Here is a 53,957-nt window from a genome sequence, read left to right as displayed (position 1 = left end):
ACATAAGCGAACTACGGTGGAGGAGCAAGAAAAGCATCCGAAGCATTGGAAATTGACATGGTTGTCGCAAATGCACTTGTAACGGGTTGGTCAAATACCTTCCCTGAAGTGTCTCATTATCAAAAAGAAGTAGTTAAAAAAGTAGAAAGTACTTTTCATGTGACAAATATGTGTGGAAGAGTTTATTATCTTTCGAACACTGAAAAGGCTTATAAGTTAGGAAATTACAATGTTCAAGGCTCGTGCGCAGATGAGTTGAAGAGCTATTTAATCAAGATTAATAATGATTTAAGAGAACTTAAAGTTTCAACTAAAGCACTGGCCAATATTCACGATGAATTACAATTCTCTGTCTATCAAGGAGAAGAGTGGATATATCCTCGTATAAAAGAAATCATGGAGACTGTGGAATGGATGAAAGTGCCTGTTGTAGTCGATCTAGAGATTACTGATACGAACTGGGCAGAAAAATATGAAGCGGAGATTGCTTAATACATAAAATATAAAATGGATTGGGATGATTTGTTGGGTTTAACTCAAAAAATAAAAGAAAAATGGAATTTCACCTCACCGGATAAAAAGACAATTTTAACGAGAATTATAGGCGCTGTAACCCTTGATACATTAGGCTTTTCAATTTTGCTTAATGTGGGTCAGCATCGAGAAGTGGTCGAATTGACCGAAAATCAGACTGAATTGGAAAAAGAGGTAATTCATTACCAATTAGAGAATGAAGAGCTTGTTAATGACCTAGTCGCAGCCAATGACTCCTATATTTCTTTATCTAAGGAGTCTGAGCAACTTGTAAGCAATACTGATGAGTTGGAAATGAAGATTGAAGAATTAGAATCTAAGCTTGAAGAGAAGAAAGATAAAAATGAGCAGCTAAAAAATGATAAGTCGAATTTGGAAACAGAGTTAAAGAAAGAAAAAGATAAAAATTCAAATTTTAATGATGAGATGGATGGGAGTGATGAGCCAAAAGTAAGCGGTGAGATAGTTGAGAGTAGTGGGAGTGGCGCATCAGGAGATAAGCGAACAATGGTTGTAACTTGGTTTACAGCTAATGCCGAATCGACTGGTAAATCAAAAGGACATCCAGCTTATGGAATCACAGCATCAGGTGCAATAGTGTCGCAAGGAACAACGTTAGCTTGCCCACCAAGTATGGAGTTTGGAACACAAGTTTACATACCTAAGTTTGACAACACCTATACTTGCCAAGACAGAGGAGCAGACATCGTAGAGGGTAGGTTGGATGTTTATATAGATAGCGTGAGTGAAGCAAGGAAATTGGGAATGCAGAGTTTAGAAGTTGTAATTAAATAATAAAAATATAATAAGAGGATGATGTCTTTGAATAAGTTTAAATTTAATACTCGTCAGCATGTATTAGTTTTACGCACACCAGAAACAGTTCGTTCTGAGATTGCAGATTTAAATGGACGTGTTATGGAGCAAAGAGTAAACAAGACATATGAGTATCTGGTTACATTAGTTAATGGCGAAACAGTAAAACTAAGAGAAGATGAACTTAAAGCTCTACCAGATGGTACTAATGGTTTGCGTTTAATCAATGAAGAACTTTGTTACTATAATGGTCATAAAGTAGCTATTATCATGATTGATTGGGTAAATGAGCAAGCCGAGATCCAATTTCAAGATGACGGAAGTATGGCAGTGGTTAATTATAATCATCTATATGCTGAAAAGTTTAGAGCTAAGTTTGAACCAAAGGTTAAGTTGGGTGACTGGGCTGGAAATGCGGCAATGACAATACTTAGTGAGAAAGAACTAGTTTTAAATTCAAAAAATAAAAATATTGATGCTAGAAAGATAGCAGACAAGTTGGTTGAAGGTTTAAGTAAACAAGACAAGTCTGACGCTCAGATACATAAAGAAATTTTAGATGATATGCACGAAATTTATAAGGCTAAAAATGCCGACTATGGAAATTCATTCGGAGTGCAGTTTGATAAGTTTGGTTTGCTATCACTAGTCATTCGATTAAATGATAAGCTATCTAGACTTGAGCAACTTGTTAGCAACGATGCACAGGTCAAAGATGAGAAGATCGAAGACACAATTCTTGATGCATGCAATTATTGTGCGATGGCCTTGGTCGAATTGCACAAAAAGAAACAGCTTAATAAATGATATACATAACTCTAATAACATTAATGACAACTTGGCTCTTATACTCTGTGTATAGGAGCTATTTTTCTAATAACGACAACTCAGGCTTCGTACTTTTGCTCATTATGGCCGTATTAATAATTACTTGCTGCCAATTACTTTGGCTAAGTATCCTATTGACGATAATGAATACTTTTAAAAATATAAAATAAATATAGACATCTTCATACGGTTAGCTTATACTAAGAGTAAGCAAAAGACAATTTCATTGAAAGAACGGTTTTATTGAGATTTAAGGGTTCAGAAACGTTAATTTATCAAGGTTTAATGCTTTACTACAATGAAGGGGGATGAGATTATGAGCTATATTTATCAAAAGTACACTGATAACAGAGGAAAAGAAAGAGCAGAAGGTGATTATGGAAGCAAAGTTTATATTCATGGGTGGTTAACATCAAAGAAAACATTCGAAACTATTGAAGAGGCGAAAGCTGAAGTTGAAAAGTTCTTGGCAGGCGGTGTTGATCCCAAGAATTTAAGAATCTGTAAGATAGAGCAATAATATATTTAAAGAAGGAAGGTGAAAAATATAAAAACTTACTACACGTCAGATCGTCACTTCTGGCACAAGTCAATTTGTGGCGAAGAAGGGTTTGAGCCAACACGCAGACATTTTAACACAGTAGAAGAGATGAATGAGTATTTGATTAACAGGCATAATGAGACTGCTACACAGGCTGATGAATGCTACGACCTCGGAGACTTTGCATTCTACGGTAAGCCAAGAGAAATTGCAGAGTTAGTAATGAGTCTTAATGGCAACATCATTCTAATCCAAGGTAATCATGATTCTCAGAGTAAGTGGACTAAGATTCTAAAGCTGCTTGATGGTGAAACACTCAACAGTAAACCTAAACTAGAAATTCATCCTATGGGAATACATAAGAAAATCAACGGAATTCATTTATATCTAACTCACTTTCCACTTGATGCTGGGTTAAGGCCAAAGATATTTTCTGTGTCAGGTCATATTCACAGTGAGCCAAGTAAGAATATTAATCAGATTAACGTTGGTGCCGATTCTCCTTTAATTGAGAGTGAGGTAGGATTTGGAGTACCGATTGAGCAAGAACATTTAATGAGGATTATTGAGCAGCGTAAAGAAGAGATTATAAAATTAAAATATAAAATTTAAAGGAGAATTATTTTATGGGCAAACAATTAGACATATCCGAAGTAGTAGACGATCTTTATATGTATGACGAAGACAAGGATGGTGGGGCATCGTACATTATCGATACGGCTTTAGAAATTATTGAGGATGCTTTTGAGTTTATGGACGAAGGTCGAACATATCAGACGTTTTATATTAAAGTTGAAAATGGAGCTAACGTACCTAAGCTACACAGTGACTATCAAACAAGCTCTAATTTAACTGGTGATGTTGTCAAATTAAAAGTCATGGCTATAGTATCAGTGGAATTTGCTAAAGATGGAGGACTACTAGTAGGAATTTTAGGTAAGAAGTTACGATAAATTATAGTTTTTAATTAAAAATATAAAATTATTAAGAGGTGTTATCGTGAAATTAACAATTAATTCCGGGAAAGAGAAGTATGAGTTTTCTGAAACGACCTCAAGTTATATTGTAGAACAATTTAATGACTACAACTCAGATTTATCTTTTGAAGAGATAGAATCTATTATGAAGAATTTTTACATGGTTGATTACAAAGTGCCACGAGGATTTGTTGACTATCTAGATTATCATTCAGATTACACATTAGATAATAGTAGAGTTCTTAGGTTGAGAAATGACCGAAGGCACTGTCCTCCAGAATTGCCATCAGAAATTGATTTAGTGAGTGAGCGTGACGGAATATTAATTACTATATATAGGAAAGAAGAGTTTGTTTCAGTCGTTAAGTGAGTGACTAGATAAATTAAGAGTTTTAACGAGATTTAGCGTTTTGTAAGTACTGGTACATCAACCTTTTTCGCTTTACTATATTAAAGGAGTGGTAATGAATATACAAATTCAAGCATCTTATGTGGCACTTAGCAGTAATTACACTTTTAGCAGCAATATTCTTGTTTGCATTAACATCAGTTATACATAATTACGGATTCTTCTTGTTGATGTTAGTGATGGTGGGTTTATATCCAGTTACAGTCTTGTTGGCATTGTTTGGCGAAGCGTGGATAGTGGTTAGGAATTGGAATGATTAATATATTCGAGAAAGCAAAGGTGGTACTTATGAAAAGCATAGATTTTATATGTGAAGAGATAGATAAGAAAACAAGTCGATTAGTTGTAGATCGAAAAATTGAAAGCCTCTCTTTAACCGTATTGAGACTAAGAATTGATAAGGACTTATCTCAGAATCAAGTAGCTACTCTAAGCAATGTTGATGTCAAAACTATAAACAGAATTGAAATGGGAGATGTTGAAGTTCCTGTCGATAAATATGAGAAAGTAATTAAGGCAATGATCGAATTAAGCCCAGGAGAATAGCTAATTCTTTACTTGGATAAAGCGAAAAACGTTGATATATAGGGGTTGTAGAGCCTAAATACCCTATTAAAATGACTATTTTATTGTGAGAATCAAAAATAAAAATATAAAACAATATTAATTAGAGGAGGTGATTTATTTAAATAGAGTCGAAAGACATTTGATTAAGAAGAGTCATCCTATGTATAAAGTTATTGATGAGTACTGCTTCAAGTCTAAAAACCTATACAACCTTGGGAATTATCACGTTAGACAAGAATTCATTTGTAGTGGAAAGTACATAAATTACAACACCTTGACGAAAAATCTTAAGCATAGTGAAGCATTTAAAAGTATCGGATCTAACTCAGGTCAACACACACTAAAACTGTTAGAGATGAATTGGAAATCATTTTTTGCAGGGATTAAAGACTGGGCTAAAAATAAAGAAAAGTATACTTCTAGACCAAAGCTACCAAGGTATCTATCAAGAGACGGCCGGTTTGTTTGGGTGTTGACGAATCATCAGAGCAAAATAATCGATGGAGAACTGAAATTCTCATTCAAACCTCTGAAAAAATATAATGGCTTAATAAAAACAAAAGTTACAGAAAAACATATGCAAACTCGATTCACAAAGCAAGGTACTAACTATTTAATGGAAATTGTTTATAGACAAGAAAATGCCAACAATCTATTGACTCAAGATAATATGATTATAGGTATCGATCTAGGGATAGGTAGGTTTGCAACTGTTCAAAATACTTTCCGAGCCAAGTCATTCGCAATCAACGGAAACAAGATTAAAGCAGTAAACAACTACTATAATAAAAAATTATCGAAACTGAGATCAACGGCTAAAAAGGTAAACAACAAAGACTGGACTAATCAAATGTCTAGACTCACAACTAAGAGAAATAACATTTTAGAGAACTTCATGCACCAAGCAAGTAGAAGAATTGTGAATTACTGTATTGAACATCAGGTTGACACTGTAGTCGTTGGGTATAACGAGAGGTGGAAACAGGGTGCGAAGTTAGGTAGGAGCAATCAAACGTTTGTACAGATCCCGTATTTGAAGTTTCTAAACAAGCTTGAATATAAACTAGGAGATGTTGGAGTTAGGTTGATTAAAACTGAGGAATCTTATACGAGTAAGGCAAGCTTCTTGGATAATGATGAGATGAGAAAGAACGTTGGTTTTAGCGGAAAGCGCATAGAAAGAGGTTTGTATAAGAGCAGTTGTGGGTCTTACATAAATGCTGATATCAATGGAGCAGGTAACATTATCAGAAAGGTATACCCAAATGCGTTTTTTGATGGGTTACAGGGTGTAGATTTACATCCAAAGATTATTAATATAATTTAATCTTGAACGAAATTCGATTTGAGTTTCGATAAATTCTATCATTTAAGGAGTGATAATTATTAAAGAAATTAATGTAGGGCTATATGGCGGTAAAAGCATCTTCGGTGGAAAGGAAACACCTTTAGAGGCCAGTGTTATAAGCTGCGACAGTAGTGATAAATGTTCTTATTATAACGAAGGAACATGCTTACTAGTGAGATCTATTGGAAATAAAGGTTGTAGTCAAGGCACTACTCGAACTGTAAAAGGTTATACCAGTCGTGCTCAGAAGTATCATTTGTTTAAGAAGAGTTGGCAAGAACACGAACAGTACAATAAATTAAAATTAGCTAAAAATAAGCTAGGTATTATTGGCGATAAAGTCTTACTGCCATACCCTCATCTTCGAGTAGTCAAAGAAGGACATCGCTCATATAGTTTTAAAGACCCCTATTTGTTTAGCGATAGTTCAAACGAAATTGATATTGATGATTTTACGGTTGATTTTATACATCGAGTTTGCAAACATAGACCACAAGCCATGATGGGTGGTACAATACCTAGCTATCAAAAAGAAGCTGTACCATTGTTTTTGGCTCATTTAAAAGAGACACTTCCTGAAAAATATAAAGAATTCATTAGTGAATATGCAGAATACGATAAAGAAATTGATCATATAGGTAGAACTGCTGTATTAAAAACCGTTAAACCTAGTGTCGTTATACATAAGAGAGATTCTGGAGATGAAAAATGGGAATGGAATGGGGAGCTTCTTACACTTATTTCAGGAGTGTCAAAGGTCTTCGTATCAATCGTAAGAAATTTTGATTATAAAAATGTTGTAATAAAGCCATCTGATGATGCTGTAATAACCATATCTTCTAACGATCAAGTGGGAGAAGACACGGTATTTATTGATTAATGTATTACTGTCAGTTGGATTGAAACTACGATTTTAATTAATAATAAAAATATAAAACTGAGGATGATTAAATGGAGAAAGAACTACTAGGAAGTTTACAGTTGAACAGAGTTTACCAGCAGGAGTGTTTACAAGGGATGGCTTTAATACCTGATAAGTCAGTAGATATGGTGTTATGCGACCTTCCATATGGTACAACGAAAAACAAATGGGATTCAATCATTGATTTAGAAAAATTGTGGGATCAATATAATCGCATTATAAAAGACAATGGAGCGATTGTTCTTACCGCAAGTCAGCCTTTTACTAGCTTATTAGTTACAAGTAATATCAAAAACTTCAAATACGAATGGATTTGGAAGAAGAATAATGCAACCGGACATCTTAATGCTAAGAGGATGCCAATGAAAGAGCATGAAAGTGTTCTTGTCTTTTATAAGAAACCTTCTACATATAATGCCCAAGGTTTAATTCCATATAATAAAGTAACTACAAGAGGGCATAATGGAGATAATTTTGGCAAATCTGGAACATCTAATTTTCAGGAATATACTAACTATCCAAAGACAATTCAACAATTTAACTATGATAAGGATAAATTACATCCTACTCAGAAGCCTCTCGAATTATTTGAGTATCTTATCAAAACCTATACAAATGAAGGTGATTTAGTATTAGACAATTGTATGGGTTCAGGGACTACTGCAGTGGCAGCGTTAAACACAGGTAGGAAATACATAGGATTTGAAACAGAAAGCAAATACATAGAAGTTATTAACCAAAGGATTGAGAGCGTGTCCAATGAGTATACTGACAATCTACTTTTAGAAAATATGAACCCCTCATCGCAGGAATAGCTTAATTTTTGTCGAATTCTAGTGTTATAAATTAAAAAAAGGGGATTTTTTATGAACACTAGAATATTACACTGTGGGGATTCAATAGAAAATTATCATATTTGTATAAATGAAAAAGTTGTGGGATTTAAGAAGAGAACCGCCTCGATTGGTGACATTGTATATCTTGCAGTGAAAATAGATGGAGTGGCACTCTGTGGAGCTAGAGGTACTATCGCAGAGGTAACAGACTATAGACCATGGTTTGAAGGAGGTATATACTTGCAAAGCTTTCTTCTATCAAATGTAGAGTACTGCGACCCCTTTGAGCTAAAAGAGTTGGCGTCCGCTGGAGGTAAGCATTGGAGCTTAAAATATGTTCAGGCTTCAAAACCAATTAAAGATGTGGAGGCAGTGAAAATATTAGAGGAGTTGTTTAAAGCAAATAGAACCAAAGATTTAAACGCATTTAATAAGACTACCACTGAGGACAAGGATATAGAGTTAGAGAGTGAAAAGGTGAATAAAGAATTAAATGATTTCAATGAGAGCGATGAAGAAATTAGCATTATGGGAACTTTTATGACTATTAACTTTCAGAATGAACAAGATAAAATCAAAGGGCTTGAGCCTTTGGTAAATAATAATTTTTATAATCTATTTGAGGAGTTTGATAAAGAGAGAAGCTTATTACTTAGTGATAATAGGATATTCTCTACTTCAAGAATGAGTGATGAGAATACTAACAAAAATATTAGTGGTGTTAGCGGCATTCCAGACGCATTACTTATTAGCTATTCAAAATTACATAAAGGAAATCCTATTCAAATTAATCTTATAGAATATGAATGTTACGGAGAAGGAAAATCGAAGACCGTAGATAAATTTAATTATTTAAACGGGCATATTATCCCACAACTTATGAGGTTCGCCTCGGCTTTTAGCGTGGTAACTGATAGTAGATTGAGAGATAAGACTATTAGGTCGTGGGTTGATAAAATAATTTCTCAGGTTTATGACAACGAAGCTTACGCAGATAAGGTGTATGGGTGGATAAAAGATCTAAAGCCCGATATCAGTGAACATCAGATATCTCTAGAGTTACATAATTTATTGATGAGTGCATTTAACTCTCACCTAAGAATAATGCTAATAATTGATGAATTGACTAGTGAACAAAAAGAAACGATTAAAAATGTGATTAATTCTTTCAAACTAGGAAGCGATAAAAGCATAGATTTTTTAGGATATGTGGTTAGACTTGAACAAAGAATAAACGTTTTTGATGAGGATGCTGAATACGCTCTATCGATACAAAAATAATAAAAAAGTTTGTGATTTCGTATTGTATAATAAGGGCTTAAAATAAGGGGTTGTCAAACCAATTCACAAACTCAATCTGAATAAAATTCTTGTTTTAATTTATTTTAGACATAAGAAAAAGCCCTAGTTAGGGCTTACATTAATTCATCAAGCGTTACTTTAAAATGTTTATGTGGTTTACCGCCAAATCTTGGAGAAGGGTGACGTGGGTTGTTACCCATTAATCCTTCTAATATCTTTCCATCAGGATAAATGATATCAAATGCATAGATTAAATCATCTTTCTTTGCATTCTTGATTGAGTCAAATAGCATGGTTTTTGCCAGTTCATAGATTTCATCGTACCCTTTTACAGATGGCTCTCCGTATCCTAGCAACAAGTGATGGCAATCCTTCAGCATCTCAGACATGTCTTTTTCATTTAAAAGCATAGAACTTTCAAGTACATTGTGCCTAAGCGCTTTTTCAAATATATCGTCCAGATTTTTGGAGTTTGGGTCTGCAAATGGGATGATATTGTGAATAACGATTTTTCCTACTTGTGGGAAATTGTTATATACATAGTCAATTACTGCATTTACAGTAATGTCACTACACTCACCTGAGGCATGTGAAGGATTCATCATAGTTGCTCCAAAAACTTCAGGTGCTTTTTCATCTCTTAATAGAGTTATTATAAGGTAAGTTCTTCTAACGAGCGTATCTATTAATTCACATCTGTTGTGATCGATGGCGCCAACATCTACTTTGGTAATATCATATTCTATAATAAAAATCCCTCCTTTTAATCTGATTAATTAAATTATACTCGAAAGGATGAACGTATGACAAATAAAAATATAAAACAGCCTGAACTAGGTTCTGCAGCAGACGTTATTATGAGAGGTCTCGGCAAAGACATGACGAATAGTATCTGGTTAGAGGTTCAAAACAACTATACCCATGATGAGTTAAAAGAAATCTACAACAAAAACTATAAGACTTATCAGAAGGCGTTTAGAAATGAGGACTATTCATGACTATCTACAATGTATTTAGCCGTGAGATTTATGACTTTGATGCTTCAATCCAAGAACATCAAGACGTATTTAAAGGGAAGCATAACGTAAGCAATGACTTAGCAGTAGAGGTGTTGATTGAAGCTGTAGAAAGAATTTTACTCTTTGTTGATGTTAGAGAGGATAACCTAAAGCAGCATGAATCATTGAAGGTAAACTTATTATCTATGATCTATGCATTAGAGAATCATCAGAAGAGAGTAGCTCAGGATTATGCGCTACTGGATAAAGAGTTCTTTGAGGCATATGAACGATTCGCAAATACCGTAGAGAAAGAAAAGAATGGAAAGTAGACATCCTAATCAGGGTGTCTTTTTCTGTTTCTGAAAAGTTTTATTAAAAATATAAAATAAATGTTGACTATAACTTATGCGGAGTGTAATATAAAGGTAAGCAAAAAATACTCAATAAGGAGATAGTACATATGAAGGAATTCAAGGTTTATAAAGTTTCTGAAAGAGCGCAATTTCAATTCATGAAGATTTGCGTATCAAGTTGGGCAAAGTGTAAATATAATGTAGCCTCAATGGATCGTAAGATCAGTCGCATGGCCAATATCGGTAAGGTAGAAGAAATAGGGGAAAGTAAGTTAGTGCATTATGAAAACTTAAGATTGCTCGTACATAATGATACAGTTATTAATCTAAATTGGGATTCAGCATACAAACCACATAAGGTTAGTGAAAAATATAAAATTAAATATGATAAGTTTGTTGGTGGCGTAGAAGCTGAAGAGTTGAGCCTGCCCGAACAGATTAAACAAATCGATATTAAGATTGCTAAAGATGAAAAATATAAAGAAAGAGCAGAGATGAAGTTGAATAATCTTAAAGCACAAAAAGTTGCACTTGAATCAATCTACGCAGCAGAAAACCTTCAACTACTCAATGCCTAAAATGGTATAATTATCATGGCTAAGAATAAACAGAGAAATGTAGATGATAAGATGGATAAGACAATTGAAGATTTCAAACTAAACAAAGGCTGGATTAAGAAGAGTTCATATCATAAAACAACTGTCACTTGTGAAAGCGAAAAGGAAATGAAACAAGTTAAAAAGTATTATGAGGCCAACTTAGATGAAGAATTATTAAGACAAGTAGAGTTTAGAGTAGTTTAAAGGGGAGGATTTCTATGAGAAGAATCCATATTGCTTCAGGATTGCTGGCATTAACTATTGTTGCAGGTTGCTCAACTAATGAGGAAACTCAAGAAAGTAATATAGTTTCAGATAAAAATAATTCAGAAGTAAAAGAAGCCAATTCTGATGAAGGAGAAAGCGACCAAAGTGAAGACTTGAGTTTCAATGATCGCTTTGTAGAAACTCTCACTGATAATCAGAAAACAATGTTAAAGATATATGATTTAGTTGAGAGTAACTATATCGGAGATGTTACGGAAATAAGCGACTGGAATAGAGCAATGAATGAACTTGCTGATAACATCACAGCTATGGATAAATTGACTGATATACCTACAGATGCTAAACAAGACTTTCAGCAAGTTAGGACAACGATTGATGTCATGTTAGGTTCGTTCAAAGATTCAATTTATCATATTAGAAATAATGACGGAACGAGTTTATTTGAATCATTAAATGTTTATCATGATGCCGAAGAATCTTACGATATTGCTGTTAGTGACTATGTAGACAAACATAAACTGCAGATTGAAAAAGAAGCTGTGACTATAGGCATAACCTACAGTAGACATTTCACGAATGATGTCAGTGATGGTGAGGAAGAGACTTATACTTCAGGTGACACTGCTACTGAAACAAATTCAGAAAGCAAAAACATGAATGAGTACTATACAACTAGTATTGATGATGGAAGTAATAATGGTGAAGAGGCTTCGCCCGATGAGCTTTTTGGAGCAATAAAATCCGTAGAGGGATCATTGAGCAGCTTCTTCTATATAAACGAGAACATAAAAAAAGACGTCTATGTTTCTGAAACAGATATAATTAATTCTGAAGAGAGCGTAAGAAGATCAATACAACTTTATAATAATATCAGTAATTTGCCACAAGAGTATTACGATGACTTTAAAAAGTTTGAAGGTTTTTATCAAGACTTCGCAAATAGCGTTTACGGAGTTGCTTATGAGGAAGACACCGAGTATTACACTAACTATTTTGATCGTACATTAAATAACTACCTAGTTGCGAGCGATGAGTTTTTAAAGAAGCACCTTACGATTGCTGAATATGAAGAATGGATTGCTCTAAACAGCTTCGACATTGATTAAAACTGTTATTTTAAAACATTGGGGGCTGAGTATTATGGGTAAATTAGACATAACTATCTTGAAAATAGAAGCATTAACTTTAGTGAAAAAATACTGGGGTATATCAGAAATCCCGAATATTGTAATTGATCAATTGACTGATGATGAGTGGAAGGCGAAAGCCAAAAAGTCTGGTTACGAAAGCATTGTAGGAACTTATTGGAGTAATAGAAATACCGTAGAACTAAATTCATCTGCTAACAATGAGAGAAGTAATAAGCAAATCTCCGACACACTCTTACATGAATTGGTTCACTGGAGAAATCATCAATTAGGAATTCCGTACTGCGACAGCGACATAGAGTTTGCTAGAGAGTTGATTAGAGTGGGACTTAAAGATAAAAACAACTCCGATGAGGCTTCAAAGCAAGCGATGAAAAATGCCAAAAATAGAATGCAATACGAAGTGTTTGAGCTTTTCTGTCATCTCACAGAGGAAAAATATTTATTAAAGCACAATAAAAAAAGTGAAAATGATTTTAAAAAAGATTTAGCACAATCCTACATTCTACATTTTAATCGAATTGAAAAAGAAGAGGGGGATTTAGGGATTTCACAAAGCCCAAGGGGTGTAGAAGGAATTTGTGATATCCTTGTAGAAAATTTTGGATATAGGTACTACCCACTTCATTATGTCAGCTCTTTTCAATTTGTATCCCACGATGATTCTATAGATCACAGAGAGGCAGTCGAAGAGAACCTACTTGAATTGGGGCTATCAGATGAAGAAATTGATAATAGTTTAGTTAAAGATACTGAATTGCAATATTAAAAAGACAAGTCCTTATACAGTGTAAAAACAAAACTGTGTATTGGACTTGACCTCTTAAAATCAGAATTTTATACAGATTTGATGTTTAGTCAATACTAATATTTGAAAGTTTGGAGGTTGAGGAAACTACAATGAAAACTATAAAATGCATTGATAATAATGGTCTAGAAAGTCGATTGCTCTTTGGTAAGGAGTACAAAGTGCTTCAAGAATTTCATATAGGGTTTGCTATTATTGATGAAGAGGGTAAACATTCCACTTTTTCTAAGACACGATTTGAAACAAAGTAAGTCTGTTAATGACACTAGATAAAAATCAGATTAGATTTAGAAAGGAGGATTGTCAAATGGACTATCATAATAATATTGCTCTGGTCACAGAGTTAAATTCAGTAAAAGAACTTTGCAAAGAATTTGAAAATGTATCCTGCTTTATTGGCGAAGCATTAGGTAAAGATGAGCATGATAGATGGCTATATGGAAAAGTAACAGCTTCTTATAATACAAAAGGAAATGCCAAAGTCACAAAAATTTTAGAGCAAAATGGTTTTGATATAAGCAAAGTAAAAGTGAATGATGACGAATTTCGTTACGGTGGGTATGTCATGCAAACTCAGGCAACTAAAACTATTAAACTGGAATACTGAATTATTAAAATAAATCTTTTAATGAAAGGCGTTTGATGACTATGAAAGTTGAAATTAAAATAACTTGCGATTGTGGAAATGAATTAGCAACTGAGCTCAAAAGAACTTTTCAAGAGTATGAGGGCAAGGTCTACGAGGATTACAGTGAAATATCTGAAAGTATTAATGATGCATTGGACAGTTTTAAGGCAAGTACAAATCCTGACACTGTCTACGTTACATGTATGAAATGCGAAAAACGGCATGAAATTATAACTTAGATAGAATTCATTAAGTACAAATATTAAAATCAAATAAAAATATAAAAATGGAGGTTGCTATCATATGGTAACACTTGAAGAGACTTTGAAGGTTGCAAATAATTTAGGGGTAAAACTCATGGGTGACAATTATTTAGGATTTAAATATGTTGGAGACCATCATGAGTTTTGGAATAAGCTACTGTTCGGTCTATATGCACAAGGAGAGCAGACTGGCGACATATTAAATGAAGACTGGCTAACAAGCAACAAGATCGATATTCTAGATTTTGATAACGAGATTTGGGGTAAAGTAACGACCTGATTTCAGCAATTCTTTGAATTGCTATGAAAATCGTGTTTTAATGGGAGAGGGAGACGATAGATGAAGGTGTTTCACTTGATGCAAAAAGGTTTAAAAAACAAGCCTGACAATGTAATTGAGACAGTTGAAACCTTAGAGGAAGTAAGTAAACTTTATTACAGTAAAATCAAAAAACTTAGTAATCTTTACATCATGCAAGATGAATTGTGATTTAAAACAAAAATATAAAAAGGAGTTGATATTTTGAAGTTGCAAACATACTGTAATCATCATGAAGATAAGAAATACATATTAACCTTCAAGGATGAAGTTAGCGATCAAGAGCCTGTTGAAATGGAGCTTACGCATAAACCAAGCGACGAATTTGTGGAAACCTTTATGAAGACACAGTTTTATAATAAGGTAATAATTAAAGAGGTGTCCATTAAAGCAAAAACAGTTGTATTAGCTTATTAATAAAAGGTTGATTTTATCGAGATGACAGGGATTGAAAGTGCTGGTATATCAAGGGTAAATGTGTAATTATAATTGAGGGAGAGATATGATGGAGAAGAAACGATATATTCTTTTTGGATACATGGGTTATTATCCAAGCGGAGGTATGAAAGACGCTATGATTTCGTTTGAAGATAAAGAAGAATTAATTCGAGAATCATCAGGTTTTGGAGCCGATGGTTATAACATATTGGATACAGAGACTTTTAATGTGGGAAAAGGATATTCTCCTACAGTCGCTTTTGACGATATTGGAAATGTGATTTTATAAAAACGAATATATAAAAGGAGGTATTTATATGAGTGATGTATTAATTGAATTAGAAGACGGCGCAATAATTGAACTTGAGTCAGATTCTGAATCAGAATCTGGGTGTGAAACATGTGACTATGGAAGTTCATACATAAATGATTTTTCTGTAATTACAACTAAAGGTAGGCTTGATTTATCATTAGACGCAATGTATGAGTACAGTGTTTCTGAAGGCTTTCTCATGCAGCTCTTCTTGAATAATATTGAGTTTATCAAAACTTTAACAATTGAGCAGTTCAAAGAATGGATAATTGGAGAACTAGATAAAGAAGACGGGGAGCTAGAAGTAGCTTGGACAAAGAAATAGTAAATATGGGTTATTGATTTGAATGAAAAATTACTTTTAATTAAAAATATAAAGAAAGGGATGTACTGATATGGAACTTGAATTTTATCCTGCACCAGCAAACGATAAAAAACTTAGTTTACACGAACTTCAAGAAGGTGATGTTTACATCATTGGAATAAAAGGTGATACGAAAAAGTTTATGTATAAAAACAAGTTAAATTGCGAAGTCGTTCAAACTAGTGGGCATATGTTTCATAAAGGTTTTGAGTTTAGCTTTAACCCAACTTATGAAGAAACAGGATTGATTTTAACGTCGGAAGAACTAAATATTAGAGTGAAAAAAGGAAGTTGGTAGTATGGAAGGTGTTCAAATAGCGAGTCATCAAAATGCAGATAGTCTTTTAGAGTACGGTTTTACGAATCATCACTCACCTACACTATATTTGTATAAAGCATTAGGATCGAATATTAGCTTTAACATGTCTGTGAATAAGAACACTAAGGAAATAAATATTGATGTTTTGGACGAAAATTTTTTGCAACCATATGACTATCAGTATTTGATACTAATTGATAAACATAATCAAGCTGCAAAACGTGTAAAGAAAAAAGTTGAAGATATCCTTAACTCACTTCAAGAGGACGGAGTGATAACTGGATATAAGTCAGGAATGTATATCTAGGTTTCGACCAAAACTAAATTTTAACGAGAGGTGATCTGATGTCTGAAATTGATAAAATCCATAACCGTGTTATGCCAGCGTTTCATAGTAAAGGCGATGTGATGCTAAACAAATATGATATGTATTATGTACTACGCCAAGCAAGGTTTATGGACAAGGCAAAAGAATCATATGAACAATATATAAATAAAGATATTAAACAGAATGAATTCTTGCAGCAAATGTTAATTATCATAGCAGGCTGTAAGGCAGGTGATTCAGATAGGCAGTAGGTTGAAACAAATTCTAACTTACGTTGAACTCATCGCAGAACAGCAGCCTAGCTTAAGATTCAATCAACTCATCGATATATTGCAGCATGAATTCAATTTTGCCAATGGATACAAATATAACGGTGGGTACATACACAACTTTGGCACAAAGAAGAATCCAAGCTACACAGAGTTGACTAAACTAGATTTGTTTAACTTGGAAGATGATTTGTTCTTAGAATTTCTTAAAAAGGTATATATTAAAGGATTCTCGGACAAAGGGAGTGGTGGTAATATTAATAATTAGTTTGGTTATTTCATGTTTATCATTTAAGGCTGCTCTAGAGGCAAAGAGTAAATTTAGTGAATATTGCTACATAATGGCCTTTCTTATTAGCTTTTCTTATATCAGTCATGTTATTTCCAAAGCATTATTCTGTAATTAATATAAATTTTGTCTTTTAAAGACAGTGGTATTTGCTTATAAAAATATTGAAAGAAAGGGTGGGACATAATAAAACATATTAAATTAGATAGTAGCAGTTATGTAGAATACCTAGTAGACGAACTCCATGTAGATGTTATAAGCGTTCTGAATAAAATTAGTTCAGAAAAAGGTATCGAGTACCCCTCAAGACTAGTAAACGAGTTAATTGCTGATCTGAATACATCAAGAGCTTTCTTTTCTGACAAGTTTGAAACTGATACTCTAAATGATAGAGCAGATAGAGAAAAAGAAGATTACTATTCAAATGATTACTAAATGCCAATTATAAAAAATGTTGTTTTGTGAGTTAGTCTTATTTGCAGCAACCATGAAAAAAAATTGTAAAACAAGTTTATAGAGAGGTGATTAATGAAGTTACAGATATATGGCTACGAGGCAACTGAAACGGAAAAAGATTTCTCTTTGTACCCATCAGTTTCAATAGGAATTGTGGTTAAAAACAATTATCATGAGGAACAAATTATCGTACTTAACGAAGAACATCCAGAACGTATGAGTTTAATTCAACTCGATGAATTAATTGCTGATTGTGAGGAGTCTAAGAAACACTCTTTTACATATCTTAAAAAGGGTTCAAGCACACTGTACAGAGAATATAAACTAAACTCATTTTTTATTGACAAAACTATCAAGATTGATAATTTAGAGTATTCTGTGATTAACCACATTAACGACGTTGACAATGGAATCCATACAGTCCACATTGATAAGCAGGTAAGTGTCAAGCAAATGAATGGAGAACAACTTAAAGAAGCTAAGAAAAACGTACATAGTAAGATCGATGACGTTATTAAATATTTAGACGAATGTAAGTCTAATCTTACTGAAGAAGGTCGCATAGCGTATGGGCATAAAGAAGGTGGCTCGGATCAGGACACTAGTTCTGGAGAGTTGTTAGGAATTGAAAAAGAGTGGATTCACCTACTGCTAATTATAATGGCCGTACCTTCTCTATGCTTGATAGTCTTTTTAGTACTTTACTTAATATTTATAAATTAAAAATATAAAATAAAAGGAGATTGATTTAATATGACAAACGAACAAATTGCAAAAGCAGCAGGGGATTTCTTATTCGGAGTAGATAATAAAAATGGAGAGGTAGCTATCTACGATATTATTAATCGTATTTTAATTCCTGAAGGAACAAAAGTGAGTGCTAAAGGCTTTGCCAAGGCTCTTCAAGAACATTTAGATTTGCAAGATGAGATCGAAGCACAGTAAAATAAATACATAATATATTTACTAGGAGTGGATTTCATGGGGAACATTACAATCAAAGAATATGAGGATATTATCAGCTTAGAAAAATCTGCAATTATCATGGGTAATGGATTTAGTATTAACTTTGATTGGTCTTTTGCTAACATTTATGATGGATTATTTGATGCTCATAAATTGTTACTTAAAAAAGGAAGATTCCGCATGAAGGCTGCAAATCCAACATATGAGAAAAAAGGATTACAAGGATATCAGAATGTGCTGGCTGCTTTAAAAAATTTGAAAGAAGACGAGCTTAATGAAGTCTTCAAAGACGGTGTAGTATTTCTTGAAAGTCTTTGTAAAGATTCGCTTTTACTAACTAAGATAAACAACACCAACTACTTCAGCACCCTGACCCATCGTAAGGCTCATACCGATGTTCTCTTGGACATGATGTCGGCATATAGAACCAATAATAATTATAAAAGTATTAGCATTGAGGATTGGACTCTTCTAGTCGGGGCATATTTTTCAATCAATGAGTTAAAAGCTGAAGGGGAGTTAAATGGCTATGACCTTCCATTAGATAACCGATTTCTTAATTTAGTAGAGGTAGGCAACATTTCAACTATAAGAGTATCAAATTCTCATTATGACAACATTGTGCTTAATGGTTTTGTATCTTACCTACGAATGATTTTCTCTATTAGAATATTTAATAATGGAAAAGCAGTAGACATTCAAAAGCTGGAACGCCTAAATGAAATTGACACAGAAAAACTGACTGAGCATTTAAATCAATTTACAGCACATATGACGTTGAATTACGATTTAATACTTGAGCAACTACTGAATAAAAAGATACCGCATATACACGGTGAGTTCAAATTGAATCATACAGAATACTTAATGTGCCAGAGTCTCACTATGAACTATAATAAAAGCAATGTTAGCTTTTCTGATTTGTTGATAGGCGACGATGTCACCTTTAAAATGGCATTGCCTATGTTGCAGCAAATGGCTTTAGGCAGTCCAAATAACAGACCCAAAATCACTACAACTACTATCCTACAAAATGAAATAATTGATTTAGACATAACCACTGTTGTCATTTTTGGAATGGGAATTGCAAATGATCACCATATACTTAGATTCTTAATGTTGGCTTTTCACCAAAATAAAAACGACGCTAGAATTATATATAGCTATTTCAACGAAGCAGAGAAGGAAAACTTTATAAGTGAATATGAAAAAGTAATTAAGTACAGCGAAGATATAAATCAATTCATTAGAAGTCGCATTAAAGTAGATTTTGTAAAAACGCAAGACATCCTTGCTGAATATTTCCATTTATATACGAACGCATATTCGCATATAATAGTGATACTGATTAAACTATCCTATCGAGGTGTGCGTCTATGGCTAAAAAAGGTGTTATTTTTCTTGTTGATATGCAAAGTTTCTATGCTTCGGTTGAGAAAGCTAAGAACTCGGCCTATGAAGGTAAACCACTTGTAGTATCTGGTGATCCTAAGCGTAGGTCAGGAGTTATACTAGCAGCTTGCCCATTAGCTAAAAAGTTTGGCGTTAAGAATGCTGAACGGTTGTGGGAAGCTCAACAGAAATGTCCTGAAGCTATAGTTGTTAAGCCTCACATGCAAGATTATATTGATGTATCTATGCAGATCACAGCTATATTGAAAAGGTTTAGCGATTTGGTTGAACCCTATTCAATTGATGAACAATTCTTGGACATGACACATTCGTATCACTTGTTTGGTAAGACACCTGAAGACTCGGCTAGACGTATACAAGAAGCAATTATGCGTGAAACAGGAGTTAGAGCGAGAGTAGGTTGGGGAGAAAACAAAATTTTAGCCAAGCTCTCTTGTGACAACTTTGCCAAGAAGAATGAGTCTGGAATACACGAGTTACGTAAAGACAATCTAGCTAATTCGTTATGGAAGCTACCTGTTGAAGATATGTTTGGTGTGGGGAGTAAGATGAAGCATCATTTGTATGACAGAGCTATAAGAACGATAGGACAGATAGCCAATACCGATGTATCTTATTTTAAGAAACGTTGGGGAGTTCATGGTCAAATCTTATGGATGACTGCTAACGGAGAAGATTTTTCACCGGTTAAAACCTCAACTCATGATAGTCAGAAAGCTATTGGTCATGGTATGACGTTACCTAGAGACTACACAACTGAGAATGATGCTAAGATTATTCTTTTAGAGTTATGCGAGGAAGTATGTACTCGTTCTAGAAGAACAGGAGTTATGGGTAACACGATTAATGTAAGTGTATCAGGTGGTGCGTGGGAGTCTCCTCAAGGTTTCTCTAGGCAGCTTAAGATGGGCAAAGAGACGAATATTACTATGGAACTGTATAAGTTTGCTTGCGAACTCTTTGATAAATTTTGGACTGGTTATCCTATAAGACGAATAGGAGTGTCTTTGAATAAGCTTGAAACTGATAGAGAAGTACAGTTGAGCTTATTTGATGATAAAGCTACAACTCAGAAAAATGAGAAGGCTCATATACTTGGATATGTCATGGATGAGATCAATCAGAAGTATGGCAAAGCCACTCTAACAAGAGCTACAACTTTGCTTGAAGCTAGTCAGGTAAGGGAAAGAACAGAGAAAATAGGCGGTCATTATAAGTAATAATGGCTGCTATAAAATGTTTTATTAAAAATATAAAATAATTATTGACTGGTAAGTTTATCCGTAGTAAGATAAGTACAAGCCAATAAACGAAGTAACAAGAAAGGGTGAGAACAGTGTAGTTCACTAAAAGATAAGCCTTATTATTAAAAATATAAAATAATAAATTAATAGAAAGGATTGATGGCTTGAAGCAAATCTCAATTGTTGATAGTCCGCTTATCTCTTATGGGAGCTTTTAAAGTACACCCGAAATACCTAATCAACCACGCTACTAAAGTCACTGGCAAAATACAATCAATCGAAACCCCCAGCGGTACGCAATATGCTGGTGACGAGGACATTGTGTTAACTAATACGAGGGGTGATCAAGTGATTGAGAATGCTGAGATATTTGAACAGGAATACGTTACTGTAAAGATTGATGTAGATGTAGAAGCAATGAAGCAAGGATACTTAGAAATGGCTGGTATTAACCAAGAAATCTCAAACGAAATGTTACATATTGAAAATGAAGCAGATGTCATCACAGAAAAATTAGTTACTGAAGGTAAGGGTGCGAAGATAGATTATAGTAAGCTGGATTGGTAAGTGGTTCATGCGGTTCAATATAAATGTGATTAACAGCGCTACGGTTGTTGTGTTTCCTTGGTGGGGATTATAGCATCTTGTAAATCGGAACTGAAATTAAAAATATAAAATAAATATAAAGGCGGTTATTAAATGGATTATTACAACCCTAATGAAGTGATGGGATTTAATTTAGAACACGATGTTAAATACACATTCATGTACGAGTCGGGAGTTGCAGAAGTAATTAGTTCTGTAAGTGGAAATATTGCTGGAGCCAACGTACTTAACACAGATCTTGAGATGGATTTGACTGCTCCATTTAACAATGAAATCAATCAGAAGTATGTGGTGTTTGACGAAGAGGATAGTAATGAGTATCGATATGTAGATGCATTAAACTTTCATTATCCAAATGGCAATGTAGTAGAAGTGCCAATTGATAATTGTCAGGATCACTTGGTAAAAGTAGAGATTCTGAAATACAAGGGATAATCTTTATCAATTAAGGGAGGTGATGCAACTTACTACTGATTTATGACAGCATGACAGGTAATGTAGAAAGGTTCGTTAGCAACTTAAGCGGCAGGTATAACCATAACATGATGGACATTAAAGATGTAGGCACAGACATTAGTGAAGACTTTATTTTAGTCACTCACACAATAGGATTTGGAGAAGTACCTACAAGAACAAGAGAATTGTTAGAGAAGTATAGTTCACACGCTCTAGGAGTGGCTGTGAGCGGCAATAAGTTATGGGGTAACAACTATGGCAGAGCAGGAAAATTGATTCAGGAACAGTTTAAAATCCCACTTTTAATGACATTTGAGATGAGTGGTATGGAAAGTGATATTAAGAAATTTGAGCAGGAGGTCGATAGGATTTGTCAATGAGCGAGACATCAGGATTACCAAATTGGGTTCAAAAGAATAATCAAATCATGATTCAAAAAGACGGTGTTTATCAGTTTGAGAAAGATAAGGAAGCAGTTCATGACTATTTTGTAGAAAATATAAATATGAACACAGTCTACTTCCATGACTTAGAAGAGAAAATCAAGTACCTATTAAATAATGACTATTACGAGAGAGAATTTCTCGAAGAATATACAATGGAAGAAATCAAATCAGTTTATAAGTTTTGCTACGATAAGAAGTTTCGTTTCCCTTCTTATATGAGCGCATTTAAGTTTTACAACGACTACGCACTCAAAACCAACGACAAAAAGAAGATCCTTGAGCGATATGAAGATAGGGTTGCAATCGTTGCTTTGTATTTAGCAAAAGGTAGTGTAGATAAAGCTATTGAATATGCGGAAGTAATGATCAATCAAGAGTATCAACCAAGTACTCCAACATTCCTTAATGCTGGTCGTAGCCGAAGAGGAGAGATGGTTTCATGTTTCTTGCTTGAGGTTGGGGATTCTTTAAATGATATTTCCAAAGCATTAGAAACGTCTATGCAGCTTTCAAAAATGGGTGGAGGAGTTGCGCTCAATTTATCGAAGCTTCGAGCAAAAGGAGAGGCAATTAAAGATATTGCTAACGCTACTAAGGGCGTAGTTGGTGTCATGAAATTATTTGACAATGCCTTTAGATATGCTGACCAAATGTCTCAGCGTCAAGGGAGTGGTGCAGTTTACCTTAATATCTTTCATGCGGACATAAATGATTTCCTTGATACGAAAAAAATAAGTGCAGATGAAGATGTACGAGTAAAGACGCTTTCAATTGGTGTTGTTATTCCTGATAAGTTTGTTGAGCTTGCCAAAGAAGACAAAGATGCTTATGTTTTCTACCCTCATACTATCTACAAAGAGTATGGCGAATATCTTGATGAGCTAGATATGAACGAAGTTTACGATGATCTTGTTAATAATCCAAATGTCCGGAAAGATAAAATTAATGCACGCAAACTCCTTCAAAAATTAGCTATGCTAAGAAGTGAATCTGGTTATCCTTACATAATGTTTGAAGACAATGTTAATAAAGATCATGCAAACAACCACATTAGCAAAGTAAAATTCTCTAACTTGTGCGTAACAGGCGATACACTTTTATCGACTTCAAAAGGTCAGGTTAGTGCTAAGGAGCTTTACGAGTCAAAAGAAGATTTGAAGGTCACTATTGATAATAGAACAAAGAAACACAATTTAGATGAGAAAGGGACTTCATTAGTCGATGCAATTCCTATGCATTTGACTAAAAAAGAGGCTGAAGTACATCGTATCAAAACTAAACAAGGATTTGAGATTAAAGCCACTCCATGGCACAAGTTCTATGTCAAAGCAGGGGATGTTGTTGAAAAACGAGCGTTGCATGAACTCAAGGTAGGAGACAGACTTCTTGTCCAGTCTGATGAGGGCAATTTTGGAGATATTCATGAGCCTGAATTGGCTTATATTATGGGGATAATTGCTGCAGACGGGACTTTTGGTGATAAAACTGTAAAAGTATATCTTTACGATAATAAAAAGCACTTAGCCGATAAAGTAGAAAAACTTATCGCAGGTGTAATTAAGAAGTATAGAAATCTTTGTAGCAATCATCACAGTACTAACTACGCACCGCACTTTAATGCTTCAAATTCGGAATTACAAGATCTTCTTCATTTATCGTCATCGGCTTTAACTAGTATTTTAAAAGTCTTTGGGATGACTAAAGAAAATAAAACTAGAGTGCCACAATTTTTATACAAGGCCGACAAGGAAACACAAACAGCATATCTATCAGGTTTGTTTCAGATGGATGCGTGTGTGAATGCAAACTTTAAGTGCAAAGCTTTGACGATTGAACTAACATCAATTCACTACGAGTCACTTCAAGATGTCCAACAGCTTATCACTAATTTAGGAGTTTACTCTACTATTTACTCAAACTTTAAAAGAGACAAAGAGCTTCTACCTGATGGCAAAGGAGGCACAGCACTCTACAATGTTAAGCCAGTACATAAATTAAATATACAAGATAGAATTTCAAGAGAGAGATTTGTAAAGGGTGTGGAATTAAAAGAGTATGATATGTACAAATTCAACATGCTAACTGACACGTTGCAGCCTAAATCGAGAAACCCTAAACATAACTTTTCAGCAGAAATTTCTGAAATTGAATTTCATGGTTATGAAGATGTCTATGATACAACACAAAAAGATTACAGCTCATTAATTTTTAATGGGATTGTAACAGGTAACTGTTCTGAAGTACTTCAAGCCAGCAAACTTTCTACATATAATGACTATGGAATGGAAGATGAAATCGGCTTAGATATTTCATGCAACCTTGGGTCATTAAATATTGTCAACGTTATGAATAATAAAAGCATTAAAACTGCAGTTAAAACGGCTGTAGATGCTCTAACTATGATTAGTGAGAGTACAGATATTAAAAATGCTCCTGCAGTTAAGAGAGCCAACAACGCAATGAAGTCAATTGGCTTGGGAGCTATGAATTTACATGGATATTTAGCAAGTAATCATATTATGTATGAAAGCAAAGAGGCGAGAGATTTTGCTAACACGTTCTTCATGATGGTTAATTTTTATACCTTAGAACGTTCAATGGAATTGGCTAAAGAGACAGGCGAAACATATGAGAATTACGAAGGATCTACATATTCTACGGGAGAGTACTTTTCTAAATATATAAACAATAGTTATTTACCTAAGTCGCAGATTATCACTAAATTATTTGAAGGGCAGAATGTACCGACTCAAAAAGACTGGTTACAATTATCTGAAAAGGTAGCTGAACATGGATTATTCCATAGTTACAGACAGTGCGTAGCTCCAACTGGCTCAATCTCATATGTGCAATCTTCAACCGCTTCTGTCATGCCTATTATGGAGCAAATTGAAGAACGGACGTATGGCAATAGTAAGTCGTACTATCCTATGCCGCTTATTTCAAGAACTAATTGGTTCTTTTATAAACCTGCATACGATATGAACATGTTGAGAGTAGTAGATATGGTTGCTACTATTCAGCAACACGTTGATCAAGGAATTAGTTTTACATTATTTCTAACAGATACAATGACGACAAGAGATGTAAATAAAATAGATATGTATGCTCATCACAGAGGGATTAAAACAATTTACTATGCGAGAACAAAGGACACAGAACAAGAAGGTTGCTTATCTTGCACAGTTTAAAGGGAGATGTTTAATTGACAGAGATTTTTACAGCGGCCAATTGGTCAAAGCACGAAGATGATTTCACTCAGATGTTCTACAATCAAAACGTAAAACAGTTTTGGCTGCCTGAAGAATTGGCGTTAAATGGAGATTTGTTGACTTGGAAGTATCTTGAGGAAAAAGAGAAAGACGCTTACATGAAGGTGTTGGCAGGGCTTACCCTGCTAGACACTGAACAAGGGAACACAGGGATGCCAATCATTTCAAGTCATGTCAAAGGTCATCAAAGAAAAGCTGTTCTTAATTTTATGGCCATGATGGAAAACACAGTACATGCAAAATCATACAGCAATATATTTATGACTCTTGCACCGACTGAAACAATAAACGAAGTGTTTGAATGGGTAAAAGATAATAAGTACTTACAGAAGAAAGCAGATATGGTAGTTAGCGTTTATAGAGATATTAAAGAAGGCGATGAAATCTCTTTGTTTAAAGCTATGGTTGCTTCCGTTTACCTTGAAAGTTTCCTATTCTATAGTGGTTTCTATTATCCACTTTATTTTTATGGGCAGGGTAAGCTTATGCAAAGTGGAGAAATCATTAATCTCATCATAAGAGATGAGGCTATTCACTCGGTTTATATTGCTCTACTAGCTCAAGAAATCTACAATAAGCAGACACCTGAAACACAACAAGAGCTTAAAAAATTCTCATTAGATCTGCTGCAGAAACTTTACGAAAATGAACTATCTTACACCGAAGATATTTATGACCAAGTTGGTCTATCATCAGATGTTAAGAAATTTATACGTTATAACGCTAATAAAGCGCTTATGAATCTCAACTTTGATCCAATCTTTGAAGAAGAAGATATCAATCCTGTTGTGCTTAACGGCCTCAATACTAAAACTAAATCGCATGACTTTTTCTCGATGAAGGGTAACGGTTATAAAGTAGCTACAGCAGAAGCAATGAAAGATGAAGACTTTGAATTTAACTATCAGGAGGACACATTCGATGAAACTAATTAAACTAGCGTCACCTAACTGTAGACCATGTGAGATGGTAGATAACTACTTAAAGGATAAAGAAGTAGAGTACGAAACAGTCTTACTAACAGACTATCCTGAAGTAGCAGCAAAATACGAGGTAATGAGCACTCCAGTGACCATCTTATTAGATACTGAAGGTGAAGAAGTATCACGTTCTATTGGCTTTAAACCACCTGAGTTAGATGAATTAATTAAGGAGTTGGGTTAATGGGATTCTCCCAAGAAGGAATGTCTAAAGTTCATAGCAAAGGTGAATATAAACATCCTGTCACTGGAGCTACAAGATATCGTACAGGAGACGACTTTGTAGGTGAAGAAGGCACAGAGATTCTTTCTAATGTCGCCGGTACCGTAGAATTTGCTAGCTTTGGTGAATATGGTACTGGTTACGGAGGCTATGGAAACGTTGTTTCTGTAAAAGATTCCTCTGACAAACTCCATCTTTTTGCTCACTTATCTAACGTTGATGTAGCAGAAGGAGAAGAGGTAAAAGTAGGAGATGTACTAGGAGTTATCGGTTCATCTGGTAATTCGACAGGAAGACATTTGAGATACGAAGTCAGAAATTAATTAAAAATATAAATGGACATACAAGGAGAGGTTTAATGACTAAAACATTTTATGATCACGTAGGAGATTTTCACACAGCTTTTAATCATCCTGTAGCTTCGGCTCCAACACCTATGGATGAGAAGACTGCTTTAAACCGTACAGTATGGGAAGCCGAAGAGTTAGTTGAGCTTCTTCATGCAACTGTAGGCGGAGATTTAGATAAGTTTGAAGAACTCACTAGTCAGTTTCTAGACGGTGTGAAGGATGCTATCACTAAACAGAAAGAGAAAGAAGCACCTGAAGATATTCTAACTGCTCAAGCTGATGCGCTAACTGACGCTCTTTATTTTAATCAAGGCAGCTTTAATATCATTGGTGTACGACCTGAACCACTATTTGATATTGTGCAACAAGCCAACATGGGTAAGCTTTGGGAAGATGGGAAGCCACGTTTCCGTGAAAGCGATGGAAAAATTATTAAACCTGATAATTGGGAGATAGATTTTGCACCCGAAGGTAAGTTAAAGAAAGAAATCGAGTGGCAAATTGCTCATCCTAATAAGACTGATAAAGAGCACTTTGAGGAAATTATGCGTGGAGTTGCAGAGATTAAATACAATAATAAATGGCGTGAAAAGTGGATTGTTAAAACAGCAATGTTAACCTATAAAGAAAAAGAAAAAGAAGGTTCTCAAAAAGCTATTACTGCTTGGTTGAATGATGATTTAGACGCTTTCTTCTCTTCTTTCTTTGTTGATTATCCAGAAGGTAGACTTATGCCAATTGAAAATGAATATAGTGAATAACTCTACACATGAATGAAAATTGAACACATAAGTAATGAAGAGCCTTGAAACGCACTCACTGCAGTACTTTCAGGGCTTCGTTTTTCAATCAATTCCAAATTTTAAAGAGATGTTAAAAATATAAATAATTATACAATAGGAGTGATAGTTATACAATCAAACTACTATACTTTTCTAGATTTCGAGACAACAGGGCTTGATTATAAGACGAATCAAATTATCGAAGTAGGAGCAGTATTCACTGATGAGAATTTCAATGTAATTGATACACTTTCCAAGTTTGTAGCATTAGAAGAGGGCGTAGAACTTCCTAAGAAGATTACTGAGCTTACTGGAATCACTGAAGATGATCTAAAAGTACCTTACTCTATTCAGATGGCAATGACTGAGCTAGCTGTGATGATCGGTGAATCAACTGTTGTAATTCAAAACGCACCATTTGACCTATCTTTCCTATCTAAATACGGTATCCATCCTAGTAAGTTTATCTGCACAAGAAACTTATCAAGATTACTTGAACCTGATTTATCTCCTAGCCTTGGTAAAGTTGCAGATAGACTTGATATTATAAACTCTGATCATCATCGAGCCTTAAATGATGCAGAAGTTCTTATGCAGATGTTTAAAATCCAGAAAGTTAAAGCAGATAAGCTAAATTTAGCCTACAAAAATATTGTCATGGATGAGCCTGATAGACCCCTAAGATATACTCCAGAGCAAGCAACAGTAAGAAAAACAGTCAAGCTTTCGTTTGATGACAATGAATTAGAGTTTATTCGAGATTTACTACACAGTGAAAATGCTTTTAGAAAGAATATTGAGGGCGTATTAAAAAGACTAAAAGGATAAAGGAGAGATAATATGAATGGATTCGGATGTATGGTAGCAGCAGTAATTATATTAATTGTAGGTTTTATTGGTGGAGGCATCGCTTTTACAGTAGCGGAGTATAACAATAAGCAATCATTTGAGATCACAGTAACTGACAAGGAAGCAAAAGGAGATTCAAGTTCGTCCAAGTATCTTGTATTCACTAAGACAGACGAAGAAACAAAAGTATTCCAAGTTACTGATGCGCTCTTCGCAGGCAAGTTTAACTCATCCGACATTTACGGTAGTTTAGAGGTTGGTAAAACATACAGCGTTGATACAATTGGATTCAGAATTCCTTTCTTATCTACATATGAAAATATAATGGAGTTTAAGGAGGTTGAATAAATGAAACTGAAAGAAAAGTACCCGACTTATAGTGAGATAATTGATGAGCTTTTAACTTTATCAAATCAGATTTATAAAGATAAATACACATCTGAAATTGCTGTTACCGCCAAGCTAGTTAAGTTTCATTTCAAGGATTTTACCTTGCACGATGCAAAAACAGACTTTTATACATATTTGGTTACAAATAGCCCTAAGACTTACTTTGATGACAGCTTTATTAAAAGTGATAAAGTTTCAAAGTTAGATACCTATCTCGATGGGAGTGAATAACATAGATTACTATCTCAACTCAAAGAAAACTTCAACAATTACATTATACATAGGCAGCCTGAAGACTTTACAATCACTATCGTTGCAGACTTTGACGGTGGGGTTGACGCAAAAGCTACGGCACTCACTGAAGATCAAGCAGCTAAGTTAGCTATGTATGAATATGTAAAGAAAAACGAGTCAACTTCAGTCAGGTCTGAATCCATATTTAAAGGAACAATTGATCAATTAAATAAAGTTGTTGATGCTCATTTAGAAAAGAGCAAGAAAGTAAGGGAAAGGAGTAAGAGAATTATTGAAGACCATAACAATAACTCTAACTGAAGATGAATGGAAGGAAATTGAAGGAGAAGCATCTGGTCATTTGAGCTATTGGGGTGCAGAGTCTGAAGCAGTCGATAAGCTAAGTGACATTTTATATCCAGAATACAAAGAATCTCAATAAATGAACTATTCTATACAGAAAATATAAAATAAGTAGGTGGTAAAATTAGCGACTTCAAACAAATCTATATCTCTAAGAAAGATCATGAGCAGATTCTAGATAGAAAGATTAGATGGAGAGAGTCAGTAAAGTATTTTGACGATGGTAGACGTATCAAAGTTCAATATAAATTAAGTAAATTAGGTTTAGCAATTAACGTTATTATTTTACCAGTAACTATTCCTTTATCTATACTAATGCATGGCGTATATAGCGTCACTGAAATGCCAGGCACAGTTAGATCTATCTTAACCGAGAAAGAAATAAGATTTCATACGAAAGGCAGACTAGAAAATGGTCAAGGCAAATACGAGAAGTTACTTGCTGCTTCAAAAGGAGGCTAACACATCAGAAAACTCCTCGACTTAATAAACGGCCTATTTGTCTCTGCCGAAGGTTTTTTAGCTTTATACTTCCTCCTAGCCAGCGCATTTATCGCATTGTGCTTTGCATCAGGAATCCTGTACTTTGCTTTCAAGGGATTGATGGAGGTGATTGACTGGCTATGGACATTAATAAATCGGTAAAAAAGATTCAGAAAAGGATAGCTGAACGCAACGCCTCACTTAAGCGATTGAATAAGAAGTTTAAACGAGTCTCAGCGAATAGAGAAAGCTTAACTGCTACCTCACATAAATATCAAATTGCTGCTAGAGAAGAATTGTTATTACATAATGAGATTGTTGAGCTACAAGAACAGAATATCGAAGATGAAGAAAAAATTACTGAGTTGATGGAAGAGTACAGAGATGAGCTTAAATACAAATAAAAATATAAAAGGATGATGTGAATGAAAAAGAAACTCTTACTGATTATGTTAGGTTTAATGGCTTTTATCTTAGTATCGTGTTCAGAGGCAGACAGAGCAACCGACAGTATTAAGAAGTCTGCAGACGATTTCTCTGTACAGCGTCAAATTGTTTTCTTTAATGGTATTACTGACGAATACCTACTGACAATTGAAGGCCTATGTTCGCTTGGTAATAACGACAATGATTTAAGAATGACGGTTACATGCAAGACAGGCGAAGACGAATATAAAATGCATACTTTAGGATTAAGTGACAATGTTAGTTTCTTCTCAGAGCAAATTGAAGGTGTTCATGCTGATCCTTTCCGCTACAAGGTTGTGTTGCGACCAGAAGCAATCATTCCTGAGTTCGATATTCAGACGAGGGATTAGTGTTTATCTAAATTATTGAGAGGAGGTGAAGAGAATGAAGAACAGAATCAAGCTAAAGATACTTTGTTTTAAAATTAACTTTACTGCTAGGGTTTGTAACATCGCAAGAAACATCAATGAAAAGATGTTTAAGAGTACAGTTTTGAGTACGGGAAGGCTGACAAGTTTAACAGGTAGTATTGTTGGAGAATCTTTAAAATCAATTCACAAACGTATTGAGGCTAATAAATAAAAATATAAAACAAAGGATGATTTAATATGACAATGCATACAAACAATGAGAGAGCGCAGCGTGTAGAGAGCGAGTATAAGAAATGGGAAGAACGATTTGTAATCCCATTTGATAAAGAGTTTACAGTTAAAACTCTAATTGACCTGCAAGACCAATTCAACAATGTACCACTTAATCACACTAAAGAGAAAATGGATCTATTACAAATGATTCAAAGACTGCAAAGCAATGTGAACTTAAAAGAGAAATCTAAAAGTGAAGTGTCGTCTAGCAATAAAGTCTTAGTAGTAGCAAAAGAATGGTTCACACTGGACGAGTTTAAAGAGGCTATGAATTTAAATCATGAGTCATTAGGGACGGCAACGTGGACTAAGTCTGCAACTAGAGATCAAGAAGAAGTATTAACTAAAATTGGAACATACACTTTAGCTACTTATGGAAGCTTGGGTAGAGGTTTTGGCGTTCGTGATAAGTACACGCATGTAATTGATTTAGATAAAGTATTTACATATCGTTCAGAAGAAGCAACTAATCATATCATTAAGAAGCTAGAGAATACATATAGCGCTTTGAAGCGACCAGAGTAAAGCTGATATTGAGGCTCTTATGATTTTTAAGAGCCTCAATTAAAACAGGTATTTTATCGTGAAATATAGGCTCTGAAAGCCTTATGTGGCAAGGGTTTTTGCTTTAGTTGACTAAAGAAATGGAGGTTATAACTATTCCTATACAAAATTGGTGCAAGAAAGAGCAAAAGTGGATTCCTCAAAAAGTTTTTGTAGTAGAAGAAATAAATAATTTTGGATACGAGCAATATGGGGAGGTCGTAGCTGCATTTACGTCTTTTAGAGAAGCGTCCGTATTCTTAATAAATGAAGGTTATGAGCCTACAGGAGAGTTAATTGATAATGAAGGCTATATAGGTTTTGAGCGGGGCGAAGAATGTTTAGATGAGGACAGAGGATTTATAACTGAATTAGATTTACAAGGTGATTTAGGCAATGCAAACAGTTTATTGAAAGGGGGATCTTGATGACAGAAAAGCATTTTAAGGGTTTTGTCTATTTAGATTTCGAGGGCAATGCTTGCTTAGAAAAGAATTACACTCTAAGTGAAACCATTGCTAGTGAATTGGACTGGGATGGAGATTCTAATCATGTCGATGATATTGATTCAGTCGAAGTTTCGGTAAGGAAAGAAAATGTTAGCGTTAGGCTGTATGCTAGCGATACAGAGAAAACATTAGAAGAGCTTATAGAAGGAGTAGTGCTTACAACTATGGGCGCTCTGGACATCTACTCTGAATGGTACGGTTGGAGCGATTGGACTAAAGATGGGTACGATCTGAAGAACTTTACAATAGGTAATCATGACTTAAACGAAATTCTAAAAAGCTATGAAGGTAAATATGTACACATGGTATTCGAATACTAGGAAATAAAGAAGGAAGAAAGATGAACAAAGAAGAACAGTTTGATATTTTAGTAAAAGGTATTCATGATTTAAGCTGGTCTATGCAAGATGCGCCATATCATGGAGTAAAGAGAGAGACAATTGATGGTGTTAACTTTGCTATCAAAGAAATCCTCAAGGAATCAGACTTCACACTTGGTGACATAATTGCTTTACAGGCTAAATTTTAAAATAAATCTTATCTTTTAATGAAAATATAAAAAAGAAACGAGTGATGAAATAGTGGGTTATATTGTCGGTATTTTATTAATGCTATTGGGAGTTGCAGCAGGATTGTATGTCGGCCTATGGATTTGTTTCATAGGAGGAATAGTAGATATTATCGAGGCAATTAAGTTGATCGTGAATGTAGGAGACGTGGACGCATGGCTAATCGGAAAAGGTATTTTCAAAATGATTATTGCAAGCTTTGCTGGGTGGTTATCGGCAGTGCTATTAATTCTTCCGGGGCAAGCAATTATAGCTAGAAAAGCAACAAAGTTTTAAGTGAGGTGGTCAGTATAGATCAGTCAATAGCTCAACCAATCGTGTTGTTTTCAATAGTCTTATTCTTTATCATACTATCAATACTCAATGACAAGAAATGACTGTTTGAAACGAAGGTTTTATAGAAAATATAAATTAGAGGAGCGATTAACATAAGTAAATTCTTATTCAAATTAAAAGAATTGTTCATAGAAACCTATCCAGATAAAGTGAAATTAATAATGCCATACTATGAGGTTTTACAGCAGCATAGCGACTCTTTAAAGGAAATGTTTAATATGGCTAACCTAGATGATTTTAATATCAACTACAATGAGCCTGATGAAGATGGATATTACGATAATGGAGAATTAGTAGTTTATGCAGAAGGCAAATGCTATTTGATTAAACTTACAGACTCTCCTGAGTACACCGGTTATTGTATGTGCGAACCAAGTCATAAAGGATATGACCCTGTTAAAGCTTGTTGCGGAATAGTATGTGATTGGTATAGACCATCTATCTCAGTCAGTAAGGTAGACGACTACAGCTTCGTTGGAGATGAAAAAGACTTATGGGAAGCTGAAAAAAGCTGGAATCTTGAAAACGAAGAATTGAAACAAGAGAAAATCAAGACTGAGCTATCATACATAGATGAACAAATTAAAGATCTATTAGCTAATAAAGAAGCTTTAGAAGAGCATCTTTCTAAGTAAAATGACGAACTTAAATAGAAAAGGAGAGGGTTTTATGAATGGAGACAGCCTTAGAGCCTCACTTGTTCCAAATGTGAAACGCAATGAAGCAATTAAAGCAAATGGTGGAGCAGTCTTATCTCAGTTCAGAGAGGGAATCGAGGACTACATAGATTATATTACTGAAGACGGTAATTGGATCGGTACAACACATACTCATAGACAAGGCATCGACCTTATGGGTTCGCCCAATGGCAAAAAGTTTAACAAACAGTTTCATGTTAAGACATCGACAGGTGCAGAAATTGTTGACGAAACAAATTTTATTTATGTAGACGATGACGGTGATAGACATGTTTTTGAAATGGATGAAGTAGTTAAGCCGTTAAAAGGAAGCTTAGTTGACTTTGGTGTTATTGATGAGGACGAAGATTAACTCGATAAAGTTGCCGATTTAAAGAAAAATATAAAATAAAAATGAAAAGGAAGTGTTTTATATAAAAACATTATTAATTATCTTGTCAGTAATATTCTTATTAGCAAAGATCTACAACCTCAAATACTTATTTCATACAACGGAACAGCTTAACAAAAACTTAAAGATAAGCTTTTATAAAATGAAACAAAACATGGCCGATACTGGACTAAGTGATAAGTCCAAACGAATACTTACTGTTTTAATGATAGTGACACTATTCACTCTAATCACTCTGTTTTACTCTAAAATTACTTTAGTATTAGGTGATATCCATTGGTTTTTCTACATTATCGGAATACTATTAATTGCAAAAGGCTTCTTTAGAGCAAAATTTCTACATAAATATCTTGATCCCAATAGAATTCGAATAAGAAGCAAAGAAGGATTTAGCTTCTTAACCAATAAAATATTACTAGTCTTGGACATCCTCTTCGTTGGTTATTTCGTATATATAACGTTAACTTAAATTCACAATTTTAAAGAAAGAAGTTGATTGGGACGGTAAAAAATATACAACCTACAACAGTTGAGATGGACGAAGAAGAGTCTAAAAGGTTCGATGATTGGATGACGGGTAAGAGAGCTTGCTTTGCGGAGGACTGTCCAACAGGTGGTAAGTCTAAGTGCGAAGCCTGCTCGAAGAGGTTAGAAAAAGTACACAGATTGATGAGAGAACTTAGAGAGAGTCGTGATTATAAAGACCAAGGTAAATTCCCATTATTTTAAATCAGAGAGGTTGATTAATATAAAACTACATATTGAAAAGAAACTTTACATTGAAAAAGAAGGCATGAACTACACTATTCGCAACTACACAGGTAAATTTGATGACAAAGATAAAGAGTTATACAAGCAAATTGGTGGTTACTACGGAAAGCTTAACGAAGCCCTAAAGGCATTGTTTAGACATAAACTAGATGAATCTAAACCGACAAGTATTCCTGAAGTAATAGAAAGCATTGATCGTATTGAATCTTGGCTAGAGAAAGTAGTTAGCGGTCATTAAAAATATAAATGCAAATAGGTTAAGGAGGTGATTAAGATTCTAAAATTCGGGCTAATCTTCCTATTGTACATAAGCTCAGTTGTCGTTGCTGCATTGATTATCGGCTATAGAAACGAGAAAGATCAAGAAGTGTAATACATACAAATGGGGTGACGGCCAATCGTCAAATTAGAAGGGAAACTTACATGCTAACTAATATAACTACAAAAAATCATTTAAAGACAAACTTTTTAGACATCATCAATAAGATTGGAAGGGTTCACACTGAGGCAAACCACAACGAAGTGCAGACATTAGTCGAGTCTGCTAGTAAAGCTTATCAGTCCTATTATCAATTTGTGCAACAGAAGTTTGTGTCCTCATCACGACGTAGTTCAAATCTTAGCAAACAGATATTAAAGAATACCGGAGACTTTCTAATTTTCGATAAAGCTTTATCAGTTCTGAGTGTGGTATTTGAAGAGTTAATGAATAAATCATGGAAAGCCTTGGATAGTAATGCCTACAAGGATCATTACAAATATACTCTTACAATTGCAAAGATTACCCAATTAAATGACGATATAGGCAGGCTCTATAAAGATACAGTAAGAGAATTAAACGACGGAGTTTTAATAACAACAGAAAAATATAAACAGAATGGAAAACTTGGTTTTGTTCCATTAGTTACATTTGACGGTGAGGAAGATTATTCATACGAGTCTGTGTTCGGCTCAGTTATTGAGGTAGAAGTTCATGATTTTAGAGAGTTAAAAAAGTTCTATAACGAAATAGGAGCGCACGAATTTTTAATAGATGAGGAATCATTATCAATACTCTCTGAAGATGGATTAGAATTGAATACTCATAATCGATCATCTTATACATTTAAAAAATTTATTGAACGATCTCCATTAGCAAACAGAGTACTTGTGAATATCGATAGCATTGAAAATATAAAAGCTATTAATATGTATCCTGATCTTAAGGAGAGTGTAGATAAATGAAAGTGAGCTACGATCACAATGAAACACTGATTTCAATCAATAATGAGGAGCTAATGCTACTAAACAATCTGTTCAATTATATCTCGCTAACCGAAAACAAAGAAATAGATCAGGATGAGTTAATTTTAGCAGATGTGTTTAGCAAGAAATTACAGCCTGCAGTAGACAGGTTATATGATAAAGCTATCGAAAATTACAACCAAGAAATTAACTATATTAACGGTGTTTATAATAAATAAATATATAAAATAAAGGAGTGATCTGATGGAGGATTGGTTCTTAAGCTTAAGTATACATATTCAAACCATATTAATTTTTTACTTATTGGCATCGGCGTTTTTAGCGTTAATATATCCAATGGCAATTGACTACTCAGCAATGATTAACAAAGAAAGAATTGTCGTTAGAAGATATCATTTGTTAATGTTTATCCCTTTCCCAATCACAGGAGTACTACTTATGCTTACTATTACATTAGTATTAGGTTCCAGTATGATCGTGAAAGGTTGGGGCTATTTTACTCATAAATTCAAAGAGCAATTCCCTAGATTAATAGAATACATGAGGAAGCCGATTTACAAAAAGGATAAGTGATTCATTGGCTCTTAACTGAGCCTTTTTATGTGCAAAGAATAGATGATGTATAAGGAGAGGGTTTATTGAGTAAAGCGGATATTCTATATAAAGAAATTGTAGAAGATATTATTGAGAACGGGTATTCCAATGAAGGTGAGAACGTTAGAGCTAGGTGGGCAGACGGAACGCCAGCATATACTAAATCAGTTATTGGACGAACAATGAGGTTTGATAATACGGAAGTTCCTATTCTTACTCAGAAGAGGGTAGCGTGGAAAACCGCAATCAAGGAATTACTTTGGATCTGGCAAAAGCAATCAAATGACGTTCAAGAGTTAATTGATAACAATGTTAACATATGGAATGAGTGGCGTGATGAAAAAGGTACGATAGGGCGAAGCTATGGGAGCCAATTTGAGAGTCATAAATTTAGGAATGATCGAAGTGTGATCACAGTAAAACAAATCAAGTCAACAAAAAAAGATGATATTAAAAATATAAAATTAATAAATGCGTTTGAGAGAAACGAGCATTGTAAAGATCCTCTTATGGATAAGGTCTTTAAAAGTAATCGATGTGGATATGCTAAAGTAATCGATGTATTGCCTTCCAACACTGTATATGAGAAGACTGTGGCAATTAGATTGCAGTTCATAGACACTGGATATATCACTACAATTCAAAAAAACGACTTGTTAAGAGGCAGGTTTGTCGATAGATTCGCTAGAACTGTTTGTAATGTCGGTTACCTCGGTGCTTATGAAAACGTAAAAAGCTTTAATGAGGAAGAATTGAAGTATTTTAGAGGCACATGGAATTCAATGATAAGTCGCTGCTACAATCCCAATAACAAAAACTATGATAGATATGGTGGCAAAGGGATTTTTGTGGATGAGAGGTGGCACTGCTTCGAATATTACTTATCAGATATTAGTTCCTTGCCTCAATTTCATTTAGCTAAAAATGAAAAATATAAAAACTGGGCTATAGATAAAGACTACTATATTTCTAATTATTATTCCAATTCTTCATGTGTGTGGTTACCGTATTCAGAGAACACAATATATAATAGCAATCACAGCCCTTTTTATGTTATATCTAAAGATGGAGACAAAGAGCTATTTATAGAACAGAAGAAAGCATGTCAAAAATATAATTTTGATAACAGCAATCTCTCTAAAGCGATTCGATTTAATAAGACATTAAAAGGCTTTAGGTTTGAGACTGTCAGTGACGGTAATACATATAGGTATGAATTATCAAGAAATCAAGTTACAGAACTCATATACAATATAAAACACTCTCCCGCTTCAAGGAGATTGATGACAAGTTTTTGGAACTATGCCGATGTGAATAAAAAGCAACTACAGGAGTGTGTCTGGTCTACTCAGTGGCATGTGAAGGCGGGGAAACTTCATCTTGAAGTCTTGTGCCGCAGCAATGATGTTTTCTTAGGGAATCCGTTTAACGTCTTCCAATATAATGTTTTACAACGAATGATTGCACAAGTGACTGGTTACGAGCTGGGCGAGTATATCTTTCATATAGGCGATACTCACGTTTATGATAGGCATATAGATATAATTAAACAACAAATTGAAAGCACAATGTACGATGCACCGCAGCTTTGGATCAATCCTAATATAACTGACTTCTATAAATTCACTGCAGACGACTTTAAACTTATAGATTATAAACACGGAGAAACGTTAAGAATGGAGGTGGCTATCTAATTGCCAATTAACATCATTGTTGCTCACGACTTAAATAACGCAATTGGCTACGATAATAAACTCTTAGCTCACCTACCTGACGATTTAAAACGATTTAAGCAGCTTACTCAAAATGACTTTGTTGTACAGGGTAGAAAAACATTCGAATCAATTGTATCTATGAATGGCAAGCCTCTTCCTAACCGAACAAATATAGTTATATCTAAGACAACGGACAAGAGTCAACTAGACTATTTTGTATACGATAATATAGATACGTTTATAAATGACTACAAAAACTTCGAGGGAGACCCCAACGTCTGGATCATTGGTGGAGAACAAATCTACAAAGAGTTCCTTCCTCATGCTGACAATCTGTACATAACAGTATTACATAAAAAGTTTAAACAGGCCGATGCTTACTTCCCAAAGGTTAACTTAGACGAGTGGGAGCTAGTCGAATCTGAGCTGATTAGAAGAGAACCTTACGAATTCAATTATTCATTTAACATCTATAAAAAGTTTAATTAAAAATATAAAATAAAGTATTGACTATAAGTTGATACGTGGTAAACTAAGACTATCAAACAAATTGGTAGTCTTTTTCTTATATAAAGATTGCTAAATACATATTAAAGGAGAGTAAATAATGACACAAACAGTTTTCAAACTTCAAGAGAATTCAAAAGTGCAGTGGTTAGGTGAGGGTGTAGTTGGGCAAGTGAAAAATGTAAATGAAGTAGGATTTAAAGTGTATTGGCCAGATGAAGCATTTGCTGTAGATTATTATTGGGAAGATACTAAGAACTTAACTGTATTTAATTAGGTTTAAATGAAAATATAAAATAAGAATCTAAAATTGAATAGAATAGAGGTAGTGTATGACTATATCAGATAAAATTGAAAAGCTCGAAATTTATACAAAAGTAAGCCTCGAAAGTGTTAGAGTAACTGATCATGCAATAGACCGAGCCATAGAGAGGTTCAAACTTGGCAAAAATAGAGACAAGGCAAAGAGTTGGATTACCAGTAAATTTCGATTTGCTAAATTTATAACTCAAACTAACGGTCAATATGGAGCAGGAAGGCTATTTACAGTAGGTGGTATAGGATTTATTTTAGAGATCGAGAGTGACCTTATCTTGACTGTTTATAGTATTGAAGCGCCAAAAGAGGTTAAGAACGACATAATGATATTTATTCAGAATAAAATTCAATCATTCTCTAGAAAACTTGATAAAACTACAAGAAAGCACGATAAGCAAATTGCTAAGTTGAATGTTGAGAAGACAGGGTGGCAAGAGAAGATACTTTATATGAGGTCTGAAGCAAAGATGAATACTGTTCGTGCTAGGATTAATGCCATAGATATTGAAATAACAATATTAAAAGAAGAGATTTTCGAATTGGAAACTAAGAAGAGTGCCTACATAATAAGTCAAACTGCAATGTTTAATACATAACTATAATTAAAAATATAAAACTAATTGAAGGGAATGATTGGAATGAAGTATAAGAACGGTACTTGGGTATTGTACGGTGACGAAAAGAAGCTTGGTTGGGTTAATAACGAATACGCTGAAGTTTACGCAAAATGGAATAAAGGCGAGGATCACTTTGGTTATGATGTTTATCTAGCCGAACGTATTAATAAGACAAGAACTGGTCTCATTCCACCTATCCCAGCGTACATAGATGAAATAGAAGAGGCTTACTCAAGCTTAACAGATGAAGACTTCGCTCACATGCAGCTATTAGCTGTAAATACGAATGACAAAGCATGGTTTGATGAATTAAGGATGATGAGAAATGCTTTACAAGAGATGAAACAAAGCGAGGAGGCTGAGTTATGGAAAACGTGAACGGTCGTTTATTAATTGGGTTGGCTTTAGGAGGGTGGATAGTCTTATCGCCTATATTATACTTGATGTATAAATGGTTACAGCTCATGTTTAATCAATTTGTCACAGGTAATTTACTAAATGTATTCCTACTTATATCGCCTTTGCTTATTACATACATAATCATTAAACTAATTAAGTTCAAATCGAAAGGTGGTGAAAATTATACCGTCACGAGATCTGAAAGTTAACATGTCACAGTCTGACTTAGATACTTTTAAAGGTTATTTGAAATCAATTGGCTTTAAAGTGGCTTCAATTGATCCAGCTCCCGGTGCTGATTATAAAATTAGCTTTAAGAATATCTATAATTACACTGGCTCCATCACATACATAACAATGGACGAAGGCTTTGTAGTTACTAATTACACAACTAACAGCGACAAGTTTGAAGAATTGTTTGTTGAATATTTTGCAGAAAAAGGCATGTCGATAAAAGAGAAGCTTCACCCATTCTTCATTAATTTGAACGCTAGAAGCGATTTGAGGGTTCTAAGGTTAGAAGTTGATTACTACTTAGTCGAATTGAACGACTTACTCAAATCTAGAGTTATTGATGACGAGTCAATTCTTCTTGTCAAAAACATTCTTACTGAACTCTCTGCTAAAATCAATGTTTTGGAAGGGGTTAATAAATGAGGTTGCTCGATAAAGAAGTAAAGCAGGGTGATTTCACAAAGCTGATTAACACACTGAAGAAAGATTACTTAGTACATTACAAGTATTATAATGATGAATCAACTAACCAAAATAAGCTGATGTGTATGATTTATAGGGGATTCAACTGCTCTAAGTTAATATTCATCAACCATAACAACACGTTGTATCTTGATAAGATTTCAAGTAAAGATAAGCAGCTAAACAATATAATCAATACGTACCTGAATACTCAAGAGAATTTTGCAACTGCAATTCAAGATGAGATCGACAATCAATTAAGCATTCTCAGCTTCGCAATTAGAATAGAAGATGATAAACTTAGAGGTAAGGCCAACAAGGAATTAACTCGTCTTCATAGCCTAATATACATATAAGAGAGTGATCCAATGAATACTCAAGAAATTATTAACCAACTAAGAAACGGAAGCATTAGTGAGTACAGAGTGGAGAAACAAGACTTCTTGGAATTTAGAGAAGAGTTGATTAAACAGGATGACTTTAAAAACTTTAGAGGCAACGCACAACATGGTGGGACTACTATCTTTACATACGAACCGGGCTGGAGTGCGTAAGCATTCCTTTCTAATTAATACATTATTAAAAATATAAAATAATATTACGGTCTATAAGGAGGTTTGCTTTGGCAATAGAATCTCAATTCTCGTACTGGGCAGAGGTGAAAATAGGTACAGGTAAAAGGAATTTAGGATTAGTACATGAGATGAATGATGGTTCGCTTTACTTCCAATCGCTATTTAATATTCAAAAAGGGCAGCGAGGTCAGAGGCTTACATACAGTTGGTCGTTGTATGAAGCAGAGAATACTTTTGAGTTAGATGTGTTAGATGAGCTAATTGACTTTGCTTTAGATAATAAAGATGAGAGAAGATTCTATGAGCTTGTACATATGAAGAATAAACTTGGCAAAGTGAAGCTGAGTCGTGGAACAATTGATGAAAATGAAAAGTGGGCTTGCGAATATGAAGGTGGTATGAAAGAAATGATCGTTTTTCTTGATAAAGAGCCGATTTAAAGCATAAATACAAAGTTTGTGAAATGTGACATCTTGTAACCGTTGGTACACAAGGGTTTGGAATTCAATTCACAAACTGTATTATTTTAAAATGCAAGTTTTTAAAGAGAATGAAAAAATAATATTGAGGAGAATGATAAATGGGTTTTAGAAGACAACTTAAGAAAGAAACAGGTAATTTCGACATAAAATCAAATCCTACGCTATTCGGCGAATGGCAAGAAGTTGATAGCGAGGTAAAGCTGGGTAAGTGGGCTGTTCCTTATTTAACGGAGTTTGCTAATGTTGTTAAAAACGACAAAATAATATCCGTAGAGCAGTTAAAAGATTGGTGCAGGAGTGTTGAGGATTTTCAAATGACTTTTCACCCTCTCGCATTCCATCCATATGCTAAAGATCTAACAGAAGAAAAACGATTCGTCATAAGAAAAATAACCGACTTAAAAAGAAGAACTGTTAATTACATAGAGAGCAAATACATAGAGGAGTATAAAACATCTAACGACCTAATGGAAGCAGCCAAAAAGCTTCCTTATACGCTGACTTTTACTTATGGTAGGAATAAAAAGAGCAAATCGTTCATTAGCTTTTTATCAAACTTAGAAAAAGAAAAGCTAGTAGAAGAGTTTAAAGAAAATAGAACGCTTTCTCTTAGCGTCGTTAATCCAGAGCTATTGGGTGTGTACAGCGATGTGCAATATTTAACTGTTTCTCGTATAGAAGAGGTCATACCAAGACCAAAAAACATGAAGAAAGCAAGCTTAAAGGGGTGAAATCAAATTGAATTACTATATAGAACGTGCAGAGAAGTTGAGACATCGCCTAAAAGAAGAGGGTAAAGAGGAGCACGGTATTCATGATTATGAGGTTATTGAGTGGTTATTAAAAAGAGCTGAACAGGTCAACTGGTTATATGGGAAACTTAATATCATCAGTAGAACAATTGAACAAGGTCGAGAAGAAAGTAAGGATAAGTTTGATTGAATAAATCGAGTATTTTAAAGTGAGAGGTTCAATCATAAACTAAATTATTAATATATAAAAAAAAATATAATGGAGGAATGAAAAATGTCTAAAACTATGAGCTATCGAGAATATAAATATAAAGAAGGTACTTTCTGGGAAGTTCTGCAGAAAAGCGAAGAAGGTGAAATGATGGAAATGGTTGAATGGCCGCATTCACAGAAGATCGTAAATAATGGTGATTATCATTTTTACTGGAATGAGAGCATGAAACCAGTTGTATTAAGTGGTGAATTTGTTGGCTCTGTATGGAAGATCTCGAAAGAAAGAGCATTTTAATGCGCTAAGGCATATCTAAGTTTAAATGATTCGAACTTAATTAAAAGATAAAAATAGGAGTGGTATAACAGTGTTGGATAAAACGGATCTAAAAGAAAAAATTATCAATCTTAGTTTAAATGAGGGCTTTGACATATATTTAAATGAGGGTTGGGGCTACTTATTCGGAGTTAGGCTGATAAGAGTGTTCAGTGAGGAGATTTATATTTTTGGTGAAATTGATTATATGAATTCTGATAATACCGGGTCGATTAGTACATATAAAAATCATCAAATTGACTTTCTTATGACTGCCATTGCTGAAGTTACAAGTGGCAACGAAGCAAAAATCATGAAGATGAAAGAAATTTAAAAAGGGAGCGAATAGATGAACTTAGACTACAACAAGTTACTTGATGATTGGGCAGAAGATTTACTAAATGAAGCTGAACGTTGGGGAGATAAGAAAAATCAACACGATGTTGGTAGCTATAAGTATGGATACTATCAAGGTATTTCTGAAGGATATTACATGGCCGTTTCGAAGCTTAATGGACTAGAGAAAAGAAAAGCAAGAAAGCATAAAATATAAGAGGAGATGTTTTATTTGATTATCACTAAACCAGTAAAGAACTTTTCAGGATACATAGAGTATAGCTATGATAAGAGTTTCGGATTAATGTATGACGAAATTACCGAAGAAGACAGAGAAGAGATGTTTGAAAGCGATACTTTTAAGTCTCTAAGTGAGTTGATAAAGAAGATGAGTCAAGAAACTTTAGACGAAATAAAGAATAAATTTAATGCATCGGAAGTTTGGATCTCATGCATATCATTTAAAGGCTCAAGTGAAGATAAGGAAACTATGGCAGATATCTCAGTATTTGACGAAGGTATTGGGAGAGGTCATATCGCTACAAAGATCCACGATGAAGATATTACTAATGGGGCACTGTTAAATATCAAAAAGATAAAAGAGATAGTAGATAATACAATTGAACATTATCCTGTTAAATACTAAGGAGGCTGGCAGTTTATATGAATGATGATGACCTAATGGAATACCTTATCGAAAGTGTACTAGCCCATGATGATAGTGATGCAATTATGGCAGAGATCAGAGATGTATTTCGTCGATTAAAAGTGTACGAAGATTATATAGAAGATAACAGTGTCGAGAGTATGCAAAAGAAAATGGAGCCTTACTACGAAGCGCTAGATGAGACTTTAAGGGAATCTGGATACTATGACGAAGAGGAGAATGACTAGTCGTTAAAACAAGTCATTTATAGAATATATAAAGTTAAGGAGTGTATATTATTAAAAATCTTGGATGTATCATAAAATACTCAGGTAAGCTACTTACTAAAGTAAGTAAATATAAAAATTGGGATGAGACACCTAGCAACACATTAGTCTTGAGGCAAATTAATGATACCGCTTTTGAAGATGTACTGCATTATTCTCTAGATGAAGAAGATTTTAATGATAGCAGTGTCACAATGTACCAGCCTTTAGAGAGCATTAGTGATAATAAAGAAATCACTAATTTGGTAGCAATTGATTTTTATACTGAATGGGAAAGATATTTTGAATATATTTTTGCATATAGAGACATCGAAGATTTGCATAAATTGATATGCTCTTTTGCAAGGGAGTTAGGAGTAAATTCAATTTCATATATAGATAGCGATCTAATGGCAGAAGTGGTGGTCAGAGTCGATAATCCAATTTAATTATATGATTCAATAAAAGAAACATTTTAAATCGAAAATATAAAGGAGGTGGGTATTTATGAGAGTGATAAATAACGACGCTTTGGTGTTTTTGGAAGAAGCAAAAGAAGCTTTTCTTGATGACTGAGATCTAGTCACATACAGAAATGTAGACTCTTCATACATAGCCTTGAGAGCGGGACATAAAGAAGAGGACATTATAATTTATGAATTAGGTGCGCCTGTCGGTAGGTTTTCTGATCAACTCGAACAAAGAGACACTAAGCTAATTCCAAAGAGTGACTATGTGATATACATGGAAGCTAACAGAGGAAGAAATTAAATTATGGAATTTAACTAAACTAAAAAAAAAATATATAAATTAGAGAGGGTGAGGTCATGAAACTAACAATCGAAAAAGAATATATACGACATGGAGTTGTATACCAATATGTGAGTGTCACTGTTGATAGTGTATTCTTAACAGCATTTAGAAAAAGCACTGAAAAAGATTATTGGGCAAGTATCGATAGCGATGAATTTTATCAAGAATAAGTTTTATCCAACAATTGGGACGATGCATATGAAAATTAATTTAATAAGGTGGAGATTGTATAAATAAGAAAGCAAAACAGGAGATTCTACGTTCGGTACGTATGGAGAATTCAAAGATCATTAAACAAGGTTGGTTAAATGAGAAAGTAGTTAGGGATCTTCATATGACCACTTCAATATACGATCACATACAAATGATAATTAACTATTATGATGATGAGGATGATCCTAGCAGAATTAACTGGATTGATATTGAAGGTATGGGCTATGGATGGGCTTGGAGCAACTATGAAGAAAAAGATTGGCATAAGGCTATGTGTAAGGTTGTTGCATACGAATCTGAGTATATCCTTAAAGATAATCTGAATACATACTACTTTGTTTATGATAATTCTGGAGTAAAAAACTATCACTTCGTGAATTTGAATCAATGGAGACAGGATACCATCTTTTCTTTCTCAGACAATGAAATGTTTTACTGAGATAAAGCGAAAAACGTTGATTTATCAACACTTTACAATCGCTAATTCTCTATAAAAGATGCGTTTTAATAAATTAAATCAAAGGAGTGTTTTGATGACAAATGAAATCCTTGAGAATATTGCAAATAACTACTTCAGCATTCTATCGGTCGAACAAGTAATGAATAAACTTCTTGGATACAATCATGATGATCAAGTATTAATCTACTCATCAACATATAAAGAAAACACTATTCTAAGCGGCGATTTCGATAGTGACAGAGGCTCATATGATAGGTTGTGTTTGGAACTAAGTGACAAAGAGGAATCGCCAGTAAAAACTGTCAGAGATTTATATCAGCTCTTTCAACAAGCTCTTAAGCAAGGGGAGATGGTTGGATATAAGGGCGGAGAGTACGGCATTTATGGACACACTGATGTAACTGTAGGCTTTTATAGCGAAACAGGAGATGCCGTTGTAGCTGTTAAGAAGATTGATGACAAGGTAACATTGATTTGTAAGTATGATTGGTGAGAACAGTAAGGAGGTAGATTAACATAAAAATAGATTATGCTTCAGATTTACACTTTAATCATTGGATGCTATGGACTCCCAATCAAGAAAAGTGGGAGAAGCGTTCAAGATCTTTAACTAATTTTCTAATTAGAAATGGACACGGAGAAGTCTTAGTGTTAGCTGGTGACTTTAGTGAATGGAATAATCAAACCGTATGGATTCTCGATGAAGCTTCTAAACATTATGAGCGAGTGTATTTCACCTATGGTAATCATGATTTATACCTAATCAGCAAGTCACAACGCAAGAAGTATGGAGACTCTTTAGGACGTTTAGACGAACTCTTAGAAAAAATGGCTTACCTAGATAACGTTATTCCACTCATCAAGTCTACTGACACTTATAAAGGCGTTACCTTTGCAGGAGATGTAATGTGGTATCTTCCTAAAGGCGTGAAGGATTGGAGTTTCTTCAATAATAACTCTAACGATTCTGCTTACATAAACATGAGTGGTTACTCTACAGAGGATATGGTAAGAAAAATGTGGTGGGATTCAATGAAATGGTACGACACTTTAGAGCATGAAGAGATAGACATATTTGTATCTCATGTGCCACCATTACATAATCCATTCACTTATCATGAACCAAATAGCTGCTATACGACAGAGGTACCATTCTTCAGCAGTAAGCATTGGATTTGTGGCCATGACCATCAACAAGGTAGCTTTGATAAGAGAGGGATAGATACTAAGTTTCATATGAACTCACTTGGCTATCCTCAAGAATATAGTAATTACAAAGCTGGTTCTAACGAATTACCTTCATGGGATATAGATCAGTTTAAGGAGTTTAAAGTGAGAACTTTTGAAATTTAAGAGAGTTCTCACAGAGCATTTCCAATACATAGTAAGGCAAAGTGTCACCTACCATTAATTTCGATGCAACACAGACGCTCTCACAAGCAATCAAAAACAGAAAGGATGATTAATTGAGCTTCTTTCCAGATGACATTGATGAGTATAAACTAGCTGAAACATTTAATTGTATCAAGCCAAGGTGTGCTGAAACAGATGAATTGATTGATACTCCTGACCGAGTATATCTAACCAAAGAAGGAGAATACGTTAAAACTGAAAACTTTGTACGCTTTGCAATGAAGGAATTGCTACAAGGAGAAGTGTTAGTGGATAAGTACGGTACATATGATAAATATATTTCGGTTGAGAGGTTAATCGAGTTTGAGTGAGTTGGAAAGTGAGTTTTAATATAAAAATATAAAATAAAGGTGTGATTTATTGACAGATAAGAAAACATTGAATTTAACAGTACAGGGTATTCCACCATCCTCGAATCATTACTTAGGATATAGAGGGGTTAGAAAAGGCAATGGCTGCATGGTAATGGCCTATACAAAAGCTGAAGCTAAGAAGTTTCAAAAAGAGTTTGCTAAGTACGCCAAGGAACAGGTTATAAAGCAAGATTGGGATATAGAAGATACTCGATACATACATCATTACTTAGATTGTATATTTTACTTTGATCGCACAGATAAGGACTCACAGAACTACATGAAAGTCATGAGTGATGTTCTTAATGGTATTGCATACATAGATGATAGAACGATCCTTACACGTACACATGAGCAATATTATGATAAAAATAATCCTCGTATAGAATTGAGTATTTATCCAGTTGAGTATAGAGGAATCTTTAAGAATGAGACTGAGTTAGATCAGTTTGAAGAAGGTTGTAAGTCGTGCACAAGGTACGGCAATAATTGTTCAATTCTAAAGGAGTCAAAGGAAGGTCGAATTAGAGAGGAAATACATAGAGAAGTTAATGGATTAAGATGTGATAAGTATAAGGAAAAGAAAACTAATAAGAAGGGATGATAAATATTCAGATACAAAAGGAACTACTCACCGTTACAGATATTCAAGATATTACAGGACTAGGGAGAGACACGGTATATCAACTTATGCATTCAGGAGAGTTTACAGTGTTACGTTTTGGCAGAAGTTTTAAAGCATTAAGAAAAGAATTTTACGATTGGCTCTATAACAAAAATAACAGTAATAGTTATACATATACATTGAAGGGTTAATTACCCTTCTTTAATTTTATATTTTTAATATTTGTGCCTCTATGTTAAAATAGATCGTACAAAGCCACAAGTTTAATGTTAGAGGTGATAGATATAACTAAGATTAGAAAAGACCCTAAGACTAATTTGTATTTCTTTGTCTTGGAGGCAGGTAGAGATCCATTTACCCAACAGAGAAAGCAGAAAAAGAGAAAAGGCTTTAAGTCTCAAGCTGAAGCAAAAGCAGCTATGAAGAAGCTGTTGGTCGAAATGGAGAATAGTACTTTTGATAGCTCTAGCTTAGATAAAGCTCCCTTAAGCATGTTTGCTAAGGAGTTTTTAAACAAAAAGAAAATCTCTGTTTCATACGCTACTTACTTTAGACTTGAACACTCTGTAAAACTTATAGATGAATACTTCAACAAAATGAAAATGTCGCATGTTGATGAAAGAGTGTTGGAAGGATTTATTCGTCATCTAATGGAGAAGAAAGGGTTAGCCCCTACATCTACTAGGCGTGTCTGGATTGCATTAAAAGGAATATTGAAGATAGCTTCTAGAAAGAAAGCATTCGATTATTCTTTAACTGAAGATGTTTCTCTACCCAAAGTAATACCTACTGCAAAGTTTTGGGAAGATGAACACTTTGAAAAGTTTCTGAATGCAGAGAAATTTATAGACAGAAAAATTTCACGTCACTATAATGCTTGCGCTTTGGCTCTACTCACTGGCATGAGGAAGCAAGAGATACTTGGATTAAAGTGGAAGGATATTGATTATGAGAATAAAAAACTCTACATCAGAAGAACAGTTGTACAGGTCGAGGGTGGATTTGATTTAGCGGATAAAGCTAAAACACAAACATCTTTAGGACAAGTTGATCTTCCAGATAAAGCTCTAGCCTATATTGATAAACAGAGAGAGCAAGTGGCCAGTGATAAAGAATTCAAAAAAGATAGTTATGAGGACAATGACCTTATTTTCTGTGCAAGGAATGGTAAGGTATTGACCCCAAAGCTAATTAATAATGGGTTCGACATTCTTATAAAACAGTTAGGCTTGCCTAAGATAAGATTTCATGACTTAAGACACAGTCATGCAACTTACTTAATGAGCAAGGGCGTTAATCCCAAAATCGTACAAGAGAGATTAAGGCACAAGAGTATTAAGACTACATTAGATGTATATTCTCATGCCTCACCAACTATGCAAAAAGAAGCAGCGAGTATCTTCGATAAATCTTTCAAGTAAGAAGATGTGACCTCTTTTTTTGAAGTGAAACGTGTCCTATCGGTGACCTCTATGTTTTTAAGGCGATTGAGGTAAAACGGCTAAAGCGTTGAAAGTATCGTTCCAACAGCGTTTTCTTCGTCAATCTCCACTTCAAAATCATGCTTTTCATAAAAATGGATGAGTCTATCTCGATGATTCCAGTCTCGTTTTACTAGATCTCCGGTAATCTGCTGGATATTCTGACGGCTTGCGTGTTCTTTTAAATAATTCATACAGATGCTGCCGAATCCACGATTTTCCTCACCCTTAATGTCATCAATATGAAGGGAAAAGGAATTATAGTATTCTGCTTGAATCGCAAATTCCCAATGCCCCGGGTAGGATGAGGTACATGTGTTAATCATAATTTGGCATGTATGGCCGTCATCAATTTGAGATACAATCACCCATTTTTCTTCCTTTGTCTGCTCTATCCCGAGCACCTTATGATCTTTGGCAATTTCTTTTAAGTTCTGTTGCATTCGAATCAGTTCAAATTCTTCATCACTGATTGATTGCTCAGGCCATTCATAGGCTGCCTCTTTCGTCAGGTGTTCTGTAGGCACCCAATCACTCCTTTACCGCTTTCTACTCACAAGTTTACTATTATAAAAGGCGAGTCCTATGAAATCAAGCAATCTGATATAATAGAAGAAAAAACCAGAAAGTGGGAGAGGGAATTATGGCCAAATCAAACCTTAAATGCGTGCATTGTCATATTGAAGTTCCTCATCGAAAGATTTATTTTAAAGGCATCGCTAATCGGAGAGTTGTTTGTCCATCATGTAATACAGAGCAACAGGTAGGTTTTAAAGTCTTGCTCATTCAATATCTATTCTTCGTAACGTGTATGATTACTATGATGGTTAATGTTAACTTTATGCAAAGCTTCATTATAAGCTATATAGTACTTGGACTCCTTTTGAGTCAATTATTTATGTTTGAACCCTTCAAAAAGCTTGAACCCATAAAAGAAAAGCAGCCTCATTAAAAAAGAGGCTGCTGAAAGCTTGTTCGGATGGAGAAAGGCTTAAGCGTTGATGCAACGGTTTCTGCATCGATATTTAATTCATATTCTTCAAAATTTGTACCAACCAGGCTTTCAATTTCACAAATAATGGTTGCCAGCTCCTTACTAACGTGAGTGGCTTTTTTGCCGTTATGCAGCTTTTTTAAGCATCGCGCGAATTCAGGATCAAGATTTTCAATATTTTCATAGATTCCTTCAATCGTTCCGTAGCGCTGGATTAATGGTAAGCCGGTCTTAGGGCCAATACCAGCACAACCAGGAATGTTATCACTTTTATCTCCAAGAAGAGCTTTTACATCAGGCCACTGTGAGGGCTCAATGCCATACTCGTCACGAAAATGTTGAATTGTATACGTTTCTTCCCCTTTTTTGCTTGCAATAATCTGTGAAGTCTGCGGACTTAAAAGCTGAAGAAGGTCTTTATCATTGCTGTAAATGTAGCATGGACCGGATTCTTCAAGCTCCCATAATCCAGCAATCGCTCCAATGGCGTCATCAGCTTCATATGGTGGTGTTGTTAGTTCTTTCATTCCTAATTCTTCAATTAAAGCTAAACACGTCTCATACTGCTGAATAAGTGGGGAAGGTAACTCGCCACGTGTGGCCTTGTAGTCTGGAAAGTTCTTGCGACGGATGGAGTCCTCACGTTTTACATCCCAAGCAACAGCTAAGTGCGTAATTTGGTGTTTTGTTACAAGCTGAAAAAGCTTCTGCCAAAACACTCTAAGTCCATTTGTATAAAGGCCATCCTCTGTTTTAGGAAGATCTTGTTCTTCTTTTCCATAAGCCGTAGCAAAATAGCCGCGGCTGAGTAAGTTAAAGCCGTCTATTAAAAGTAATGAGCGTTCCTGCGTCATATCATGCACCTCTATTTTTAATCATTAAAAGAATACGTCCAAAACCGTTCACGATGTAACCAAGCTAACGCTTCAGGATTACCTGCTTCCCATTTTGGTTCCATATCGGCAAGCATCCAAACCGTTTGAGAAAGGTGAGCGCGCATGGCATTCTTTTTTTGTTCAGCAAAATCACTTACATCATGGATGACATCAGGTGCACCAACTTCTTCTTCGTGACCGTTTGAAAACGCAACACAATACAAAGTAGGGCGTGTTTCTTTTGGTAGCTCAGAGAGTGCTGCAACAACTGCTCGACCGGTTGCTTCATGATCTGGGTGAACGGAGTAACCAGGGTAAAATGTAATAACGAGAGACGGATTTAATTCGTCTACTAAATTAAGAACAAGCTGCTTCATTTTCTCATCGTCTTCAAATTCAATGGTTTTATCTCGAAAACCCATCATACGCAGGTCTTGAATATCCATCGCTTTTGCCGCTTGCAATAATTCATTTTTACGGATACCAGGGAGTGATTCTCTTGTCGCAAATGGGGGATTCCCTAAATTACGGCCCATTTCTCCAAGCGTAAGACAAGCGTATGTGACAGGTGTTCCAGCTGCACGGTGAGCTGAGATTGTGCCTGAGACACCGAATGCCTCATCATCTGGGTGTGGGAATATTACGAGTACGTGTGATTCTTGTTTCATGACATTCATCTCCTACCTATTATTCAAATGGGGTTTCACTAATTTGTAATGCAACAGCTAGCTTTCCTTCGGCTCCGTGACCAGCTAGAAGTAATTGACCTTCTTGATCGTCCTCATAATGCGTAATTCCTTCAGCATAAACCCAGCCAATATCAATTTTTAATCCGACTCGGTACGGACCATCACCAAGGATTTTGCCGTGCTCTACGTGGACTTTTGCATTCCGAATATATGCACTCGCAGAAAAGAAATCTGCATTGTTGTGCGTTGCATAGGCGCCATTCGTCGTTTCTAAATGAATATAAACGGTTTGATCTGAGAACTTCTGTATTTGTTGTTGAACATCTTCTACATGTATAGGTTTCATTCGATTGTTATCCTCCAAGTGTTTTTAGTTATAAATTGACCCTACTATTAAAAAAAAGTTACAATAGAATGTATCTTATTATATTTCAAACATATGATACAGGCAATGAACGCGACTTTTTTAACTATATAGAGAGAGGGCATTCTTATCAAATGGAGGGTTGCTAGTTGAAGGCGATCATTGAACAAGCAGAATTATTAGTGAAAATTCTAGATTATACGAGAGTAGGAATTCTCGTAACAGATCCGGATTTGCCTGATAATGAAATTATCTATGTGAGCAAGGGGTTCACATCGATGACCGGGTATTCAATTGAGGAAACGTTAAACACCAATTGCCGGTTCCTACAAGGAAAGGATACAGATCCAGATGCGATCCGTCTTTTACGTGAAGCGATCATTGAAAAGAGATCAATTACAATTGAAATCTTAAATTATAAAAAAAATGGACAACCATTTTGGAACGAGTTAACGATTGATCCCGTATATCTTGAAAAAGAAAACAAACATTATTTTGTGGGTATTCAAAAGGATATCACCGATTATAAATTAACGGAAAATGAATATAAGCATTCCCTTGAACAAATTCGGTCCATATCTACACCAATTGTACCATTACTAGATGGGTTAGCTGTACTACCGCTTATTGGTCAAGTAAATGGAGAACGATTTACAGAGATGTTTAGCCAAATTACAACAGAAACAGTAAACGAAAAAATTGAGACATTGGTTTTAGATGTATCTGGATTACAAACATTTGATGATGAAGTGGTTGATGGTATTTATCGTTTACGTGACGTATTAACACTGATTGGAACGGAATTGATCGTTTG

The 53,957-nt window shown here is 34.6% G+C and carries 90 protein-coding genes and 2 pseudogenes (1 of these 92 only partly in view); 87 read left to right on the top strand and 5 right to left on the bottom strand.

Going from position 1 to position 53,957, the window contains the following annotated elements; genetic code table 11:
- Window positions 1-24: 24 nt before the first annotated feature.
- From ACQKKO_RS03555 to ACQKKO_RS03500, 12 genes and pseudogenes are all read left to right on the top strand, one after another.
- A pseudogene (locus ACQKKO_RS03555) lies at window positions 25-492 on the top strand (DNA polymerase); the annotation flags it as partial.
- Between the two features lie 33 nt (window positions 493-525).
- Window positions 526-1,329 carry a 3D domain-containing protein gene (locus tag ACQKKO_RS03550; protein ID WP_498644384.1) on the top strand — a complete coding sequence of 268 codons (804 nt, stop codon included), beginning with the start codon at window positions 526-528 and terminating at the stop codon, window positions 1,327-1,329.
- A 27-nt stretch (window positions 1,330-1,356) separates the two neighbouring features.
- Window positions 1,357-2,157 carry a nucleotide modification associated domain-containing protein gene (locus tag ACQKKO_RS03545; RefSeq protein WP_498644382.1) on the top strand — a complete coding sequence of 267 codons (801 nt, stop codon included), beginning with the start codon at window positions 1,357-1,359 and terminating at the stop codon, window positions 2,155-2,157.
- Window positions 2,158-2,494: 337 nt separating this feature from the next.
- Window positions 2,495-2,698 carry a hypothetical protein gene (locus tag ACQKKO_RS03540; RefSeq protein WP_498644380.1) on the top strand — a complete coding sequence of 68 codons (204 nt, stop codon included), beginning with the start codon at window positions 2,495-2,497 and terminating at the stop codon, window positions 2,696-2,698.
- Between the two features lie 18 nt (window positions 2,699-2,716).
- Window positions 2,717-3,331, top strand: coding sequence for a metallophosphoesterase (locus ACQKKO_RS03535; protein WP_498644378.1), 615 nt, complete (start codon window positions 2,717-2,719; stop codon window positions 3,329-3,331).
- Window positions 3,332-3,345: 14 nt separating this feature from the next.
- Window positions 3,346-3,672: a hypothetical protein gene (locus ACQKKO_RS03530; protein ID WP_498644376.1), complete on the top strand. Its 327-nt coding sequence runs from the start codon at window positions 3,346-3,348 to the stop codon at window positions 3,670-3,672.
- 46 nt (window positions 3,673-3,718) lie between these two features.
- Window positions 3,719-4,066: a hypothetical protein gene (locus tag ACQKKO_RS03525; protein ID WP_498644374.1), complete on the top strand. Its 348-nt coding sequence runs from the start codon at window positions 3,719-3,721 to the stop codon at window positions 4,064-4,066.
- 327 nt (window positions 4,067-4,393) lie between these two features.
- On the top strand, window positions 4,394-4,651 hold the full coding sequence (locus tag ACQKKO_RS03520) for a helix-turn-helix domain-containing protein (RefSeq protein WP_498644372.1): 258 nt from the start codon (window positions 4,394-4,396) through the stop codon (window positions 4,649-4,651).
- Window positions 4,652-4,781: 130 nt separating this feature from the next.
- Window positions 4,782-5,999 (top strand): RNA-guided endonuclease InsQ/TnpB family protein, encoded by a 1,218-nt coding sequence (locus ACQKKO_RS03515; protein WP_498644370.1) that lies wholly within the window; start codon window positions 4,782-4,784, stop codon window positions 5,997-5,999.
- 193 nt (window positions 6,000-6,192) lie between these two features.
- On the top strand, window positions 6,193-6,900 hold the full coding sequence (locus ACQKKO_RS03510; protein WP_498644368.1) for a hypothetical protein: 708 nt from the start codon (window positions 6,193-6,195) through the stop codon (window positions 6,898-6,900).
- 71 nt (window positions 6,901-6,971) lie between these two features.
- Window positions 6,972-7,757 carry a DNA-methyltransferase gene (locus tag ACQKKO_RS03505; RefSeq protein ID WP_498644366.1) on the top strand — a complete coding sequence of 262 codons (786 nt, stop codon included), beginning with the start codon at window positions 6,972-6,974 and terminating at the stop codon, window positions 7,755-7,757.
- 51 nt (window positions 7,758-7,808) lie between these two features.
- On the top strand, window positions 7,809-9,059 hold the full coding sequence (locus ACQKKO_RS03500; protein ID WP_498644364.1) for a hypothetical protein: 1,251 nt from the start codon (window positions 7,809-7,811) through the stop codon (window positions 9,057-9,059).
- 134 nt (window positions 9,060-9,193) lie between these two features.
- On the opposite strand, the gene ACQKKO_RS03495 is transcribed toward ACQKKO_RS03500, so the two are convergent.
- The gene (locus tag ACQKKO_RS03495) at window positions 9,194-9,733 is read right to left on the bottom strand and encodes a DUF1643 domain-containing protein (protein WP_498644659.1); all 540 of its coding nucleotides are present in this window, start codon (window positions 9,731-9,733) and stop codon (window positions 9,194-9,196) included.
- Between the two features lie 150 nt (window positions 9,734-9,883).
- Between ACQKKO_RS03495 and ACQKKO_RS03490 the strand changes: the two genes are divergently transcribed.
- From ACQKKO_RS03490 to ACQKKO_RS03125, 74 genes and pseudogenes are all read left to right on the top strand, one after another.
- Window positions 9,884-10,078, top strand: coding sequence for a hypothetical protein (locus ACQKKO_RS03490; RefSeq protein WP_498644362.1), 195 nt, complete (start codon window positions 9,884-9,886; stop codon window positions 10,076-10,078).
- Complete coding sequence (locus tag ACQKKO_RS03485; protein WP_498644360.1) at window positions 10,075-10,410, top strand: hypothetical protein; 336 nt, start codon at window positions 10,075-10,077, stop codon at window positions 10,408-10,410. Before ACQKKO_RS03490 ends, ACQKKO_RS03485 begins: the two co-directional genes overlap by 4 nt.
- Window positions 10,411-10,541: 131 nt before the next feature.
- A complete protein-coding gene (locus ACQKKO_RS03480) occupies window positions 10,542-11,012 on the top strand; it encodes a hypothetical protein (RefSeq protein ID WP_498644359.1) in 471 nt (156 codons plus the stop codon).
- Between the two features lie 15 nt (window positions 11,013-11,027).
- Entirely contained in the window at window positions 11,028-11,237 is a 210-nt protein-coding gene (locus tag ACQKKO_RS03475; RefSeq protein WP_498644357.1) for a hypothetical protein, read from the top strand.
- Between the two features lie 14 nt (window positions 11,238-11,251).
- A complete protein-coding gene (locus ACQKKO_RS03470) occupies window positions 11,252-12,367 on the top strand; it encodes a hypothetical protein (protein ID WP_498644355.1) in 1,116 nt (371 codons plus the stop codon).
- 34 nt (window positions 12,368-12,401) lie between these two features.
- On the top strand, window positions 12,402-13,178 hold the full coding sequence (locus ACQKKO_RS03465; RefSeq protein ID WP_498644353.1) for a hypothetical protein: 777 nt from the start codon (window positions 12,402-12,404) through the stop codon (window positions 13,176-13,178).
- Between the two features lie 131 nt (window positions 13,179-13,309).
- On the top strand, window positions 13,310-13,468 hold the full coding sequence (locus ACQKKO_RS03460; protein WP_498644351.1) for a hypothetical protein: 159 nt from the start codon (window positions 13,310-13,312) through the stop codon (window positions 13,466-13,468).
- A gap of 56 nt (window positions 13,469-13,524) precedes the next feature.
- Window positions 13,525-13,824 carry a hypothetical protein gene (locus ACQKKO_RS03455; protein WP_498644349.1) on the top strand — a complete coding sequence of 100 codons (300 nt, stop codon included), beginning with the start codon at window positions 13,525-13,527 and terminating at the stop codon, window positions 13,822-13,824.
- A gap of 41 nt (window positions 13,825-13,865) precedes the next feature.
- Window positions 13,866-14,084 carry a hypothetical protein gene (locus ACQKKO_RS03450; protein WP_498644347.1) on the top strand — a complete coding sequence of 73 codons (219 nt, stop codon included), beginning with the start codon at window positions 13,866-13,868 and terminating at the stop codon, window positions 14,082-14,084.
- Between the two features lie 118 nt (window positions 14,085-14,202).
- Complete coding sequence (locus ACQKKO_RS03445; RefSeq protein ID WP_498644345.1) at window positions 14,203-14,388, top strand: hypothetical protein; 186 nt, start codon at window positions 14,203-14,205, stop codon at window positions 14,386-14,388.
- Window positions 14,389-14,466: 78 nt separating this feature from the next.
- On the top strand, window positions 14,467-14,598 hold the full coding sequence (locus tag ACQKKO_RS03440; RefSeq protein WP_498644343.1) for a hypothetical protein: 132 nt from the start codon (window positions 14,467-14,469) through the stop codon (window positions 14,596-14,598).
- A 33-nt stretch (window positions 14,599-14,631) separates the two neighbouring features.
- Window positions 14,632-14,844, top strand: a complete 213-nt coding sequence (locus tag ACQKKO_RS03435) for a hypothetical protein (protein WP_498644341.1) — start codon at window positions 14,632-14,634, stop codon at window positions 14,842-14,844.
- Window positions 14,845-14,932: 88 nt separating this feature from the next.
- Window positions 14,933-15,154 carry a hypothetical protein gene (locus ACQKKO_RS03430; RefSeq protein ID WP_498644339.1) on the top strand — a complete coding sequence of 74 codons (222 nt, stop codon included), beginning with the start codon at window positions 14,933-14,935 and terminating at the stop codon, window positions 15,152-15,154.
- Window positions 15,155-15,182: 28 nt separating this feature from the next.
- A complete protein-coding gene (locus ACQKKO_RS03425; protein WP_498644337.1) occupies window positions 15,183-15,503 on the top strand; it encodes a hypothetical protein in 321 nt (106 codons plus the stop codon).
- Between the two features lie 70 nt (window positions 15,504-15,573).
- On the top strand, window positions 15,574-15,840 hold the full coding sequence (locus ACQKKO_RS03420) for a hypothetical protein (RefSeq protein ID WP_498644335.1): 267 nt from the start codon (window positions 15,574-15,576) through the stop codon (window positions 15,838-15,840).
- A 1-nt stretch (window position 15,841) separates the two neighbouring features.
- Complete coding sequence (locus ACQKKO_RS03415; protein WP_498644333.1) at window positions 15,842-16,168, top strand: hypothetical protein; 327 nt, start codon at window positions 15,842-15,844, stop codon at window positions 16,166-16,168.
- Between the two features lie 38 nt (window positions 16,169-16,206).
- Complete coding sequence (locus tag ACQKKO_RS03410; RefSeq protein ID WP_498644331.1) at window positions 16,207-16,440, top strand: hypothetical protein; 234 nt, start codon at window positions 16,207-16,209, stop codon at window positions 16,438-16,440.
- The gene (locus ACQKKO_RS03405) at window positions 16,421-16,726 is read left to right on the top strand and encodes a hypothetical protein (RefSeq protein WP_498644329.1); all 306 of its coding nucleotides are present in this window, start codon (window positions 16,421-16,423) and stop codon (window positions 16,724-16,726) included. The genes ACQKKO_RS03410 and ACQKKO_RS03405 overlap by 20 nt, the downstream gene beginning before the upstream one ends.
- A 549-nt stretch (window positions 16,727-17,275) precedes the next feature.
- Window positions 17,276-17,926 (top strand): hypothetical protein, encoded by a 651-nt coding sequence (locus ACQKKO_RS03400; protein ID WP_498644327.1) that lies wholly within the window; start codon window positions 17,276-17,278, stop codon window positions 17,924-17,926.
- Between the two features lie 30 nt (window positions 17,927-17,956).
- Window positions 17,957-18,148, top strand: coding sequence for a hypothetical protein (locus ACQKKO_RS03395; RefSeq protein WP_498644325.1), 192 nt, complete (start codon window positions 17,957-17,959; stop codon window positions 18,146-18,148).
- A 36-nt stretch (window positions 18,149-18,184) separates the two neighbouring features.
- Window positions 18,185-19,645, top strand: coding sequence for a hypothetical protein (locus ACQKKO_RS03390; protein WP_498644323.1), 1,461 nt, complete (start codon window positions 18,185-18,187; stop codon window positions 19,643-19,645).
- Window positions 19,546-20,802 (top strand): DNA polymerase IV, encoded by a 1,257-nt coding sequence (locus ACQKKO_RS03385; RefSeq protein ID WP_498644320.1) that lies wholly within the window; start codon window positions 19,546-19,548, stop codon window positions 20,800-20,802. The genes ACQKKO_RS03390 and ACQKKO_RS03385 overlap by 100 nt, the downstream gene beginning before the upstream one ends.
- Window positions 20,803-21,147: 345 nt before the next feature.
- On the top strand, window positions 21,148-21,393 hold the full coding sequence (locus ACQKKO_RS03380; RefSeq protein ID WP_498644318.1) for a hypothetical protein: 246 nt from the start codon (window positions 21,148-21,150) through the stop codon (window positions 21,391-21,393).
- Between the two features lie 132 nt (window positions 21,394-21,525).
- Complete coding sequence (locus tag ACQKKO_RS03375) at window positions 21,526-21,867, top strand: DUF5406 family protein (RefSeq protein WP_498644317.1); 342 nt, start codon at window positions 21,526-21,528, stop codon at window positions 21,865-21,867.
- Window positions 21,868-21,902: 35 nt separating this feature from the next.
- Entirely contained in the window at window positions 21,903-22,268 is a 366-nt protein-coding gene (gene nrdI / locus ACQKKO_RS03370; RefSeq protein ID WP_498644658.1) for a class Ib ribonucleoside-diphosphate reductase assembly flavoprotein NrdI, read from the top strand.
- Window positions 22,265-25,525, top strand: a complete 3,261-nt coding sequence (locus tag ACQKKO_RS03365; protein WP_498644315.1) for a ribonucleotide reductase barrel domain-containing protein — start codon at window positions 22,265-22,267, stop codon at window positions 25,523-25,525. Before nrdI ends, ACQKKO_RS03365 begins: the two co-directional genes overlap by 4 nt.
- A 14-nt stretch (window positions 25,526-25,539) precedes the next feature.
- Entirely contained in the window at window positions 25,540-26,541 is a 1,002-nt protein-coding gene (nrdF, locus tag ACQKKO_RS03360) for a class 1b ribonucleoside-diphosphate reductase subunit beta (protein ID WP_498644313.1), read from the top strand.
- Window positions 26,528-26,770, top strand: coding sequence for a thioredoxin family protein (locus tag ACQKKO_RS03355; RefSeq protein ID WP_498644311.1), 243 nt, complete (start codon window positions 26,528-26,530; stop codon window positions 26,768-26,770). The genes nrdF and ACQKKO_RS03355 overlap by 14 nt, the downstream gene beginning before the upstream one ends.
- Complete coding sequence (locus ACQKKO_RS03350) at window positions 26,770-27,132, top strand: M23 family metallopeptidase (protein ID WP_498644309.1); 363 nt, start codon at window positions 26,770-26,772, stop codon at window positions 27,130-27,132. The genes ACQKKO_RS03355 and ACQKKO_RS03350 overlap by 1 nt, the downstream gene beginning before the upstream one ends.
- 35 nt (window positions 27,133-27,167) lie before the next feature.
- On the top strand, window positions 27,168-27,920 hold the full coding sequence (locus tag ACQKKO_RS03345; protein WP_498644307.1) for a pyrophosphohydrolase domain-containing protein: 753 nt from the start codon (window positions 27,168-27,170) through the stop codon (window positions 27,918-27,920).
- Window positions 27,921-28,061: 141 nt separating this feature from the next.
- A complete protein-coding gene (locus tag ACQKKO_RS03340) occupies window positions 28,062-28,769 on the top strand; it encodes a 3'-5' exonuclease (RefSeq protein ID WP_498644305.1) in 708 nt (235 codons plus the stop codon).
- Window positions 28,770-28,781: 12 nt separating this feature from the next.
- Window positions 28,782-29,138 carry a hypothetical protein gene (locus ACQKKO_RS03335; protein ID WP_498644304.1) on the top strand — a complete coding sequence of 119 codons (357 nt, stop codon included), beginning with the start codon at window positions 28,782-28,784 and terminating at the stop codon, window positions 29,136-29,138.
- Entirely contained in the window at window positions 29,139-29,411 is a 273-nt protein-coding gene (locus ACQKKO_RS03330) for a hypothetical protein (protein ID WP_498644302.1), read from the top strand.
- A 295-nt stretch (window positions 29,412-29,706) separates the two neighbouring features.
- Window positions 29,707-29,856, top strand: a complete 150-nt coding sequence (locus ACQKKO_RS03325) for a hypothetical protein (RefSeq protein WP_498644300.1) — start codon at window positions 29,707-29,709, stop codon at window positions 29,854-29,856.
- 544 nt (window positions 29,857-30,400) lie between these two features.
- Window positions 30,401-30,664: a hypothetical protein gene (locus ACQKKO_RS03320; RefSeq protein ID WP_498644298.1), complete on the top strand. Its 264-nt coding sequence runs from the start codon at window positions 30,401-30,403 to the stop codon at window positions 30,662-30,664.
- Between the two features lie 21 nt (window positions 30,665-30,685).
- Window positions 30,686-31,078 carry a beta-sandwich lipoprotein gene (locus tag ACQKKO_RS03315; protein ID WP_498644296.1) on the top strand — a complete coding sequence of 131 codons (393 nt, stop codon included), beginning with the start codon at window positions 30,686-30,688 and terminating at the stop codon, window positions 31,076-31,078.
- Window positions 31,079-31,112: 34 nt separating this feature from the next.
- Entirely contained in the window at window positions 31,113-31,310 is a 198-nt protein-coding gene (locus tag ACQKKO_RS03310) for a hypothetical protein (protein ID WP_498644294.1), read from the top strand.
- Window positions 31,311-31,336: 26 nt separating this feature from the next.
- Window positions 31,337-31,897, top strand: a complete 561-nt coding sequence (locus ACQKKO_RS03305; RefSeq protein WP_498644293.1) for a hypothetical protein — start codon at window positions 31,337-31,339, stop codon at window positions 31,895-31,897.
- A gap of 107 nt (window positions 31,898-32,004) precedes the next feature.
- A complete protein-coding gene (locus ACQKKO_RS03300) occupies window positions 32,005-32,343 on the top strand; it encodes a hypothetical protein (protein WP_498644291.1) in 339 nt (112 codons plus the stop codon).
- Window positions 32,343-32,744: a hypothetical protein gene (locus ACQKKO_RS03295; protein ID WP_498644289.1), complete on the top strand. Its 402-nt coding sequence runs from the start codon at window positions 32,343-32,345 to the stop codon at window positions 32,742-32,744. Before ACQKKO_RS03300 ends, ACQKKO_RS03295 begins: the two co-directional genes overlap by 1 nt.
- Before the next feature lie 20 nt (window positions 32,745-32,764).
- Complete coding sequence (locus ACQKKO_RS03290; RefSeq protein ID WP_498644287.1) at window positions 32,765-32,953, top strand: hypothetical protein; 189 nt, start codon at window positions 32,765-32,767, stop codon at window positions 32,951-32,953.
- 103 nt (window positions 32,954-33,056) lie between these two features.
- On the top strand, window positions 33,057-33,269 hold the full coding sequence (locus tag ACQKKO_RS03285) for a hypothetical protein (RefSeq protein WP_498644285.1): 213 nt from the start codon (window positions 33,057-33,059) through the stop codon (window positions 33,267-33,269).
- Window positions 33,270-33,547: 278 nt separating this feature from the next.
- Window positions 33,548-33,964, top strand: coding sequence for a hypothetical protein (locus ACQKKO_RS03280; protein ID WP_498644283.1), 417 nt, complete (start codon window positions 33,548-33,550; stop codon window positions 33,962-33,964).
- Window positions 33,965-33,998: 34 nt separating this feature from the next.
- The gene (locus tag ACQKKO_RS03275; RefSeq protein WP_498644282.1) at window positions 33,999-34,379 is read left to right on the top strand and encodes a hypothetical protein; all 381 of its coding nucleotides are present in this window, start codon (window positions 33,999-34,001) and stop codon (window positions 34,377-34,379) included.
- 730 nt (window positions 34,380-35,109) lie between these two features.
- Window positions 35,110-35,427, top strand: a complete 318-nt coding sequence (locus ACQKKO_RS03270) for a hypothetical protein (RefSeq protein ID WP_498644280.1) — start codon at window positions 35,110-35,112, stop codon at window positions 35,425-35,427.
- A 185-nt stretch (window positions 35,428-35,612) separates the two neighbouring features.
- A complete protein-coding gene (locus ACQKKO_RS03265) occupies window positions 35,613-36,413 on the top strand; it encodes a hypothetical protein (RefSeq protein WP_498644278.1) in 801 nt (266 codons plus the stop codon).
- Entirely contained in the window at window positions 36,410-36,652 is a 243-nt protein-coding gene (locus tag ACQKKO_RS03260) for a hypothetical protein (protein WP_498644276.1), read from the top strand. The genes ACQKKO_RS03265 and ACQKKO_RS03260 overlap by 4 nt, the downstream gene beginning before the upstream one ends.
- A gap of 25 nt (window positions 36,653-36,677) precedes the next feature.
- The gene (locus tag ACQKKO_RS03255; RefSeq protein ID WP_498644274.1) at window positions 36,678-37,007 is read left to right on the top strand and encodes a hypothetical protein; all 330 of its coding nucleotides are present in this window, start codon (window positions 36,678-36,680) and stop codon (window positions 37,005-37,007) included.
- 65 nt (window positions 37,008-37,072) lie between these two features.
- A pseudogene (locus ACQKKO_RS03250) lies at window positions 37,073-37,456 on the top strand (thymidylate synthase); the annotation flags it as partial.
- 81 nt (window positions 37,457-37,537) lie between these two features.
- On the top strand, window positions 37,538-38,722 hold the full coding sequence (thyA, locus tag ACQKKO_RS03245) for a thymidylate synthase (protein ID WP_498644656.1): 1,185 nt from the start codon (window positions 37,538-37,540) through the stop codon (window positions 38,720-38,722).
- Window positions 38,723-39,232, top strand: a complete 510-nt coding sequence (locus tag ACQKKO_RS03240; protein WP_498644272.1) for a dihydrofolate reductase — start codon at window positions 38,723-38,725, stop codon at window positions 39,230-39,232.
- Between the two features lie 118 nt (window positions 39,233-39,350).
- The gene (locus tag ACQKKO_RS03235) at window positions 39,351-39,527 is read left to right on the top strand and encodes a hypothetical protein (RefSeq protein ID WP_498644270.1); all 177 of its coding nucleotides are present in this window, start codon (window positions 39,351-39,353) and stop codon (window positions 39,525-39,527) included.
- Between the two features lie 55 nt (window positions 39,528-39,582).
- Complete coding sequence (locus ACQKKO_RS03230) at window positions 39,583-40,164, top strand: hypothetical protein (RefSeq protein WP_498644268.1); 582 nt, start codon at window positions 39,583-39,585, stop codon at window positions 40,162-40,164.
- Window positions 40,165-40,206: 42 nt separating this feature from the next.
- Window positions 40,207-40,563, top strand: a complete 357-nt coding sequence (locus ACQKKO_RS03225; RefSeq protein ID WP_498644266.1) for a hypothetical protein — start codon at window positions 40,207-40,209, stop codon at window positions 40,561-40,563.
- Window positions 40,564-40,794: 231 nt separating this feature from the next.
- On the top strand, window positions 40,795-41,241 hold the full coding sequence (locus ACQKKO_RS03220; protein ID WP_498644264.1) for a hypothetical protein: 447 nt from the start codon (window positions 40,795-40,797) through the stop codon (window positions 41,239-41,241).
- Window positions 41,238-41,636: a hypothetical protein gene (locus ACQKKO_RS03215; protein ID WP_498644262.1), complete on the top strand. Its 399-nt coding sequence runs from the start codon at window positions 41,238-41,240 to the stop codon at window positions 41,634-41,636. Before ACQKKO_RS03220 ends, ACQKKO_RS03215 begins: the two co-directional genes overlap by 4 nt.
- Window positions 41,637-41,648: 12 nt before the next feature.
- A complete protein-coding gene (ykzS, locus tag ACQKKO_RS03210) occupies window positions 41,649-41,834 on the top strand; it encodes a protein YkzS (protein ID WP_498644260.1) in 186 nt (61 codons plus the stop codon).
- A gap of 68 nt (window positions 41,835-41,902) precedes the next feature.
- Complete coding sequence (locus tag ACQKKO_RS03205) at window positions 41,903-42,295, top strand: IDEAL domain-containing protein (RefSeq protein ID WP_498644259.1); 393 nt, start codon at window positions 41,903-41,905, stop codon at window positions 42,293-42,295.
- Window positions 42,296-42,435: 140 nt separating this feature from the next.
- Window positions 42,436-43,068 carry a hypothetical protein gene (locus ACQKKO_RS03200; RefSeq protein WP_498644257.1) on the top strand — a complete coding sequence of 211 codons (633 nt, stop codon included), beginning with the start codon at window positions 42,436-42,438 and terminating at the stop codon, window positions 43,066-43,068.
- Window positions 43,069-43,075: 7 nt separating this feature from the next.
- Complete coding sequence (locus ACQKKO_RS03195) at window positions 43,076-43,279, top strand: hypothetical protein (RefSeq protein WP_498644255.1); 204 nt, start codon at window positions 43,076-43,078, stop codon at window positions 43,277-43,279.
- 84 nt (window positions 43,280-43,363) lie between these two features.
- Window positions 43,364-43,597: a hypothetical protein gene (locus ACQKKO_RS03190; RefSeq protein WP_498644253.1), complete on the top strand. Its 234-nt coding sequence runs from the start codon at window positions 43,364-43,366 to the stop codon at window positions 43,595-43,597.
- Between the two features lie 70 nt (window positions 43,598-43,667).
- Complete coding sequence (locus ACQKKO_RS03185; protein WP_498644251.1) at window positions 43,668-43,949, top strand: hypothetical protein; 282 nt, start codon at window positions 43,668-43,670, stop codon at window positions 43,947-43,949.
- Between the two features lie 15 nt (window positions 43,950-43,964).
- Window positions 43,965-44,168 (top strand): hypothetical protein, encoded by a 204-nt coding sequence (locus ACQKKO_RS03180; protein ID WP_498644249.1) that lies wholly within the window; start codon window positions 43,965-43,967, stop codon window positions 44,166-44,168.
- A gap of 15 nt (window positions 44,169-44,183) precedes the next feature.
- Window positions 44,184-44,597 (top strand): hypothetical protein, encoded by a 414-nt coding sequence (locus tag ACQKKO_RS03175; protein WP_498644247.1) that lies wholly within the window; start codon window positions 44,184-44,186, stop codon window positions 44,595-44,597.
- Between the two features lie 17 nt (window positions 44,598-44,614).
- Complete coding sequence (locus ACQKKO_RS03170; RefSeq protein WP_498644245.1) at window positions 44,615-44,845, top strand: hypothetical protein; 231 nt, start codon at window positions 44,615-44,617, stop codon at window positions 44,843-44,845.
- Between the two features lie 41 nt (window positions 44,846-44,886).
- A complete protein-coding gene (locus ACQKKO_RS03165; protein ID WP_498644243.1) occupies window positions 44,887-45,312 on the top strand; it encodes a hypothetical protein in 426 nt (141 codons plus the stop codon).
- 378 nt (window positions 45,313-45,690) lie between these two features.
- Entirely contained in the window at window positions 45,691-45,846 is a 156-nt protein-coding gene (locus ACQKKO_RS03160) for a hypothetical protein (RefSeq protein ID WP_498644241.1), read from the top strand.
- Between the two features lie 164 nt (window positions 45,847-46,010).
- Entirely contained in the window at window positions 46,011-46,328 is a 318-nt protein-coding gene (locus ACQKKO_RS03155) for a hypothetical protein (RefSeq protein WP_498644239.1), read from the top strand.
- A gap of 94 nt (window positions 46,329-46,422) precedes the next feature.
- Entirely contained in the window at window positions 46,423-46,842 is a 420-nt protein-coding gene (locus tag ACQKKO_RS03150; protein ID WP_498644237.1) for a hypothetical protein, read from the top strand.
- 23 nt (window positions 46,843-46,865) lie between these two features.
- Entirely contained in the window at window positions 46,866-47,702 is an 837-nt protein-coding gene (locus ACQKKO_RS03145) for a metallophosphoesterase family protein (RefSeq protein ID WP_498644654.1), read from the top strand.
- 113 nt (window positions 47,703-47,815) lie between these two features.
- A complete protein-coding gene (locus ACQKKO_RS03140) occupies window positions 47,816-48,073 on the top strand; it encodes a hypothetical protein (RefSeq protein ID WP_498644235.1) in 258 nt (85 codons plus the stop codon).
- A gap of 49 nt (window positions 48,074-48,122) precedes the next feature.
- On the top strand, window positions 48,123-48,719 hold the full coding sequence (locus ACQKKO_RS03135; RefSeq protein WP_498644233.1) for a RusA family crossover junction endodeoxyribonuclease: 597 nt from the start codon (window positions 48,123-48,125) through the stop codon (window positions 48,717-48,719).
- On the top strand, window positions 48,716-48,931 hold the full coding sequence (locus ACQKKO_RS03130; protein WP_498644231.1) for a helix-turn-helix transcriptional regulator: 216 nt from the start codon (window positions 48,716-48,718) through the stop codon (window positions 48,929-48,931). Before ACQKKO_RS03135 ends, ACQKKO_RS03130 begins: the two co-directional genes overlap by 4 nt.
- Before the next feature lie 75 nt (window positions 48,932-49,006).
- Window positions 49,007-50,161 (top strand): site-specific integrase, encoded by a 1,155-nt coding sequence (locus ACQKKO_RS03125; RefSeq protein WP_498644230.1) that lies wholly within the window; start codon window positions 49,007-49,009, stop codon window positions 50,159-50,161.
- Between the two features lie 80 nt (window positions 50,162-50,241).
- Here the strand turns inward: ACQKKO_RS03125 and ACQKKO_RS03120 are convergent, their stop codons facing one another.
- The 4 genes from ACQKKO_RS03120 to ACQKKO_RS03105 form a co-directional block, all read right to left on the bottom strand.
- Complete coding sequence (locus ACQKKO_RS03120) at window positions 50,242-50,748, bottom strand: N-acetyltransferase (protein ID WP_498644228.1); 507 nt, start codon at window positions 50,746-50,748, stop codon at window positions 50,242-50,244.
- A 421-nt stretch (window positions 50,749-51,169) separates the two neighbouring features.
- Window positions 51,170-52,069 carry a 5'-3' exonuclease gene (locus ACQKKO_RS03115; protein ID WP_498644227.1) on the bottom strand — a complete coding sequence of 300 codons (900 nt, stop codon included), beginning with the start codon at window positions 52,067-52,069 and terminating at the stop codon, window positions 51,170-51,172.
- Window positions 52,070-52,086: 17 nt separating this feature from the next.
- Window positions 52,087-52,758 carry a bacillithiol biosynthesis deacetylase BshB2 gene (bshB2, locus tag ACQKKO_RS03110; protein WP_498644224.1) on the bottom strand — a complete coding sequence of 224 codons (672 nt, stop codon included), beginning with the start codon at window positions 52,756-52,758 and terminating at the stop codon, window positions 52,087-52,089.
- Between the two features lie 19 nt (window positions 52,759-52,777).
- Window positions 52,778-53,125, bottom strand: coding sequence for a YojF family protein (locus ACQKKO_RS03105; protein WP_498644222.1), 348 nt, complete (start codon window positions 53,123-53,125; stop codon window positions 52,778-52,780).
- Between the two features lie 167 nt (window positions 53,126-53,292).
- Between ACQKKO_RS03105 and ytvA the strand changes: the two genes are divergently transcribed.
- Window positions 53,293-53,957 carry the 5' portion of a YtvA family blue-light photoreceptor gene (gene ytvA, locus ACQKKO_RS03100; RefSeq protein WP_498644220.1) on the top strand. It continues 136 nt past the right edge of the window, so 665 of the gene's 801 nt are visible here — the first part of the coding sequence; the start codon lies at window positions 53,293-53,295; its stop codon lies off the right edge, out of view.

It is taken from the genome of Alkalihalobacillus sp. NPDC127517 (genome assembly GCF_050276055.1).
Lineage (GTDB): Bacteria > Bacillota > Bacilli > Bacillales > Bacillaceae_D > Alkalicoccobacillus.
This window is presented reverse-complemented; position numbering and strand designations above follow the sequence as displayed.

Coding starts and splice junctions, on each gene's coding strand:
- ACQKKO_RS03540 (WP_498644380.1), top strand. CDS start 2,495: ATGAGCTATATTTATCAAAAGTACACTGATAACAGAGGAAAAGAAAGA.
- ACQKKO_RS03530 (WP_498644376.1), top strand. CDS start 3,346: ATGGGCAAACAATTAGACATATCCGAAGTAGTAGACGATCTTTATATG.
- ACQKKO_RS03520 (WP_498644372.1), top strand. CDS start 4,394: ATGAAAAGCATAGATTTTATATGTGAAGAGATAGATAAGAAAACAAGT.
- ACQKKO_RS03505 (WP_498644366.1), top strand. CDS start 6,972: ATGGAGAAAGAACTACTAGGAAGTTTACAGTTGAACAGAGTTTACCAG.
- ACQKKO_RS03500 (WP_498644364.1), top strand. CDS start 7,809: ATGAACACTAGAATATTACACTGTGGGGATTCAATAGAAAATTATCAT.
- ACQKKO_RS03490 (WP_498644362.1), top strand. CDS start 9,884: ATGACAAATAAAAATATAAAACAGCCTGAACTAGGTTCTGCAGCAGAC.
- ACQKKO_RS03485 (WP_498644360.1), top strand. CDS start 10,075: ATGACTATCTACAATGTATTTAGCCGTGAGATTTATGACTTTGATGCT.
- ACQKKO_RS03480 (WP_498644359.1), top strand. CDS start 10,542: ATGAAGGAATTCAAGGTTTATAAAGTTTCTGAAAGAGCGCAATTTCAA.
- ACQKKO_RS03475 (WP_498644357.1), top strand. CDS start 11,028: ATGGCTAAGAATAAACAGAGAAATGTAGATGATAAGATGGATAAGACA.
- ACQKKO_RS03470 (WP_498644355.1), top strand. CDS start 11,252: ATGAGAAGAATCCATATTGCTTCAGGATTGCTGGCATTAACTATTGTT.
- ACQKKO_RS03465 (WP_498644353.1), top strand. CDS start 12,402: ATGGGTAAATTAGACATAACTATCTTGAAAATAGAAGCATTAACTTTA.
- ACQKKO_RS03460 (WP_498644351.1), top strand. CDS start 13,310: ATGAAAACTATAAAATGCATTGATAATAATGGTCTAGAAAGTCGATTG.
- ACQKKO_RS03455 (WP_498644349.1), top strand. CDS start 13,525: ATGGACTATCATAATAATATTGCTCTGGTCACAGAGTTAAATTCAGTA.
- ACQKKO_RS03450 (WP_498644347.1), top strand. CDS start 13,866: ATGAAAGTTGAAATTAAAATAACTTGCGATTGTGGAAATGAATTAGCA.
- ACQKKO_RS03445 (WP_498644345.1), top strand. CDS start 14,203: ATGGGTGACAATTATTTAGGATTTAAATATGTTGGAGACCATCATGAG.
- ACQKKO_RS03440 (WP_498644343.1), top strand. CDS start 14,467: ATGCAAAAAGGTTTAAAAAACAAGCCTGACAATGTAATTGAGACAGTT.
- ACQKKO_RS03430 (WP_498644339.1), top strand. CDS start 14,933: ATGGAGAAGAAACGATATATTCTTTTTGGATACATGGGTTATTATCCA.
- ACQKKO_RS03425 (WP_498644337.1), top strand. CDS start 15,183: ATGAGTGATGTATTAATTGAATTAGAAGACGGCGCAATAATTGAACTT.
- ACQKKO_RS03420 (WP_498644335.1), top strand. CDS start 15,574: ATGGAACTTGAATTTTATCCTGCACCAGCAAACGATAAAAAACTTAGT.
- ACQKKO_RS03415 (WP_498644333.1), top strand. CDS start 15,842: ATGGAAGGTGTTCAAATAGCGAGTCATCAAAATGCAGATAGTCTTTTA.
- ACQKKO_RS03410 (WP_498644331.1), top strand. CDS start 16,207: ATGTCTGAAATTGATAAAATCCATAACCGTGTTATGCCAGCGTTTCAT.
- ACQKKO_RS03400 (WP_498644327.1), top strand. CDS start 17,276: ATGAAGTTACAGATATATGGCTACGAGGCAACTGAAACGGAAAAAGAT.
- ACQKKO_RS03395 (WP_498644325.1), top strand. CDS start 17,957: ATGACAAACGAACAAATTGCAAAAGCAGCAGGGGATTTCTTATTCGGA.
- ACQKKO_RS03390 (WP_498644323.1), top strand. CDS start 18,185: ATGGGGAACATTACAATCAAAGAATATGAGGATATTATCAGCTTAGAA.
- ACQKKO_RS03385 (WP_498644320.1), top strand. CDS start 19,546: ATGGCTAAAAAAGGTGTTATTTTTCTTGTTGATATGCAAAGTTTCTAT.
- ACQKKO_RS03375 (WP_498644317.1), top strand. CDS start 21,526: ATGGATTATTACAACCCTAATGAAGTGATGGGATTTAATTTAGAACAC.
- ACQKKO_RS03365 (WP_498644315.1), top strand. CDS start 22,265: ATGAGCGAGACATCAGGATTACCAAATTGGGTTCAAAAGAATAATCAA.
- ACQKKO_RS03355 (WP_498644311.1), top strand. CDS start 26,528: ATGAAACTAATTAAACTAGCGTCACCTAACTGTAGACCATGTGAGATG.
- ACQKKO_RS03350 (WP_498644309.1), top strand. CDS start 26,770: ATGGGATTCTCCCAAGAAGGAATGTCTAAAGTTCATAGCAAAGGTGAA.
- ACQKKO_RS03345 (WP_498644307.1), top strand. CDS start 27,168: ATGACTAAAACATTTTATGATCACGTAGGAGATTTTCACACAGCTTTT.
- ACQKKO_RS03335 (WP_498644304.1), top strand. CDS start 28,782: ATGAATGGATTCGGATGTATGGTAGCAGCAGTAATTATATTAATTGTA.
- ACQKKO_RS03330 (WP_498644302.1), top strand. CDS start 29,139: ATGAAACTGAAAGAAAAGTACCCGACTTATAGTGAGATAATTGATGAG.
- ACQKKO_RS03320 (WP_498644298.1), top strand. CDS start 30,401: ATGGACATTAATAAATCGGTAAAAAAGATTCAGAAAAGGATAGCTGAA.
- ACQKKO_RS03315 (WP_498644296.1), top strand. CDS start 30,686: ATGAAAAAGAAACTCTTACTGATTATGTTAGGTTTAATGGCTTTTATC.
- ACQKKO_RS03310 (WP_498644294.1), top strand. CDS start 31,113: ATGAAGAACAGAATCAAGCTAAAGATACTTTGTTTTAAAATTAACTTT.
- ACQKKO_RS03305 (WP_498644293.1), top strand. CDS start 31,337: ATGACAATGCATACAAACAATGAGAGAGCGCAGCGTGTAGAGAGCGAG.
- ACQKKO_RS03295 (WP_498644289.1), top strand. CDS start 32,343: ATGACAGAAAAGCATTTTAAGGGTTTTGTCTATTTAGATTTCGAGGGC.
- ACQKKO_RS03290 (WP_498644287.1), top strand. CDS start 32,765: ATGAACAAAGAAGAACAGTTTGATATTTTAGTAAAAGGTATTCATGAT.
- ACQKKO_RS03280 (WP_498644283.1), top strand. CDS start 33,548: ATGGCTAACCTAGATGATTTTAATATCAACTACAATGAGCCTGATGAA.
- ACQKKO_RS03275 (WP_498644282.1), top strand. CDS start 33,999: ATGAATGGAGACAGCCTTAGAGCCTCACTTGTTCCAAATGTGAAACGC.
- ACQKKO_RS03265 (WP_498644278.1), top strand. CDS start 35,613: ATGCTAACTAATATAACTACAAAAAATCATTTAAAGACAAACTTTTTA.
- ACQKKO_RS03260 (WP_498644276.1), top strand. CDS start 36,410: ATGAAAGTGAGCTACGATCACAATGAAACACTGATTTCAATCAATAAT.
- ACQKKO_RS03255 (WP_498644274.1), top strand. CDS start 36,678: ATGGAGGATTGGTTCTTAAGCTTAAGTATACATATTCAAACCATATTA.
- thyA (WP_498644656.1), top strand. CDS start 37,538: ATGGATAAGGTCTTTAAAAGTAATCGATGTGGATATGCTAAAGTAATC.
- ACQKKO_RS03235 (WP_498644270.1), top strand. CDS start 39,351: ATGACACAAACAGTTTTCAAACTTCAAGAGAATTCAAAAGTGCAGTGG.
- ACQKKO_RS03230 (WP_498644268.1), top strand. CDS start 39,583: ATGACTATATCAGATAAAATTGAAAAGCTCGAAATTTATACAAAAGTA.
- ACQKKO_RS03225 (WP_498644266.1), top strand. CDS start 40,207: ATGAAGTATAAGAACGGTACTTGGGTATTGTACGGTGACGAAAAGAAG.
- ACQKKO_RS03220 (WP_498644264.1), top strand. CDS start 40,795: ATGTCACAGTCTGACTTAGATACTTTTAAAGGTTATTTGAAATCAATT.
- ACQKKO_RS03215 (WP_498644262.1), top strand. CDS start 41,238: ATGAGGTTGCTCGATAAAGAAGTAAAGCAGGGTGATTTCACAAAGCTG.
- ykzS (WP_498644260.1), top strand. CDS start 41,649: ATGAATACTCAAGAAATTATTAACCAACTAAGAAACGGAAGCATTAGT.
- ACQKKO_RS03200 (WP_498644257.1), top strand. CDS start 42,436: ATGGGTTTTAGAAGACAACTTAAGAAAGAAACAGGTAATTTCGACATA.
- ACQKKO_RS03190 (WP_498644253.1), top strand. CDS start 43,364: ATGTCTAAAACTATGAGCTATCGAGAATATAAATATAAAGAAGGTACT.
- ACQKKO_RS03180 (WP_498644249.1), top strand. CDS start 43,965: ATGAACTTAGACTACAACAAGTTACTTGATGATTGGGCAGAAGATTTA.
- ACQKKO_RS03170 (WP_498644245.1), top strand. CDS start 44,615: ATGAATGATGATGACCTAATGGAATACCTTATCGAAAGTGTACTAGCC.
- ACQKKO_RS03160 (WP_498644241.1), top strand. CDS start 45,691: ATGAAACTAACAATCGAAAAAGAATATATACGACATGGAGTTGTATAC.
- ACQKKO_RS03155 (WP_498644239.1), top strand. CDS start 46,011: ATGACCACTTCAATATACGATCACATACAAATGATAATTAACTATTAT.
- ACQKKO_RS03150 (WP_498644237.1), top strand. CDS start 46,423: ATGACAAATGAAATCCTTGAGAATATTGCAAATAACTACTTCAGCATT.
- ACQKKO_RS03130 (WP_498644231.1), top strand. CDS start 48,716: ATGATAAATATTCAGATACAAAAGGAACTACTCACCGTTACAGATATT.
- ACQKKO_RS03125 (WP_498644230.1), top strand. CDS start 49,007: ATGTTAGAGGTGATAGATATAACTAAGATTAGAAAAGACCCTAAGACT.
- ACQKKO_RS03115 (WP_498644227.1), bottom strand. CDS start 52,069: ATGACGCAGGAACGCTCATTACTTTTAATAGACGGCTTTAACTTACTC.
- bshB2 (WP_498644224.1), bottom strand. CDS start 52,758: ATGAAACAAGAATCACACGTACTCGTAATATTCCCACACCCAGATGAT.
- ACQKKO_RS03105 (WP_498644222.1), bottom strand. CDS start 53,125: ATGAAACCTATACATGTAGAAGATGTTCAACAACAAATACAGAAGTTC.